Annotated in this window: 35 protein-coding genes; 23 read left to right on the top strand and 12 right to left on the bottom strand. The window is 58.4% G+C overall.

The features are described from left to right. Positions 1-273 precede the first annotated feature (273 nt). From V9K67_RS21185 to V9K67_RS21155, 7 genes are all read left to right on the top strand, one after another. A complete protein-coding gene (locus tag V9K67_RS21185) occupies positions 274-555 on the top strand; it encodes a hypothetical protein (RefSeq protein ID WP_336725972.1) in 282 nt (93 codons plus the stop codon). Between the two features lie 229 nt (positions 556-784). Continuing rightward, positions 785-1,303, top strand: a complete 519-nt coding sequence (locus tag V9K67_RS21180) for an RNA polymerase sigma-70 factor (RefSeq protein ID WP_336725970.1) — start codon at positions 785-787, stop codon at positions 1,301-1,303. 86 nt (positions 1,304-1,389) lie between these two features. Further along, positions 1,390-2,583 carry a FecR domain-containing protein gene (locus V9K67_RS21175; protein WP_336725968.1) on the top strand — a complete coding sequence of 398 codons (1,194 nt, stop codon included), beginning with the start codon at positions 1,390-1,392 and terminating at the stop codon, positions 2,581-2,583. A gap of 143 nt (positions 2,584-2,726) precedes the next feature. Continuing rightward, positions 2,727-6,050, top strand: coding sequence for a SusC/RagA family TonB-linked outer membrane protein (locus V9K67_RS21170; protein ID WP_336725967.1), 3,324 nt, complete (start codon positions 2,727-2,729; stop codon positions 6,048-6,050). Between the two features lie 12 nt (positions 6,051-6,062). Continuing rightward, the gene (locus tag V9K67_RS21165; protein ID WP_336725965.1) at positions 6,063-7,745 is read left to right on the top strand and encodes a RagB/SusD family nutrient uptake outer membrane protein; all 1,683 of its coding nucleotides are present in this window, start codon (positions 6,063-6,065) and stop codon (positions 7,743-7,745) included. 252 nt (positions 7,746-7,997) lie between these two features. Next, the gene (locus V9K67_RS21160; protein WP_336725963.1) at positions 7,998-10,985 is read left to right on the top strand and encodes a glycosyl hydrolase 115 family protein; all 2,988 of its coding nucleotides are present in this window, start codon (positions 7,998-8,000) and stop codon (positions 10,983-10,985) included. A 21-nt stretch (positions 10,986-11,006) separates the two neighbouring features. After that, a complete protein-coding gene (locus V9K67_RS21155) occupies positions 11,007-12,032 on the top strand; it encodes a LacI family DNA-binding transcriptional regulator (RefSeq protein WP_336725962.1) in 1,026 nt (341 codons plus the stop codon). Positions 12,033-12,101: 69 nt separating this feature from the next. On the opposite strand, the gene V9K67_RS21150 is transcribed toward V9K67_RS21155, so the two are convergent. From V9K67_RS21150 to V9K67_RS21140, 3 genes are all read right to left on the bottom strand, one after another. Next, positions 12,102-12,725, bottom strand: coding sequence for an RNA polymerase sigma factor (locus V9K67_RS21150; RefSeq protein WP_336725960.1), 624 nt, complete (start codon positions 12,723-12,725; stop codon positions 12,102-12,104). Positions 12,726-13,238: 513 nt separating this feature from the next. Beyond that, positions 13,239-14,378 (bottom strand): hypothetical protein, encoded by a 1,140-nt coding sequence (locus V9K67_RS21145; protein ID WP_336725959.1) that lies wholly within the window; start codon positions 14,376-14,378, stop codon positions 13,239-13,241. A gap of 234 nt (positions 14,379-14,612) precedes the next feature. Then, positions 14,613-17,762 carry a CHAT domain-containing protein gene (locus V9K67_RS21140; RefSeq protein WP_336725957.1) on the bottom strand — a complete coding sequence of 1,050 codons (3,150 nt, stop codon included), beginning with the start codon at positions 17,760-17,762 and terminating at the stop codon, positions 14,613-14,615. A 223-nt stretch (positions 17,763-17,985) separates the two neighbouring features. Here V9K67_RS21140 and V9K67_RS21135 point away from each other — a divergent pair, with 223 nt between their 5' ends. The 3 genes from V9K67_RS21135 to katG are packed head-to-tail and all read left to right on the top strand — an operon-like array spanning position 17,986 to position 20,920. Further along, positions 17,986-18,312: a hypothetical protein gene (locus tag V9K67_RS21135; RefSeq protein ID WP_336725956.1), complete on the top strand. Its 327-nt coding sequence runs from the start codon at positions 17,986-17,988 to the stop codon at positions 18,310-18,312. Between the two features lie 57 nt (positions 18,313-18,369). Further along, entirely contained in the window at positions 18,370-18,594 is a 225-nt protein-coding gene (locus V9K67_RS21130) for a hypothetical protein (protein WP_336725954.1), read from the top strand. 46 nt (positions 18,595-18,640) lie between these two features. Beyond that, a complete protein-coding gene (gene katG / locus V9K67_RS21125) occupies positions 18,641-20,920 on the top strand; it encodes a catalase/peroxidase HPI (protein WP_336725952.1) in 2,280 nt (759 codons plus the stop codon). 52 nt (positions 20,921-20,972) lie between these two features. Here the strand turns inward: katG and V9K67_RS21120 are convergent, their stop codons facing one another. From V9K67_RS21120 to V9K67_RS21095, 6 genes are all read right to left on the bottom strand, one after another. Next, on the bottom strand, positions 20,973-22,025 hold the full coding sequence (locus V9K67_RS21120) for a YncE family protein (RefSeq protein ID WP_336725950.1): 1,053 nt from the start codon (positions 22,023-22,025) through the stop codon (positions 20,973-20,975). An 80-nt stretch (positions 22,026-22,105) separates the two neighbouring features. Next, positions 22,106-22,978 (bottom strand): DUF7281 domain-containing protein, encoded by an 873-nt coding sequence (locus tag V9K67_RS21115; protein WP_336725947.1) that lies wholly within the window; start codon positions 22,976-22,978, stop codon positions 22,106-22,108. Positions 22,979-23,028: 50 nt separating this feature from the next. Then, entirely contained in the window at positions 23,029-26,724 is a 3,696-nt protein-coding gene (locus V9K67_RS21110; RefSeq protein WP_336725946.1) for an ATP-binding protein, read from the bottom strand. Further along, positions 26,693-27,271 (bottom strand): condensin complex protein MksE, encoded by a 579-nt coding sequence (locus tag V9K67_RS21105; RefSeq protein WP_336725943.1) that lies wholly within the window; start codon positions 27,269-27,271, stop codon positions 26,693-26,695. The genes V9K67_RS21110 and V9K67_RS21105 overlap by 32 nt, the downstream gene beginning before the upstream one ends. Then, a complete protein-coding gene (locus V9K67_RS21100; protein ID WP_336725941.1) occupies positions 27,258-28,481 on the bottom strand; it encodes a hypothetical protein in 1,224 nt (407 codons plus the stop codon). The genes V9K67_RS21105 and V9K67_RS21100 overlap by 14 nt, the downstream gene beginning before the upstream one ends. A gap of 171 nt (positions 28,482-28,652) precedes the next feature. Beyond that, positions 28,653-29,213, bottom strand: a complete 561-nt coding sequence (locus V9K67_RS21095; protein WP_336725938.1) for an outer membrane beta-barrel protein — start codon at positions 29,211-29,213, stop codon at positions 28,653-28,655. 210 nt (positions 29,214-29,423) lie between these two features. Here V9K67_RS21095 and mmsA point away from each other — a divergent pair, with 210 nt between their 5' ends. The 8 genes from mmsA (at position 29,424) to V9K67_RS21055 (ending at position 42,172) form a co-directional block, all read left to right on the top strand. After that, positions 29,424-30,881 carry a CoA-acylating methylmalonate-semialdehyde dehydrogenase gene (mmsA, locus tag V9K67_RS21090; protein ID WP_336725936.1) on the top strand — a complete coding sequence of 486 codons (1,458 nt, stop codon included), beginning with the start codon at positions 29,424-29,426 and terminating at the stop codon, positions 30,879-30,881. A 190-nt stretch (positions 30,882-31,071) separates the two neighbouring features. Continuing rightward, the gene (locus V9K67_RS21085; protein ID WP_336725934.1) at positions 31,072-32,421 is read left to right on the top strand and encodes an aminotransferase class III-fold pyridoxal phosphate-dependent enzyme; all 1,350 of its coding nucleotides are present in this window, start codon (positions 31,072-31,074) and stop codon (positions 32,419-32,421) included. Between the two features lie 74 nt (positions 32,422-32,495). Next, positions 32,496-34,001, top strand: coding sequence for an NCS1 family nucleobase:cation symporter-1 (locus tag V9K67_RS21080; RefSeq protein WP_336725933.1), 1,506 nt, complete (start codon positions 32,496-32,498; stop codon positions 33,999-34,001). Continuing rightward, entirely contained in the window at positions 33,985-35,367 is a 1,383-nt protein-coding gene (hydA, locus tag V9K67_RS21075) for a dihydropyrimidinase (RefSeq protein WP_336725932.1), read from the top strand. Before V9K67_RS21080 ends, hydA begins: the two co-directional genes overlap by 17 nt. 57 nt (positions 35,368-35,424) lie before the next feature. Further along, on the top strand, positions 35,425-36,291 hold the full coding sequence (locus tag V9K67_RS21070; RefSeq protein WP_336725930.1) for a nitrilase-related carbon-nitrogen hydrolase: 867 nt from the start codon (positions 35,425-35,427) through the stop codon (positions 36,289-36,291). Between the two features lie 113 nt (positions 36,292-36,404). Then, positions 36,405-37,745, top strand: coding sequence for an NAD(P)-dependent oxidoreductase (locus V9K67_RS21065; RefSeq protein ID WP_336725927.1), 1,341 nt, complete (start codon positions 36,405-36,407; stop codon positions 37,743-37,745). Positions 37,746-37,865: 120 nt separating this feature from the next. Continuing rightward, a complete protein-coding gene (gene preA / locus V9K67_RS21060) occupies positions 37,866-39,134 on the top strand; it encodes an NAD-dependent dihydropyrimidine dehydrogenase subunit PreA (RefSeq protein WP_336725925.1) in 1,269 nt (422 codons plus the stop codon). A gap of 1,370 nt (positions 39,135-40,504) precedes the next feature. After that, positions 40,505-42,172: a T9SS type A sorting domain-containing protein gene (locus V9K67_RS21055; RefSeq protein WP_336725924.1), complete on the top strand. Its 1,668-nt coding sequence runs from the start codon at positions 40,505-40,507 to the stop codon at positions 42,170-42,172. 65 nt (positions 42,173-42,237) lie between these two features. Here V9K67_RS21055 and V9K67_RS21050 read toward each other — a convergent pair whose 3' ends face one another. Next, positions 42,238-42,510 (bottom strand): hypothetical protein, encoded by a 273-nt coding sequence (locus V9K67_RS21050; RefSeq protein WP_336725922.1) that lies wholly within the window; start codon positions 42,508-42,510, stop codon positions 42,238-42,240. Between the two features lie 158 nt (positions 42,511-42,668). Next, a complete protein-coding gene (locus V9K67_RS21045; RefSeq protein ID WP_336725921.1) occupies positions 42,669-45,269 on the bottom strand; it encodes a BamA/TamA family outer membrane protein in 2,601 nt (866 codons plus the stop codon). A 239-nt stretch (positions 45,270-45,508) separates the two neighbouring features. Between V9K67_RS21045 and V9K67_RS21040 the strand changes: the two genes are divergently transcribed. Beyond that, on the top strand, positions 45,509-46,120 hold the full coding sequence (locus V9K67_RS21040; RefSeq protein ID WP_336725919.1) for a DJ-1/PfpI family protein: 612 nt from the start codon (positions 45,509-45,511) through the stop codon (positions 46,118-46,120). 143 nt (positions 46,121-46,263) lie between these two features. Here V9K67_RS21040 and V9K67_RS21035 read toward each other — a convergent pair whose 3' ends face one another. After that, the gene (locus tag V9K67_RS21035; protein ID WP_336725918.1) at positions 46,264-47,163 is read right to left on the bottom strand and encodes a BON domain-containing protein; all 900 of its coding nucleotides are present in this window, start codon (positions 47,161-47,163) and stop codon (positions 46,264-46,266) included. Between the two features lie 118 nt (positions 47,164-47,281). Here V9K67_RS21035 and V9K67_RS21030 point away from each other — a divergent pair, with 118 nt between their 5' ends. From V9K67_RS21030 to V9K67_RS21015, 4 genes are all read left to right on the top strand, one after another. Continuing rightward, on the top strand, positions 47,282-47,527 hold the full coding sequence (locus tag V9K67_RS21030) for a hypothetical protein (protein WP_336725916.1): 246 nt from the start codon (positions 47,282-47,284) through the stop codon (positions 47,525-47,527). Positions 47,528-47,707: 180 nt separating this feature from the next. Continuing rightward, positions 47,708-49,156: an exodeoxyribonuclease VII large subunit gene (gene xseA / locus V9K67_RS21025; protein ID WP_336725914.1), complete on the top strand. Its 1,449-nt coding sequence runs from the start codon at positions 47,708-47,710 to the stop codon at positions 49,154-49,156. Beyond that, positions 49,134-49,346: an exodeoxyribonuclease VII small subunit gene (gene xseB, locus V9K67_RS21020; protein WP_336725913.1), complete on the top strand. Its 213-nt coding sequence runs from the start codon at positions 49,134-49,136 to the stop codon at positions 49,344-49,346. The genes xseA and xseB overlap by 23 nt, the downstream gene beginning before the upstream one ends. Before the next feature lie 148 nt (positions 49,347-49,494). After that, positions 49,495-57,408, top strand: a complete 7,914-nt coding sequence (locus V9K67_RS21015) for a PKD domain-containing protein (RefSeq protein WP_336725912.1) — start codon at positions 49,495-49,497, stop codon at positions 57,406-57,408. Positions 57,409-57,671 lie beyond the last annotated feature (263 nt).

Below are 57,671 nucleotides of genomic sequence, written 5' to 3'. Positions count from 1 at the left end.
ATAGGGATAACGTTGATCGTGCAGTTGATGGGACCGGGGATAGACCACAGGAACGGGAGAGCGGATGCTGCAAATATAGTCCACTTCGCTGCATCCGGGCCGTTTCAGGCCGCCGCAGGCCACATTTTTCTGCCCCGGAGAAGTATTTGCAAAAAATCCGTTTTTCTTTTCACCCCTTTCTCTGGTTGGCGTGTTTTTATTTCAGTAACGCTTATTATGCAACTAAACGACCGGGCCGTAACAGCAGTGGAAACAGGAAGAGAAACAAGAGGAATGAAACGTTTTTTCATAACCGTCAACTATAAGTTCCGCACCTACGAGTATAAGGTGGAGCAGCGGCCGGATTATGGAGAAGGGGAGATCATCAGCATCATCACACCCAAGAAAACCGTGGTGCTGACCGCCCGCTGTCCAGGGCCGCAGAAGGGACGCGGCAGCCGCAAAAAGGTGTACAGTTATGATGAGGATGCCGTCAGCAATAAGGTGCTGATGGCCCGGGTGATCCGTGCCCTGGAGCAATATGGTACAGAAGAAGGCTGTCGGGCCGAGGCCTGATCCCGCCGGGCCGCATCAGTAAGGTATTAAAGAAGCAATATACAAGCAAGCAAGCAAGGCCCGCTGTTTCTACAGGGGCATTTTTTCTGCCCCGGAAACAGGCGGTGTGAAGCCCCGGGAAAGGCGTATGTTTGAAGGCGCTCATACGTGTTTTTTTTACCTTTACCATATGAATCAGTCTTCACCCATGGCATCAGGGGCATATCCGGGAACAGGCGTTTTCCAGGACATGAAACAGCTTTTTCAGTTGTATTATTCCCGTTTGTGCTATTTCGCGTTCAAGATGATCGAAGACCGGGAAGCGGCCCAGGACCTGGTTCAGGATGCCTTTGTGGGCTTCTGGCACCGCCGTGACGACTTCGACAGCGAGCCGGCGGTGAAAACCTTTTTGTACGTAACCGTACGCAATGCCTGCCTGAACCGTATCCGCCACGAAAAGGTGAAGAAGAAATTCATCGACGCCAACAAAACTTCCGAAGCCGAGGAAGAAAAGGGCCTGAACAACCTGGTGCAGGCCGAAGTGGTGGGCGAGATCCACAGGGCCATCGAGGAGCTGCCCCAGGGGTGCCGCCAGGTGCTGAAGCTGGCCTACTTCGAGGGATTGAAAAACGACGAGATCGCCGGTGAGCTGGGCGTGTCGGTCAATACGGTCAAGACCCAGAAGGCGAGGGCCCTGCAGCTGCTGCGCCTGAAGCTGGATGCCGACGCCTTCCTGGCACTGCTGCTGGTGCTGCTGGCCCGTTGGTAAGGCGGCTGCACATGTAAAAAGATTTTTTTCCTTCACCCCTTTTGGGCATGAAGGTGTTCTTTAAATAGGATCAACCTGTATTTTAAATGATGAACACACACGAACAGGCTTTTCAACGAGCCCAAATCATCCTTAAGTACTTAAGGAATGAAGCCAGCGCCGCCGAGCGGGCGGAGCTGGAAGCCTGGCTGGCGGCGGACAGCGCCAACCGCCGGTTGTTCGACGAGCTGGCCGACGAGCAAAAGCTGCAGGAAGAACTGCGGTTTTTTGAAACCATATCCGTTCCGGACGCCTGGGAAAAGGTGGCCGCACGCACCGAGAGCGAGCCGAAGGTGGTGCCCCTGCGCCCCCAGCGGCGGCGCTGGTGGATGGCGGCAGCGGCCGCCGTCCTGGTACTGGGCGGGTCCGCCCTGCTGTACCGCCTGTCCGACAAGACCGTGGCCCCGCCCCCGGTGGCCGAAGCGCCGGCGCAGAAGCCGGCTCTTGCCCCGGGCGGCAATAAGGCGGTGCTGACCCTGGCCGACGGCGCACAGGTGGTGCTCTCCGGCAGGGAAGACGGCGAGGTAGCCCGCCAGGGTGCCGCCCGCGTTGTGAAGTCGGGCAGTCGCCTGGCCTACCGCACCGCCGGCCTCCCCAAAGCGGAAGCCACGCTGTACAATACCCTGACCACCCCCCGCGGCGGCGAATACCAGGTGGAACTGCCCGACGGCAGCCGGGTATGGCTCAATGCCGCCTCTTCGGTTCGGTATCCCACCGCCTTCACCGGAAAGCAAAGGATGGTTGAGATTACCGGGGAAGCGTACTTTGAAGTGGCGAAGAATGCGGCCCTGCCCTTCGTGGTGCGGGTAGCCGGTTCGGAAATAAAGGTATTGGGCACGCATTTCAACGTGATGGCGTATGCCGACGAGAAAGCCCTGGAGACCACCCTGCTGGAAGGTTCCGTTCAGTTCGCCGGCGGCGGCAAGGCCCGCCTGCTGCGGCCGGGACAACAGGCCCAGCTGGCAAACGGCCAGCTGAAGGTGGCCGAAGTGGACGCGGAAGAAGTGGTGTCCTGGAAAAACGGCATGTTCCATTTCGAAAATGCCGACCTCGAATCCGTCATGAAGCAGCTGGCGCGCTGGTACGACGTGGAAGTGGTATACCAGGGAAGTAACCTCCACGACCCCATTGTCGGTGACATCCCCCGCACTTCGCCGCTGCCCGAAGCGCTGAAGATCCTGGAGCTGACCAGTTCGGCCCACTTCACCATCGACGGCAGAAAGATCATTGTCAAGCCGTAGGAAGTCAATAGGCAATTGCCAATTGTCGCCCCGGACCTGGCAGGTTGTCAAAACCTGTCAGGTCTCTTTGTTTTCTATTAACCGGAAAATCAAGGGAATTCGCGACTTTCGCGTCTTTCGTTTTATTCGCCTAATCCGATTTTATGCAATTGCCTGCTTGTCATATGTCCCGGGAGCAAAGGGGAGGGGGAGGGTCGTGGTCCTGCGGCCGGCTGCCCGTTCTTTTGCTGTTGCTGCTCTGCCTCCACCTGCCGGGGCTGGCCCAGAAGGTCAGCCTGGACGAAAAGGGGGCAAAGCTGGAAAAGGTCTTTCGCCAGATCAAACGGCAAACCGGCTACACCTTCGTGTCCACCAAGTCGCTGCTGCAAAAAGCCCGGCCGGTGACCATTTCGCTGCAAAACGTTCCCGTCAAACAAGCGCTGGACAGCTGTTTCCGGGGCCAGCCCCTGACCTATACCATCGTCAGCACCACCGTGGTGGTGCTGGACAAACCCGCGGCGGCGCCTTCCAAAACCAAGCCGGTCGCGACCGGGCCGCCCAAAGGCGCCATGAAAGGCCGCATCCTCGACCTGAAAGAACAACCCCTGGCGGGCGCCTACATCACCGAAAAAGGAAAGGAAAACTGGACCACCTCCAAAGAGGACGGCACCTTTGTGCTGCCCACCGACGGTAAACGGGTGTCCATGGTCATTTCCTTCGTGGGCTATGCAACCCGCGAAGTGCGGCTCAGCCGGGTGGAAAAGCAGTACGACATCCACCTGACCCAGGCCGCCCAGGACATGAATACCGTGGTGGTGGTGGGCTACGGCATGCAAAAGAAAGGCGACCTGACCGGCGCCGTGGCCAGCGCCGACCTCGATGCCTTCCGCGATGCGCCCAATATCAATATCGCCCAGTCGCTGCAGGGAACCATGCCCGGCCTGGACGTAGGTCCCGTGCTGAGCGCCGGCGACGACCCGGTGTTGCAGGTGCGGGGCCGCACCACCATCTCGGGCAATACCCTGCCGCTGGTGGTCGTGGACGGCGTACCCTTCACCGGCTCGCTGTCCGACCTCAACCCCGAGGACGTGGCCTCGGTGGAGCTGCTGAAAGATGCCAGCGCGGCGGCGGTCTACGGCGCCCAGGCGGCCAACGGGGTCATCCTCATTTCCAGCCGCAAGGGCCGCAACAACCAGAAGCCCCGGGTATCGTTTTCCAGCTCCATGGGCATCCAGGCCCCCACGGTACAGCTGCGGCCCCTGAACCGCGCCGAGTTTTTGGAAAAGATCCGCGACCTGTACTACGACTCAGCCTTCCTGGCGCCGGACTATACCACCCCCAATCCTGCCTTCGACCTGGCGGGCAAGGTCGACTTCACCATGAAGGACTCTTCGGGCAAGCTGCTGCCGAACGACTTCAACTGGTGGGAAGCGGCTACCCACCCGGGCTTCCTGCAGGACCATCAACTCAGCTTCACCGGGGGCAGTACCCACATCGCCTACCTCATCTCGGGAGGCCTGACCCGGCAGAAGGGATTTTTTATCCAGGAGCGGTTCAGCCGAAAATCCCTCCGCCTCAACCTCGAGGCGCAGGTGGCCAAAGGATGGAAAGTGGGCATCCAATCCTTCGGCTCGTTCAACGATTTCAGCGGCGCCGAGCCCGGGATGGCGGACATTGCCCGGCACTCGCCCCTGCTCACGCCCTACGATGCGGAGGGCAACCTGATTCCATCGCCCGACCAGCTGCAGCTCGAAAACCCCTTTATCGCCAACGAGGTGGAGGACGAAAACCGCCGGAACAGCTTTTTTGCCAACCTGTTTTCAGAAATCTCGCTGCGGCGGATCAAAGGGCTGAGCTACCGCATCAACTACGGCAACAACTACCGGGTGGAAAAAAGCTACGGCGCCAACAAATACGGGGCCGGCCGTACCGGCGTGGCCACCAAGGACGACCGGGACTATTACGACTATACCCTCGACAATATCCTGACCTACAACCGCGACTTCGGCAAGCACGGCTGGACGGGTACCCTGCTGTACGGCGCCATCGAGCGCCGGTACAACCAGACCCAGGTGCGGGCGGCCGGCTTTTCGCGCCTTACCCTGGGCTTCAACAGCCTGGAGCAGGCGGCCCTCTTCACGGTCAACTCCAACGCCTGGCGCGAAGCCCTCAACTACCAGATGGGGCGGGTCAATTACCGCTACGACGACCGCTACCTGGCCACCGCCACCCTCCGCCGCGACGGGTTTTCGGGCTTTGCCGCCAACGAAAAGTTCGGCATCTTCCCCTCCCTGGCCCTGGCCTGGAACGTCCACAACGAAGACTTTTTCAGCCTGCCGCAGGTAAACCTGCTGAAGCTGCGGGTCAGCTATGGCGCCAACGGCAACCTCACCAGCCGCTACAGCTCCCAGGCCATCGTCATCTCCGGCCCGGTCTATGTCTTTGGCGACAACGGTACGCCTGCCTTCGGCCAGCAGATCCGGACGCTGGCCAATCCCAACCTGCGGTGGGAGAAAACCCGAGGCCTTAATGCCGGCCTGGATTTTTCGCTGCTGCAGAACCGCCTGTCGGGCAACCTCGACTATTACAACAATACCACCAACGACCTGCTGTACGATGTGTCCATTCCCACCGCCACCGGCTTTACGTACCTGCGTTCCAACGTGGGCAATGTGCGCAACCGGGGCATCGAGCTGGGCCTCACCTCCACCAACCTCCATTCCCGGCTGTTCGACTGGAACACGACTTTTTCGATTTCGCGCAATACCAACAAGATTACCCGCCTGGTAGGGCTGGATGCCAACGGCGATGGCCGCGAGGAAGACCTGGTGGCCGACATCCTGTTTATCGGGCATTCGCTGGGCACCATTTACAACTACCGCACCGACGGCCTCTACCAGATCGGCGACGCCATCCCGGCCAATTTCTACCCCGGCACCTTCCGGATCGTGGACGTGGTGAAGGACAACGAGATCACGCCTGCCGACCGGGTGATCCTGGGAAGGGAAGAACCTTCTTTCCGCTTCAGCCTGCTCAACAGCGTGAAGGTGGGGGCGTTCCATTTCCGCCTGTTCCTGAACTCGATCCAGGGAGGGCGCTACGGCTACCTCGGCTACAACTTCAACGGCCTGGGCGGCAAGCGCGACGACAACGGCCTGCGCCTGAACTACTGGAGCGCCATCGACTACTGGTCGCCCCGCAACCCCGGGGCCGAGTATCCCCGCTCCATCCAGGCGCCGGCCATCACCCCCTCCGTTTACAAGAGCCGGAGCTTTGTGCGGCTGCAGGACGTGTCGCTGACCTACAACCTGCCGCAGCGCCTGTTGAAAAAGCACGGTGCCCAGACCCTCAGCCTGTATGCCAGCGGCAAGAACCTCGTGACCTGGACCCGCTGGAAAGGCTGGGACCCCGAAAGCGGCCTGGGACTGACCGATAGCGGGCGGCCGTTGATGAAGACGTATTCCATGGGCTTTAACCTAACTTTTTAATCGCTCCTTTGTATGAAAACGCGCTACTGCCTGGCCCTGCTGCTGTTTCTGGGGGCGTTCTGTTCCTGCAAAAAAAGCTTCCTCGACGAGGAGCCGCTGGACTTTTTCAGTACCTCCAACGCCTTTGTCACCTACAACGACTTCAATGCCTCGGTCAATAACCTGTACAACCTGGTGCGGCGGGAGTTTTACAACCGCGACGAGAACTACCCCTTCGATTACCTCTACGGCACCGACCTTGTATTCGACGGCCAGCCCAACGTGCGCCGCCATACCAATATGCTCATCGCCTACGGCCCTACGGGCGGCGCCGATATTCCCCAGGTACACTGGCGCGACCTGTTCAAGATCGTGGCCGAGGCCAATACGGTGCTGAGCCGCATCGACGGCTCGAAAATGACGCCGGCCGAGAAAAAGCTGACCGAGGCCCGTGCGAAATTCTTCCGGGCCCTGGGCTACCGCACCCTGGCCTACCTGTACGGAGGCGTGCCCCTGGTGCTGGAGGAGGTGATTGCCCCTCAGGTAAACTTTACCCGGGCTACAAAGGCGGCGATCCTGACCCAGGCCATCCAGGACCTCCAGTTTGCCGCCGCCAACCTGCCCGCCCTCTCCGCCGTAAAGGATGGAGAGATAAGCAACCTGGCGGCCTGGCACCTGCTTTCCGAGGTGTACCTGGCCGCCGGCCGGTACGACCCGGCCGTCTCGGCCGCTTCGGTGGTTATCGGCAACCCCAGCCTGGCCCTGATGACCGCCCGGTTCGGCAGCCGCAAGACCGAAACCCCCGGCGACGTGTACTGGGACCTCTTCCGCCGCAACAACCAGAACCGCACTTCGGGCAATACGGAAGGCATCTGGGTGATCCAGTTCGAGACCGACGTGCTGGGAGGCGGCGCCACCTCCACGGCCCAGGCCGGGTCGTACCTGCTTGAACGCCACCATGCCCCCAACCTGCGTGATGTGAAGGTGGGCACCACATATCCCTTCCGCTGGCCCGTGGGCGACTATACCGGCGGCCGCGGCATCGGCTGGGCCGTTTCCACCAAGTACTTCAGCGACAGCATCTGGCAAAGCGATTTTACAACGGACATCCGCAATGCCAACCACAACTTCGTGCGGCGGTTCGTGTACACCAACCCGGTTTCCCCGCTTTTCGGGCAAACCCTCCATACCCAGGCGCCCCCGCCGGGGGTGACCGTGCCCTCCCGGGAAATGTATGCCTACCAGTCGAAGGTCACCACCCCCTTCGATCATCCGGACAACCTGTACGCCACCGCCCGGGACGCCGTGCCGTGGGAGCTGAACCTCAATGCCGGCGGCACCTATACCGACCAGTACCTGTTTCGCCTGGCCGAAACTTATTTGCTGCGGGCCGAGGCCTACTGGCGCCTGGGGCGGGCCGACCTGGCGGCGGCCGACATCAACGTGGTGCGGGCCCGGGCCCGGGCATCGCTGATCACCCCTTCAGATGTTACCCTCGACTACATCCTCGACGAGCGGATGCGGGAGCTGGGCGTGGAGGAAAAACGGCGGCTGACCCTGATGCGCCTGGGCCTGCTGTACGCCCGGGTGAAGCGCTGCAACCCTTATGCAGGCTACAGCGATATTCAGCCCTACCACAACCTCTGGCCTATACCCGCCGCCGAGATCGAACGCAACCGGGAAGGCAAAATGGAGCAGAACCCGGGATATAATTGAATTTCGGATGTCGGATTTCGGATTCCGGATCCCCTTGATAGATGTAGGAGTCTGTCTCCTTTGAAGGGTTCCGAAATCCGACATCCGAAATTTCATCAAGTATAATTCACCTAAAAAACGGCCGCTGCCTCCCCCCATTTTTCCGGCGGCGCTGTATTAAAGCAGGGGCGGGCAGGATGCGCTTTTGGGCGCGAAGCCCTAATTTGAGCCCCGGACCGGATTTTTTCCGTTGCATTTTTTAACCCACAGATCATGATTGTTCGCCGTTGTCCTTTTTTGCCCCAGGGCATTGCCCTGCTTTTTGCCGCTGCCGTCGCCCTGACCGCAGGGGCCCAGCAGCCGTCCGAAACTTCCCTGTCCGTAACTTCCAAAAGACAACCCGGGGCCTTCCCGCTGGTGGCCGCCCAAAAAGCCGTTCCCCTCTACGTGGATGCCGCCGATGCCGCGGTGGCGAAGATCGCCGCCCGGGCTTTCCGGGAGGATGTGGCCCTGGTGACGGGCATTCGCCCCGCTTTGGACAGTACGGCCGTAGTTCCGGTTACAGGCGTGATCGTGGGCACGATCGGTCAAAGCCGGCTCGTTGACCAGTTGGTAAATAATAAAAAGCTGGAAGCTTCCGGCCTGAAAGGGGCTTGGGAGCGCTTCGGCATTTCGGTGGTAGAAAATCCTTTTGGCAGGGGCGGCCAGGCCCTGGTGGTGGCCGGCAGCGACCCCCGCGGTACGGCCTTCGGCCTGTTCGAGCTGTCGAAACGCATGGGCGTGTCGCCCTTTTACTGGTGGGCCGACGCGGCGCCGCAGCACCGGGAGGAAGTGTACGTGGCCGGAAAATTCATGGCGCCTGCGCCTTCGGTAAAGTTCCGGGGCATCTTCATCAACGACGAAGACTGGGGCCTGCAGCCCTGGGCGGAAAAAACCTTTGAGCCCGAAACCGGCGATATCGGCCCCAAAACCTATGCAAAAGTGTTTGAGCTGCTGCTGCGCCTGAAGGCCAACTTGATCTGGCCGGCCATGCACCCCAGCACCAAGGCCTTTTTTCATTATCCCGGCAATGCGCAGGTGGCTGCGGATTACGCCATCGTGGTGGGCTCCTCGCATGCCGAGCCCATGCTGCGCAACAACGTAGGGGAGTGGAAGGAAAAGACCATGGGTGCTTTCAACTACCTGACCAACAAGGAAACCGTTTATAAATACTGGGAAGACCGGGTAAAGGAAAGCAGCGGCGTGAATGCCCTGTATACCATCGGCATGCGGGGCGTGCACGACGGCGCCATGGAAGGCGTCAAAGGACCGAAGGAGGCCATCCCCCTGCTGGAGCGCATTATCGCAGACCAAAGGGGACTGCTGGCGCAATACATGCACCAGGATGCCACCGCGGTGCCGCAGGTGTTTACCGCCTACAAAGAAGTGCTGGACATTTATGACAATGGATTAAAGGTTCCCGAAGACGTAACCCTGGTATGGCCCGACGACAACTACGGCTATATCCACCGGCTGAACAACAATGAGGAAGCGGCGCGGCCGGGCGGCTCGGGCGTGTACTACCATGCCTCGTACTGGGGCCGTCCCCACGACTACCTCTGGCTCGGCTCCACCCATCCCGGCCTGGTGCGGGAGGAGATGATGAAGGCCTATGAAAACGGCTCGAACCGGGTGTGGGTGCTTAATGTGGGCGATATCAAACCCCTGGAATACAATATAGAGCAGTTTATGGACATGGCCTACAACGCGGCCCCGTTCCAGGATCCCGCCTACACCCGGCAGCACCTGGCCCGCTGGGCCGCCTTTCTTTTCGGGTCCCAGAGGGCCGCGCAGATCGGCCATATTTTATGGGAGTACTACCAACTGGCCTTCGAGCGCCGGCCCGAGTTCATGGGCTGGAGCCAGACCGAGCCCACCACCAAAACGGCTTATTCGGAATTCAATCATTTCTTTTACGGCGACGAAGCCCAGCGCCGCATTGACCGCTACGCCGACCTGGAACGGCAGGTCCGAGCGCTGCGTCCCCAGGTAGCGCCAAAGGACCAGGATGCCTTTTACCAACTGGTATATTACCCGGTGGTGGGGGCTTCGCTGATGAATAAAAAGTTCCTATACCGCGATAAAAGCCATTTCTACGCCCTGCAGCAACGGTCCAGCGCCGCCGGTTATGCCCAAAAGGCGCAGGCGGCCTTCGACAGCATCGTGAAGGAAACGGATTATTTCAACAACCAGCTGGCCGGGGGCAAGTGGAAACACATGATGTCGTGGAAGCCCCGCGAGCTGCCGGTGTACCAGGCGCCCGTGCTGCCGCAGGAGGCGCCCGCCGGCCTGCCGGGCTGGGGCGTGGCCCCCGAGGGCTTTGTACGGCCCGATTCCTCGCTGGTGGGCGCTGCCGGCACCCTGGAGCTGCCCGCCTTCGACCCGCTGAACCGCCAGCAGTTTTTTGTCGATATCTTTTTGCACGACCGCCGGCCGGTGGCCTGGACCGCTTCGGTCTCCGATCCCCGCATCCGCCTGTCGCAGACGGCCGGCCGCCTCGATGGCGCGGGGCAACAGCAGGTGCGGCTATGGGTGACCGTTGACTGGAGTAAGGCGCCCGGCAAAACGCCCCTCGACGGCAAAATCACCTTCAAAGGCGGCGGCAAACAGGTGCCCGTTCGCGTCACCGGCAGGCCGCTTTCCCTGGCACCAGGCTACAAAGGCTTTATCGAGAACAACGGCTATGTGGCCCTGCATGCCGCCCATTACAGCCGGCAGTCGAACCGGGCTTCGGGCCCCTGGAAGCTGCTGGCCGGCCAGGGATACACCGGCGAGGCCCTCGAAGCAGGCGCCGTGGCGCTGAAAGATACCCTGCAGCTGGGCGATACCGCCTGGATAAAGCAGCACGCCTCGTTCGTCGAATACGATTTTTATACCTTTTCGCCGGCGAATGCGGTGGCTACTGTCTTTACCCTGCCCACCCACCCGCTGCACAAAGCCTACAGCATGCGCTATGCCGTGTCGGTAGACGGCGGCCCGCTGCAGGTGGCGGACTTCCGCACCGTCGGCCGCAGCGAAGAGTGGAAGCAGAACGTGCTGAAAAACCGGGCGACGAAACAGCTGCCGCTGTCCGCCCTGGGCAAGGGTGCCCATTCCCTCCGTGTCTACAGCGTGGACCCCGGCGTGGTGCTCCAGGAGATCCGGGTGGACCTGGGCGGCCTGAAAAAAGCCTACAGCACGCTCCCCGAAACCAAACCCTTTTCCCAAAAAACCTCCCGGTAAGCGAGGTAGTAATTTCTAAAAATGGAAAATAAAAAAGAACTAACGATATATGACCTGGCGGAGCAGCTGAACGTGTCAGTGGCTACCGTCAGCCGGGCGCTGAGTGACCACCCGGCGGTCAGCCGCAAGACCAAGCGCAAGGTGAGCGAGCTGGCGGAGAAGGTGGGGTACCGCAAGAACAACTTTGCCAGCAACCTGCGCAGCCAGAAAACCTATACCATCGCGGTGATCGTACACGAGCTGAACAGCCATTTCATCACCTCCGTCCTCAGCGGCATCGAAAAGAAAGCCGCCGAGGCCCAGTACGATATCATCATCGTGCACTCCAGTGAGTCGGCGGACCACGAGAAGGCCAACACGAAAAACCTTTTTCACAAACGGGTGGACGGCCTGATCGTGTCGCTGGCCTACGACACCACCGACCTCTCGCATTATGAGCCCTTCCTGGAGCGGGGTATCCCTATCGTTTATTTCGACCGGGTGAAAGCCGAAGCTACGGGCATCAAGGTAGTGATCGACAACTTCAAGGCCGGCTATGAAGCGGGCGTGCACCTGATCGGGCAGGGCTGCAAAAAGATCATGCAGGTGACCGGCAACCTGGCGCAGAACGTGTATATCGACCGCTTGAACGGCTTTAAGAAAGCCCTGGCGGAATACGACCTGCCCTTTACGCCCGAACAGCTGCTGATCACCGACCTGAGCGAAAGCGCCGGCATCGAAGCGGCCCGGCAGGTGCTGGAAATGGAGGAGCGCCCCGACGGCCTGTTCGTGGTGAACGACCTCTGCGCCGCCGTCTGCATGCAATCCCTCAAAGATGCCGGTCTGCGGGTGCCGGGCGACATCGCCCTGGTGGGGTTCAACAACGACGTCGTCAGCCGGGTGGTGGAGCCGAAGCTGACCACCATCAACTATGCGGGGCGGGAGATGGGCGAGCTGGCGGCCAACTGCCTGATCGATCAGCTCGAAGGCACCTCCTCCCTGAAGCCGAATTATACCATCGTACTGCCTTCCGAGCTGATGGTACGGGCTTCCTCCCTAAGAACATAAAACAGGACAGCTCCGGGGCTGTCCTTATTCGTTTCTTTACCGTATGGACCCGCGAGGCTGGTCCTACGGCTATCCCTTTAGCGAATCAAAGCCGGCGGCCCCTTTCACCAGGGAGGCCAGTTTGGCCATGTACTCGCATTTTTTCTTACGGACATAGCCGTACGACACGCCGAGGATGCGGGCCACTTCTTCCAGGGGCTTCCCGCTCCAGCTGAGCAGCAGCAGGCGTTTGGCCTTGTCGCCCAGCAGGGCAAACTTTTCGCGTACCAGGTCGCCGCGTGCCTGCAGGGCCAGGCAGTCTTCCGATACCTTCTGGCTGTCATCGCCGATCTGGTCGTACTTTTCCGTATCGGTGAAGAGGATCCGGTGGTTCTTTCTCTTCTGGAGCTCGCTGATCCATTTGTTGCGGCAGATGACATAGAGGAAGGCATCCAGCGGGCAGGTCAGTTGAAAGCTTTTCGCTTGTGCCTTGTAGTAAATGGCCAGCAGGGCCTCCTGGAAAATGTCGGCCGCGTCGTTTTCGGTGCCGTTGTTTTGCACCACCATCCGCCGGATCTTTGCCGAGTACCGCTGGTAAAGCTCCTTCAGCAGGATCGTGTCATTGTTCAGCAGTGCCTGGATGTACTTCTGATCGGGATGAACATTTTCCTGGGCAGGCCTTGCCGGGGACAAGGGGTAAATTTCATCGGCCATAATCAAAAAATTTTTTCGATAAGTAATCCTGAATAAGCGTTATTCAAGGGTAGAACCTGCATTTTCAAAGGAGAGAGCGGGAGCATTATTTATTTTCCATCAACCACCGGGTGGTTGCGTGCCGGAACGAAAGCGCAGTGGTTGTTCAAAGAATTCGGGCAATCAGGTGTGTAGCAGGATAGAGCCGGAACCCATAAGGCTGGGGGACCTACAAATTTAAACTTCCTCTCCAATATTCGGATGTTAAAAAAGGATAATTTATAAAATCAGGCGGTATTTTTTCCCGGCTCAGCAGGGCTGGTCCCGCCAGAAGTACTAAAGAAAGGTAAAGGCGTAAGGGCCTTCGCCAAAATTTATGCGCCTGACGGTTACCGTTATAGTAGAATACCCTTATTTGAAAAGGCTGCCTCCCGTGTTGGTGAACAGGAGACAGCCTCTATTTTTAGTTCCTGGTGGCAGCAGTGGGTCGTTTTGGTGATGTGGAGGGACTACTCTGTTTCGGACGTTGCCCGGTTAGTGGAGTTCGCGGAGGAGCTTTTGGGCTTCCTGTTGGAAGGCCTCCTCTTCGGGCCTGCCGGCAAGTTGTTGCAACAAGGTTTTCGCTTCCTGCAGGCGGTTGGTTTTGAGGAAGGCCAGCGCCAGGTACCATTTAGCTTTGTATTGCAGTACTTCCTCCCCTATGGTTAAGGCCGTTTCCAGTTCCGGTATGGCCTTTTCCGGCTGGCCCAGAGCCAGGTAGCATTGTGCTTTGTAGTAGGGGCCATAAAACACCGTCACCATTTTTTTTGATTCGTTCATTTCCGCTTCATCGCCTCCCCTCAAGTTGTCTTGCCGGCCGTTCGGGGAATGGTGGAATTTGGAAACATCGATCTTCGCAAGGGCGTCCTCGTAATGATTGCTTTTTAAATACTCCTGCACCTTGTTCCAGTTGGAATCATTCTCCGTCGTGATCACTCCTGCGAACAGGGTGTCGACCTGGAAGTTGCTGGCAAACATCTTGTCCGTTTGCGGTTGGGAGGGCCCCCTTTTCTTACGGGGGATCTTTTTGACGGGTTGTTCGCGGGGCGGTGCGGCTTGTGTCCGGGCTTCCGCGCTGGGAGCTGCTGTAAGCGGGGCAGGGGCGCCCGCCAGGGGCGTCTTTACGGGCGCAGGGCTATTCGGCGGCGGGGTCGCTACTGTTTCCCGGACAGCGACGGCGCCATCCGGTACGGGCTTTCCCGGCCGGGAGGCCCACCAGAGCAGGCCCAGCGACAGGCACAGCAGCAGGGAGGCTGCCACGGCCATCAGGCGGCGGACCCCCAGGTTTCTTACCCGGCCGGTGGGCCCCCGGCTCGGAAAGTACTGGGCATTCAGTTGCTGCAGGGAATGCTGCAGCGCAACTGCTCCTTCCGGGGCGGCTTTTTGGGATGCCCGCATTTCGGTTTCAATGGCCTGGTACAGCTCAAACAGGGAGGCGAGTTCCCGGTTTTCGGCAAGTTCCGCTTCAAAGAGCCGCCGTTCCGCGGCGCTCATTTCGCCGCTGAGGTAGGCATCGATAAACAGGGTGGCCGTTTCTTCCCGGGCGGCCTGTTCTTGCTGAAACCGCAAACGCTCTTCCAAGCTCATTTCCCGGTTGCTATATTGATCGATTTTGTCGGATAGATAATCATTCATAGATTATTTATTTGGAGATGTTAGCTCTTCGGTAATTTCGGTTATCCTTTCTCTAGGTCCGGTTCCTGGCACCCTCAGGCAGGGCCCCGGCTTTTATTGCCGGGCTTGTTTCCTGGTCCCGGGGATCATTCGTACCATTATATCCGGCCGGGCCGGTGCTTGTTACCCCTCCGGGACCATTTTTTACCTTATTTATTTAAACAGGGGTGCGGTGTCGCAGCGGGCGCAGGGCGGTCATTCCACCAGCACAAAAGCGGCCCAGTAAAAGAAGGTGTATTTTTCCTTCAGCTTTAGCTGGGCGCTGCGCAGGGCCGCCCGGGGTGGCTGTCCGCCGATCCAATTGCGGTAAAACAGGGTCATCAGCTCGGAGGTTTGATGGTCGGGAACCCGCCACATGCTCATCAGCAATTGCCTTGTTCCCGCCAGCTTAAAGGCCCGCTGCAGCCCGATCACGCCTTCGTAGCCCTGGACCTCCCCCAGGGCGGTTTCACAGGCGCTCAGGACGACCAGGCCAGTATGGCTGAGATCCATTTGGGTAATGTCGTATGCCGTCAGGATCCCGTCTTCCTGGTCTGCTACAGCCGGCCCCCTCTTCCAGGTGAGGTTGCCGCCGGCCAGCACCAGCCCGCTGCGCAGCATGGGATCTGCCGGCGATGTATAGCTATTTTTTCCTTCGGGCGCCGCCAGGCTGTCTTTGGGTGGGTGGGCCGGCAGGAAGAACCCGTGGGTGGCAATGTGCACCACCTTCGGGCTGTTGCCCGACAACCCCTTGAAGGCAGTTTCGGTAGCCAGGGCGCCGCTGTCCACCTCCACAGGGATACCCGCCTGCCGGAACAGGTTTTCCAGGCTGTCGATTTCCCTTTTGGTCCCGGGCAGAGTATCCCAGGCCCCTTCTTCCCCTTCCCGGTCACCGGCGGGGTGAGCAGGGGCGGCGGGCGGGTCGGCATCGGCTGCCGACCGGGTACCGGGGAAGCTTTGGCGGGCAAGGGGGGGCGTGTAGCCGGCGGTTTTATAATCAATATTGCCCCAGAGGGCCACGGAGGTTGGTTTTTGGAGCGGGGCGGCGGGCAGGCCGGCCGTACGGGTGCTCAGTACCTGTTTGAGCTGCAGCCGGTCGATGAGGGCGTGGGAGGCGTCGGGGGGCAGGGCGCCGAAGGCGATGCGGTGCAGCAGGCCGGCGGGGGCGTAATAAACTGTATGGGCGCCGGCCAGGTATTTTTCCAGGGGTTTCCAGATGAGTGAATACAGCGAGGGGCGGGTGGCATTGCCGGGCGCACTGTATAGCCGGGCCAGGGCTTCGTACTGGGTGAAATAGTTTTTGGCCGTCATCAGGGGTTTCAGCAGGCGCTGCAGTTGTTGTTCCTCGAACAGCGGCACAAAGCAGGCGGCAGTATCGCCAGGCCGCAGTACGAGGGCCGCATACACGACGCTGTCCGTCCATTGGTGGCGGTAGAGGGAGAAGCGGAGGAATTCCACGGCGGCCTCCCCGGGTTTGAGGTTCCGGGAGATATCCGCCGGGGTAACGGAGCGGCTTTGCTGCAGGCTGCGGAAGGCGGCAGCGCGACGCGACAACTGCTGCTCCAGCAGGTTCGTGGCTTCCTGAAGGCTGTCCAGCGAAGGCTGCCGCCTGTCCGTGGGCCACAGGAGTTGCAGGCCGATGGCCGCTTTGTTGAGGCGCCAGTGTTCATACAGCTTCACGGCCGAGTCGTCCCCGCTATTACGGATCAGTTGAAAGACCTGGCGCTGATCCTCCAGCACCATGCCTTTGAGCGCCAGCTCATTTTCATAAACCTGCTGCACGGCCGGAGAACGGCTGATGTGGTGGGCATACAGCATGGAGGGGAGGCCGCTGAACAGCCGGGATTCCCGCTTCAGGAAGGCCATTTTCTCCTGTTCCGAAAAGGTAGTGTAGGATTGCTGTAAATGCTTCAGCATGGTATGGGAGGCTTGGGTGAGCAGGAGGGCGGCCTCGGCATCCCTTTCAAAGGTGGCGTACATCAGGCCCAGGTCGTTCAGGCCGATGGCGTAATCGCGGTGGTCCGCACCCAGGGCTTTTTGGCGGATGGCCACGGCCTGTTGGTAGAGCGGCAACGCTTTTTGGTACTGCCGGGTAGCGCGGTACAGGTCGCCCAGGTTATTCAGCGTGGAGGCATAATCGCGGTGGCTTTCCCCGCTCTCGGCTTTATAAATGTCCAGGGCCTTCAGGTACAGGGGCAGCGCTTTGTCATACTGCTCTAGTCCGGCGTAGGCGAAAGCCAGGTTGTTGAGGGTGGTGGCATAATCCCAGTTATCTTCGGTCAGGGCTTTTTTCCGCAGGGCGATCGCCTGCCGGTACAGGTCCAGGGCCTCCGGGAACCGCCGGTCATTTTTATACAGGTTGCCCAGGTTGTTGAGGGTGGTGGCAAAATCCGGGTGGCCCGGGGCCAGGTTGTTTTTCCTGATTTTCAGGACTTTCAGGTACAGGGTCCTTGCCCGCTCGAACTGTCCCGTGCTTTTGTACAGGTTAGCCAGGTTGTGGAGTACGATGGCGTAATCGGTATGTTCCTCGCCCACTTCTTTCTTCCGGATGGCCAGGGCCTGCTGGTACAGCGGCAGGGCTTTTTCGTACTGGCCCGTGCTTTTGTATAAATTGGCCATGTTATAGAACACGGCGGCACTGTCGGCATTGCGGCTCCCCGGTAAGTTCCTGTAAATAGTCAATGCCTGTTCATATAATTCCAGGGCCTTCCGGAACTGGCCCTGGGTGTGATAGAGACTGCCCAGGAAGTTGATGGTTTTGGCGTAATCCGGGTGGGCCATTCCCAAGTACTTTTTGCGGGTTTCCACGGTCAGCAGGCAAGCAGAAAGCGCTTTTTCCAGCTTTCCGGTGGTCTTGTACAGCTGGGCTATGTAATACAGGCAGGCCGCATATTCCGGCAAACTGTCTCCACGGGATTTATAAAGGGCCAATGCCCGTTCATATGCCGGAAGGGCTTCCTTGTACTGGGTCCAAATCATGTAGTGGTTGGCAAGGTAAATAAAGCCGGCAGCCAGGTCGGGATGCCGGTTTTCGGAAGGCAGTTGTTGTAAGGCCTGCACCAGGGTGCTGGCGTAGGCATGAACTTTTTGCCGGTTCAGCTTTATGCCCTGTTGTACCAACAGGTCGTCGGCCGCCAGCAGCTTTCGGGACAGTGCGCTATCCAACGGGCCGGACCGGAACCCTGCGCCGGCCTCCCGGGCCGCCTCTTTTACCTTTTCGGTAGGGGCATGTTCCTGGAAGTAGCGCAGCAATTGCTGCAGGCTGTCCTGCAGGGCGGGCTGGGCATAAAGAGGGGAGCGGCAGCCCAACAGGACCCCTATGAAAACGGCCGCCAGCCTCAAAAACCTCTTCAGACACTGTTGCATAAACAAGTAATAAAGAGTTAGGGTCGGGGAACTTGCATAGGGAAAGAAAAGCCACTCCTGTTAAAGGTACAAAGAAGCCTGCATTGTGTTTTTAGGAGCTTTTTTGGTGCAACGGAAATTTTACCGGTAACAGTTGGCCGGTTTACCGGATTTATTGAGGTAAGTGCACCACACAACGGCCGGCGGATAACCTTTTTCCCGAATCTGCTTAAATCTTCATCATATGCAAACGAATGCTCTTCACCAGGAAATCCTTTTGGTAACGACCAGCTCTCTTTCCCGCAGACAGTTGACGCATAAAGACGCGGCTGCCGGCCGCAAGCCCGCCACGCCCTCCGAGCAGCTGGAAGAAGCCTGCTGGAACGGTTTGCTGGAGGAGCTGCTGCCGGAGGTGATGGTGAAGCCGGCATTGGGGAAGAGGCTGTACGTGTGGCACATCCGGCAGGGCCGGGGCTTGCTCCGGATCGCCCTGGGCGAATACCCCCTGGCAGTGGATAAATACACCTCCATCAACCCCGACTTCTTCCTGTCCGAAATGTTCCCGAACTGAGGCGAAACCATAAGGGGGCTGCTGTTGGGACAGGGACATATACTTCAACAGCTGTGCATGCTGTTGCTGCCCCGAAAGTTTACATGGAACCGTCGCAACCAAAACTACCTGCAATTGCCACAGGCCGGACAAGCGGCCTGTGTTTTTTTGTCCGGATCCACGCATCCTGCTTTCGGCGGCGCCGGCGTTATAGAGAAAAACTATGGAGCCATAAAATTAACTGATCCTGACTATCTGGCTGTTGTTAGTAATTTGCAATATCGCTATATTTCAATCCGATAATTGCGTAGCGATCTCCCTCCAAATTTTAACACAGAAAAATAAGATCATGGACAAAAATTCGCAAGACATCAGCAAATGCCCTTTCCACAATGGCACCATGAAGCAGGCCGTTGCCGGAGAGGGTACCCGGAACCGCGACTGGTGGCCCAATAAGCTGAATGTGGGCATCCTGCGCCAGCATTCCTCCTTATCGAACCCCATGGACCCGGATTTTGATTATGCTGAAGCCTTTCAACGTCTCGATTACGAAGCCCTGAAGGCCGACCTGCACGCCCTCATGACCGACTCGCAGGAATGGTGGCCGGCCGACTTTGGCCATTACGGGCCCCTGTTCATCCGTATGGCCTGGCACAGCGCCGGCACCTACCGGGTATTTGACGGCCGCGGTGGCGGCGGCATGGGCCTGCAGCGTTTTGCGCCCCTCAACAGCTGGCCCGACAATGTGAGCCTCGATAAAGCGCGCCGGCTGTTGTGGCCCGTCAAACAGAAGTATGGCAAAAATATTTCGTGGGCCGACCTGCTGCTCCTGGCCGGCAACGTGGCCCTGGAAAGCATGGGCTTTAAAACCTTTGGTTTTGGCGGCGGCCGGGCCGATGTGTGGGAACCTGCCGAAGACGTGTACTGGGGTTCGGAAAGCACCTGGCTGGGCAATGAAGACCGCTATCCCAAAGGCGTGGAAGGTGTGGCGGCCCACGGTGTGGTACAGTCGGATGAACCCGCCGATGGCCAGATGCACGCCGGCAAACTGGAAGCGCCGCTGGCTGCAGCCCACATGGGCCTGATCTATGTGAACCCCGAAGGACCGGACGGCAACCCCGACCCCCTGGCGGCCGCCCATGATATCCGCGTCACCTTTGGCCGCATGGCCATGGATGATGAAGAAACCGTGGCCCTCATCGCCGGCGGGCACACCTTTGGCAAAACGCATGGAGCGGCCTCTTCCGACCATGTGGGAAAAGAACCCGAGGCAGCCGGCCTGGAATTGCAGGGCTTAGGCTGGGCCAACAGCTTTGGCGCCGGTAAAGGCCGCGATACCATCACCAGCGGTTTGGAAGTCACCTGGACCACGACGCCTACCCAGTGGGGGCACAGCTTTTTTGAACATTTGTTCGGCTTTGAATGGGAGCTGACCAAGAGCCCCGGCGGCGCCCACCAGTGGGTGGCCAAGGATGCCGGCGACATTATTCCCGATGCGCACGATCCTTCCAAAAAGCACCGTCCTACGATGTTGACGACCGACCTGTCGTTACGGCTGGACCCGGTGTATGAAAAGATCTCCCGGAAGTTTTTGGCAGACCCCGAAGCCTTTGCCGATGCGTTTGCCCGCGCCTGGTTTAAGCTCACCCACCGCGATATGGGCCCCAAAGCCCGTTACCTGGGACCGGAAGTGCCCCAGGAAGAACTGATCTGGCAGGATCCTGTTCCCGAGGTGGATCACCCGTTGATTGATGAACAGGATATCGCCATCCTGAAAGGGAAAATTTTGGGTGCCGGGTTAAGTGTATCCGAATGGGTTGCCACTGCCTGGGCTTCCGCTTCTACGTTCCGGGGTTCCGACAAGCGGGGCGGCGCCAATGGGGCCCGTATCCGCCTGGCCCCGCAAAAGGACTGGCAGGTCAACAACCCGATCCAGTTGGCGAAGGCGTTATCGGTGCTGGAAGGCATTCAGAAGGAATTTAACGAGGCAGCCGAAGGGGGCAAAAAAGTATCCCTGGCCGACCTGATCGTGTTGGCCGGGTGTGCCGCTGTGGAAAAGGCGGCGAAAGAGGCCGGCGTTACCATTGCCGTGCCGTTCACCCCGGGCCGCATGGACGCTTCGCAGGAGCAGACCGACGTGGATTCCTTTAAATACCTGGAGCCGGCGGCGGATGGTTTCCGCAACTACCGTAAGTTCCACGCCGCCGCTTCCACCGAAGCCCTGTTGATCGACAAGGCGCAGCTGTTGACGCTTTCGGTGCCCGAGCTGACGGTGCTGGTAGCCGGCATGCGGGCCCTCAATACCAATTTTGACGGCTCGAAGCACGGTATCTTTACCGACCGGCCGGGTGTGCTGACCAATGACTTTCTGGTGAACCTGCTGGATATGGGCACTGCCTGGAAAGCCATGGGAGAAGACCGGGAACTGTACCTGGGTACCGACCGGAAAACCGGCCAGCCGAAGTGGACCGCTACCCGGGCCGACCTGGTGTTTGGCTCCAATTCCGAACTCAGGGCCGTTGCCGAAGTATATGCCAGTGCCGATGCACAGGAAAAGTTTATAAACGACTTTGTAGCTGCCTGGGATAAGGTAATGAACCTGGACCGGTTTGAGATTAAAAAGAAGTAAGCCGGGAAATAGATATGCGGAAAGGGCGGTGCCATGCACCGCCCTTCTGTTTTTATTCAGGTCTTACCGCCCAGGCCAGGCCGTCGGGGCGGCCGCCGATCTCCAGGCGGCCGGAAACTTCCAGCTTTTCCAAATCAATCACGGCGATGTAATGGTCGGGGGTGCAGGAAACAAAGGCCCGGTTGCCCACGGGGTCCATCAGCATGGCCGCGCCCCGGCCGATCTGCAGGCGCTTGATTTCCTTGCGGGTGCGGGCATCAAAGACGGCCAGTTCGCCGGTGCGGACGCTGACGACCAGCACCCGGCCTCCATCGGGGCTGAATTGCAGGCGGTGGGCGCCGGGAAGGTTCGCTTCCAGGGTAGTGGCCAGCTTGCGCCCATCCATATCGACGATATATAATTTGCCATCGGGAGTTGCGGTCCACAACTCCTTGCCATCGGGGGCCACATCAAAACCTTCGGCCCCTTTGCCTACCGGCACCAGGGTCTGCACCCAGTCGAGGCGGGGTTGGGCGCCCGGGGGCAGCACGCCGGTCGGCGGCACGGTGGGCGGCAACAGCTTGTTTTCAAAAATACTGACCGTGCCGGACTCCACATTTGTTGTATATACCTGCTTTGCATCATCGGTCACGTGGAGCATGTGGGTGGTGTTCTGCCCAGTGCCCATGGCCCAGTCCATTTTGCCTGACTGGGGATCGTAGCGGCCGACGGCCTTCGAGCCCTGGGCCGTGAACCACAGTTTGCCGCCGGCAAAAGCCAGCCCGTGGGGACCGAACAGGGGTGCGGTGTCGAAAGAGGGAAGGGCCTTCTGCGCTTCGAGGTCGATGATGTTCAGTTCGTGGAAGCTGCCGTAGCCCGTATTGGAAACGTAGGCCGTTTTGCCGTCGGGTGCCGCCAGCACCTCGTGCGGGTCGGCGCCCACCGGCACGCGGGCCAGCACCTTCAGGCTTTCGGGGTCCACGATCGCCAGCGTGTGGTCGACCTTCGACACCGCCAGCAGGGTACGCTTGGGCAGGGCCTGCGCCTTACCGTCAGGGGCAACCGAAAATAACAGGCCCGTTACCAGGGCACTCATCCATACCTTCCGCCAACGATTCTTTTTCATGCTGCTAAAGTAGGGGATGCCGTGGTTCTACACCTCAACCGTGTTTGTTAAAACCAATAGAGACTGGAAAGAAACTATATTTACTGAAGATCAATGAAAAACTCCTGTTCCAATCCCCTTTGACAGGTTTTAATTTGATGGACAAGGTCGCTAACTTCTGGATATTTTTCGAAGTCAACGTTTTTTAGGCTTTTTTCCTGCTGTAAAAAAAGCTGTCGGTTCCCCCGATGGGCCAGCCAATAGCCAATGCCTTCCGGCACCAGAAAGGCGCATCGTTCCGCACCGATTTTTGTCCGAAATTCGGTCAAGTAAATGTGTATTCCTTTTAGGTCGAAGTCGCCATAATGAAGATAAGGGTTCGGTAGCCCCTTCAGCCAGTCTGCAATGTCGTTGCTGTTCTGGTAACGCCAGACAAAGAGGCAGCGCCTGTTCCGGAACAGCTGTTTTTGGCGGCTTATATATTTAAAGCAGTCAAGGCTTTCCACCCCAACGATTGTGGTGCCTTCTGGAGGGGTGCACTTTTTATAGTCGCTGATAAAGGTAAAGTATGTTTCTGAAGGGGACACCATTAGCTTCTCGCCGTTCATCTGTAGTTCAATCGGCTCGATAGCGTTCACCAGGAAGCCGGTTAATATCTTTCCGCTTTTGTGTTTTGAATTTCCGGCAGCGGCAACAGCCTGAGCCCGTGTAGCTTCGTCGTTTTCCATAAGGTCGATATAACGTTCCAGGGAAGGAATGCTGAAGCGATTCCTTAGAAAATCTGATAACCGGCTGGGATAAGAACATTTTACCTTGAACATGCTGCTCCCGATGCGTTTTTCTGTCAGGATGCCTTCCTGAACCAGTTCGTCTGCCAGCCTCTTTCCGCTGCCGGCAAACTCGCTTTTATTCAGTTCCTCCTTATCCTGCAACAGGCGCAGTAATGTTTTGGCGGTTTCTCTGGAAATAATCATTTGGGTTTTCTTTATTATCTAAAATGAATGTGGAAGGTTGGATGAGTCCGCTACACTTCGATCGTATTCGTCAAAATCTTTTGCAGCAGCATGGTGTCTCGGGCACCGTTACGCAACTTGTAGGTGGCGTTGTAGTGCATTTCCAGCTTGCTTTCGTTGGGCAGGCCGTTTACCAGCAAGATATTGCGGCCGCCGGTAAACTGCAACAGTTCCTTCATGTAGCTGGTGGCGATTTTGCCTACTTCATCGATGATGCAGTGCACCCTGAAGTGTCCGGCCGTCTTGTGCGTCGACTCCTTTATAAACAGGTTCAGGAGGGTGATGTAGATAATGGACTTTACCATGATATCCGTACCGTCCGACCCCACCTTCGGCAGGCGTTCCACCCAGCCGGTTTCGTTCTTCTTCTCGCGGATGTTGAACTGCAGCTCAAATGTGTCCTGTAGCTGGATGCGGTCTTTTCCTTCCTCTTCCAAAATTTTAAACAGCTTCGACAGTGCGTCCACCGACTTTTTGTGCAGCTCGTTGTTCTGGCGGGCTGTGGGTTGGAACAGGTTCAGGGTACCGATGCCGAACTCGTTTTCGTTTTTAAGGTCGGCGATGGTCTGCAATTGCCGCAGAGCAGGGCTTTTGCCTTCGCGGAAGCGGATCTTGATATACTGGATCAGACGGCCTTCGGAAAAGTTGCTCTTTTCCAATTCCGTGTCGATGTTAACAATGGTCCGTTTCACCCGGTCCACCTGGCGCATCAGGTCCGCCACCTTGGTACCAATGGCATCGAGGATTTGCCAGTGCTCCTGGCCCAACTCGCTGATAGAGGTCTTCAGCCTGTCCTCAGCCACGAACGAGCGTAGGTGAGCGGCGAAGGAGCGGTAGTCAAACTCATTGGTATTGTGCACTTTGAAGCTGAAGTGATTCTCGGCCCTGAGAGTGCCGGCCAGCTTGTTGATGCTTTCGCGCAGCAGTTGCCATTTGGCCATATATTCCTGTTGCAGGCCTTCTAGGCGGAAGCAAAGGTCCATGATGGAGCTTTCTACAAAGGCCTCGGGAGCAGCGTCGATCTTTTCGCGGAAAACTCCGGACAGGTGGCTTTTTACCGAGAACTGTTGCTCGAAATATTTCAAGCCCTCAACGTAGTTCTTTTGTTCAGTGGTTAGTGCGGCCTTGCGTTGTTCCGCTTCCCGGCGGCGGGCTCCCAGACCCTTTCGGGCCGTTTCGTAGCCTACCTTCAACGCTTCCTGCTGGCCGGTGTTCTGACGCTGTTCTTCGCGGAACTCCTCCAGCCGGCCGATATACTCTTCCCGGTCTTTTTTGTACCGGATCACCAGTTCCTCGTTGTCCTCGATTCGTTGCAGCATGTTGCCGAGGGCCTCCAGTTCACTCTTTACCTTGTTGATCCGGCTGCTGTCCACCCCCTTGTTTTCCAAGGCCTGCTTTTTTTGATAATCCAGTTCCCCCTTCCGTTCCTGCAGGGCGGCCACTTTTTCTTCTTTTTCTTCGGCCAGCTTCGCGGAAGTGGCCTCGAAGGAAACCCGGAGGGTTTTTTCCTTTTCGGTACGGATTGCCTGCAGGGCCTGCTCCTGTTTTTTCAGTTCTTCTTTTCGTGCCTGTACCCGGTTTGTCAGCGCGGCTACCTCCTGTTGCACGGCCTGTTGCTTTTCGAGGGTTTGGCCAATCTGCCGGTCCCGTTCCCGTTCCGACCGGGAGGTCCAGTCTGAAATGGAAAGAGCCTTTTCTTCCAACTCCCGCTCCCCCTTTTGTACTGCATATTCCAGCGCAGCTTGCTGTTGGTTCAGTTCGGAAATGCGTTTGCGGAGCGCCGAAAGTTCCGTTTCCAGGTCCGATTCGGCCTGCGCACGGTGGTCTAGGATGGCCGTTTCCAATTCCCGGATGCCGGCCTCCAGTGTTGTTTGCAGGAGCTCATATTCTTCTAGCGAGCGGGCCTTACTTTCTACACCTCCCAGGTTCAGTTCGATCCCGTACAGGGTTTGCGAAAATGCGTGCAGCGCGGGTTGGAGGTCTTCGCGGAACAGCAGGTCTTCGGAACATACCTTGCCAATGGTTTCCCGCCAGCCGGGATAAGAAGTTTCCAGGAATCCATAAAACGCACCGCCATGTACGGACAGCTTTTCCCGTACCGCTGCCAGGCGGCGTTTTACCTCATCGATCTCCTTACTTTTTTGCAACTGGAAGTTTGCTTGCAGGTTTCGGTACTTCTCTTCAATAAACGCCACCTTTTCCAGGGCAGACGTCCCTTCCTTTTGGTTTAGGGCCATTGTGTTCCGGGCTGTACCGACCTCTTGCTTCCCGATTTGCCACTGTTCTTTCAGTGTTTTCAATTCGGTTTCAAAAGGTACCGTCCTGCGAACCAGCAGCAGTTCGCCTTCCAGCCGGATGCGGGATTCTTTCAGTGTGTCCAATTGCTCATTCAATATTGAAAGCTGTTCGTCCGCGCCTGCCCTGACCCGTTTTAGCTCTTCTTCAAATTGTCCCCTGATCTCTTCCATTTGTTGCCGGCGCTGCTGGTCTATCTCGATGCCCTTTCCCCGGAGCTCGTTGTCCAGGGCGGTGCGCTCATTCTGTAGGTTGTTATACAGAACGGAAAACTGCAACTCAATGTCCTGGAAGGACGCCGTCAGGGTTTTGTATTCTTCCTGTCTTGCTGTTAGGTCGGCTCTCAGGCCAGCTTTGCCTTCATGAAGTTGCAGTAGTTCAGCCGCATTTTTCTGCCGGTATTCTCGGTCTAGTCGTTCGGCTTTCGTAATTTTTTCCTTGATTACTCCCAATAGCTCGGACAGCTCCCGCTGCCGCTCACTGTAGTTGGCGGCATTTTCTGTAGCTTCCTTTTCCAGTTCGACTAGGAGTTTGTCGGCTTTTTCCACTTCGGTCTGCAGGGCTGCTACTTTGCTGCGGGCATGTTTGAGTGTGCTGCCTAGTTGCACGGCGGTTTCGCCCTGGGCAACCTTATAGTTTTCCTGTTGGTCGTGGGCTTCGGCAATCACCCGTACCAGGTGTTGGTTGCCCGGTTGGCGAAAGGTGTCTACATCTTCCAACTTTTCGCGGAACTGGCGCACTTGGCGTTTGATGGGCTCTAGGTTAATATCGGTGCCTGCATCGCTGACGGCATTTGCGATAAAATTTTTGATGAAATCGGCCTCAATGGGCGAGGAGGAACTCAGAAAGATATCGGTAATGGCGCGAGGTACATTTTCGTACTTGCTGTTGCCCGCAATCAGGTAAAACGGCTTTAGTTCCGCTTTTCGGGTAGCTCCATACAAAATCTCCCGGTACTCCTGGAACGTTTCAATGCGGCGGCTGACGTAGACCGGAGGGTCCTGCGCGCGGAGGGAGGCCAGCACATCGGTAAGGCCCAAGGCAATGCTTTCCCGAATGAAATGCTCTTTACGGTAAGGTCCCTCCACGAAATAATACACCAAACGATTGAGGCGGTGGGTAATGATGTGGAAAGCACCCCCATTTTCGGTTTGTACTTCATATATAATGTAGGAGTTGGGGGAAGGGAAATAGTATTCCTCAAAGGGCTTGAAGGGGTGATTACGGGGAATGCCCAACTTTTGGCCGTCGGCATTGTAAAAGAACAGAATTGCCCGCTGAGTGGTGGATTTTCCTTCTCCATTAATGCCGATAAAGCAGGTGTTGCCTGAAAGTTCAATTTCAGAATAAGGACAGTTGCCCGTGTTGATGAAGACGAGCTTATTCAGCTGCCGGAAGTTCTTGTTCGCCATAAATTTCAATCTGCTTTACGATTTGCAATAAGTAGTGGAAAGAGTCAAGGACTTTGTAGGTCTCGGTTTTTTCATCCTCGAGTTCCAGAAAGCTGTCAACTTCAAGAAAGTCGAGCACTTCCCGAAGTTTGTCGATAACATTCTGCTTGTTGCTGCCCACGCGGATGGCATCCAGCTTTTCCTGGAGGCGGGGGTTTACGAGGCATTCCTGCAGCAGGTCGCTCACGGTATAGCGGGTGCCCACCGAGGGCGGGGTTTCCAAGGATGCCAGCAGGTCGAGGATGTCAATGTAGCGCTCGAACCGCTGCAGCTTGTCTTCGCGCAGGGTTTCTTTTTCGGTCAGCGAGCTGAAGTAAAAATAGCCGTCGCCGCTTTCGAGGGAAAGGTTGATGAGTTCGAAATATTCTTTCAGCCGATCGTAATGGTCGCCCTCGCTGATGTAGCGATATAGTCGGCCAGCACCGTCCTTCGTGGCATTGGCCGACAGGAAGGTACCGCGGCTAAGCAGTTGGAAGATGGCAGTGGTGTATTCTTTATGCAGTTTCATGGATAGCTTTTTTGGCATGGACAACGGCAAAGCCAATTTTCTGTTGTTGCCCTTTTTCATTTATAAAGTGGTGGTGCCTGAAGTCGTCAGAGAACTGCAACAGGTGGTCATAGTCCATGACGATCTCGATGTAGAGCCGCAGCTTGTCCTCCAGTTGTACCGCGCCCAGGGCTTCCGGGTAGGGAAAGTGTACCAGGAAGTCGAACAGGTCGGTGCCGCTGTCGCGGAACTTGGCCACCAGGCTGTCCATGTTGATGCGGAGAACCCGTTCGGGTTCGGTGGCGCTTTCGTCGATGGGGCGTTGGCGGGGCTGAGCCTGCAGGCTTTTTTCCAGGCGCAGGCGGGCGGCTACCCTCGCCAGCAGCCGCGAGCCCTCGTCGGTGCGCAGGAAGTGCAGCGGCACGCGGGTGCGGGGGGCGGCCTTTTTTTCGAACAGCACGGGCCGCTGGGCCTCCACCACCGAGCGGAAGCTCGTCTGGTGGTGCAGCTCGCCCCGGCTCTTCAGCTCGCGCAGGTACTGGCACTTGCGATAGACCTCCTGCTGCTCCCGCACCTTGTTGATGTACTCGATGATCTGGTCCTGGATCTCGATGAGGTAATCCTTGTTGGACTTCAGGCTGAGGCGGAGCTGGTGGATGATGCCGGTCAGCTCGCCGTCCACGATGCTCACCAGCAGTCCCTTGGAGTCGTTGTAGATCTTTTCGGTCTCGCCGATCAGCCCCAAAATGTCGTTCCGCTTGTTTTTAAAGTTTTCGAGCCGCTGCATTTTGATTTTGTAGTTGGGCTCGTTGCGGTAGGTATCGTCGATGGCTTTGTGGAGCTTGATGATTTCGCGGTGGGTCACCGAAATGATCCGCTGCAGGGTGGCCTTGATCTTCCGCACGTAGCGGGGGTGGGGCTCCTGGCGGTAGTAGTCGAGGTTTTCGTTCAGGGCCTGGACGTTGTCGTCGATAAAGCCTACCGACAGCTCGCCGATCTCCAAAAAATCCTGGAAAAAGGTCAGGATCCGTTCGTCCAGCGACAGGAAGCCCGCGTTCTCCCGCACGATCCCTGCTTCCACGAGGGTTTCCATCCGTTCGGGCGCCACCTCGCCGCCGGCCAGGATTTCCGAGCGCAGCACCGACTCCTTGCGGCCGAACAGCAGGTCAATGAGCTCGCTGTTCTGGTACAGCAGCCGGATCAATTCTTTAATGGACAGCCGGACGGGCATTTTTTTGTAGCGTTTTTGGCCGGCGAAAGTAAGCGAAGTTCCTGAGTTCCTAAGTTCCTGAGTTCCTGAGTTTAAAGTTCACCTGTTGAAAAGTTTAATAGTTTGGCAGAAACAGCAAAAGTCTTCCGGGTTACGCCAACTCAGGAACTCAGAAACTTAGGAACTCAGAAACTATTTCGCTCCTCCAAACCGTTTGGTCAGTCCGAACGAGGCGCCGGAGCCGAGGTTGAAGCCGAAGCGGTGGTAGCGTTCGTCCTTGCCATCGACGCGGCTGGTCTGGTAGTTGAGGCTGCCCACGGAGAAGTTCAGGGCAAACTGGCGGGCCAGGGCTAGCTCCACTGCCGGCTGCAGGGACAGCCGCAGCTCCTGTTGTTGCGGGTTGCCGGTATTTTTCTGGGTGCAATAGTCGGCGTCCAGCTGTCCGAAAAAGGAAAGGAGGGTGGAGAGGGGATGGGTGTAGCGGACAAAGGGCCCGAGGGAAAACTGCTTTTGCAGGTTAGCGTCCTCGTAGCGGTTGTAGCCGGCATTGATGCCCAGGGTCCACCGGTCGGCAATGGCATAGCCGGTGCCCACCCGGAGGCTGACCGCGGTAGTTTTGTTGTCACCGCTTTCCGACTGGCGGCGCTCGGAAAAGGCGGAGATGGTACTGGTCAGCAGGATGCTGCCCTTCTGGGCAATAACGGAAACGGCCGGGCCGGCGGCCAGGAACAGGCAAAGGATTCCTTTTCGCATATGGTGTTTTTTAGGTTTGTATCTTTATTAAAGTTAATATAATGGGCAGAAAAATACCGGGATAGGGAAGAAGGTGGTATTTTAAGGGGGACGGGCGCCTTTACTGTTGTGCTTCAAATTGGCTGTTTTCATTTGCCTGAACTTCAAAAAGTGTTATATTTAAGAACAAACGGCGCTTGCCCTATCCGATAACGCTCAAACCGCCACCACATGAAGTACCACCCTGTCCAAAACTTCGTCAATGGGCATTTCATTGATGCCGCCGCCGCTGAAACCCTGGAGGTGATCTCCCCGCTGGACGGCATGCTGCTTTCTAAGGTGCCGCTCTCCACTGCCGCCGACCTCGATGCCGCCGTCAAGGCCGCCCAGGCTGCCTTCCCGGGCTGGAGCAAAACCCCTATCAAGGAACGGGCGCAGGTATTTTTCCGCTATAAATATTTGCTGGAACAGCACCTGCAGGAACTGGCGGCCCTGGTGAGCGAGGAAAACGGCAAGACGATGGGCGAGGCTGTGGCCGAACTGGAAAAATGCGTGGAGCTAACGGAATTCGCCTGCTCGCTGCCCCAGCTGGTGACCGGCGAGATCCTGGAAGTGAGCCGGGGGGTGGAATGCCGCACCGAGCACGTGCCGCTGGGAGTAGTGGCCTCTATTGTGCCGTTCAACTTTCCCTCCATGGTGCCCAACTGGACCATCCCCAACGCCCTGGCACTGGGCAACTGCATGGTCATCAAGCCCTCCGAAAAGGTGCCGCTGAGCGTGGGCCGCCTGGCCCTTCTGCTACAACAGGCAGGTCTGCCCGATGGTGTTTTTAACGTGGTACACGGCGACTCGTCCCTGGCGGAAGCCATCTGCGACCATCCCGGCATCGAGGCCGTCTCCTTTGTCGGCTCCACCCGGGTGGCCAAAGCAGTATACCAGCGGGCCACGCATAATTATAAACGCTGCCTGGCCCTGGGCGGCGCCAAGAACCACCTGCTGGTATTGCCGGATGCCAGGCCCGACATGACCGCACAAAATATTGCCGCCTCCATGAGCGGCTGCGCGGGCCAGCGCTGCATGGCCGCCTCGGCTATGGTGGCGGTGGGCGCTACCGACCATATCGTGGAAAAAATTTGCGACGAGGCCCGGAAGATGGTGCCGGGAAAAAACCTCGGCGCTGTCATTAACAAAGAATCGAAGGAGCGCATCGAGCGCTACATTACCGAAGCCGAACGGCAAGGGGCCAAGGTGCTGCTCGACGGCCGCCGGGCGGTGGTGGAAGGCAAGGAGGCCGGCACCTACGTAGGGCCTACCGTTATCGACCACGTACAGCCCGACATGGCCATCGCCCGCGAAGAGGTGTTCGGCCCGGTGCTGAGCATCATCCGCACCCAAACGCTGGACGAGGCGCTGGCGATCGAAAACCGCAACCCTTACGGCAATGCCGCCTCGGTCTTTACCCAGAACGGCGGCTATGCCCGCTACGTCATGGAAAAAGCCTCCGCCGGCATGGTCGGCGTCAACGTGGGCGTGCCCGTGCCCCGCGAGCCCTTTTCCTTCGGCGGCTGGAACGAAAGCAAGTTCGGCGTCGGCGATATCACCGGTAAAAGCTCCATCGAATTCTGGACCAAGCTGAAAAAGACCACCGTGAAATGGAACCCGGAAGCGGGCGTTAACTGGATGAGCTGAAATCAAGTTTACGAGTTCACGAGTTCCTTGCCGCGGCTATCGTTTTCTATGTTTTTGGGTTGACCGTTTTGCAGCGCATCGTCGACCATTTCTTACACCTTGCCAGCACCTATCTAAAACCCCAACACCTGTTTCTGCCATTAACTGTGCGCATGTGATCTTGTGCGCAGGTGAACTATAAATCGTACATATGGAGCCAACCATTTTATCGGTAACGCAGGAAATCATTGAGGAGAATTTAGACTACACCTTATTCTCCTGGAGCAGGCAGAAGGGACTGAATCCTATTGCCGTGAAGGAAGCGAAGGGGGTGTACCTGTACGACTATGACGGGAAGCGGTACCTGGACTTTTCCTCCGGCCTGATGAACGTGAACATCGGCCACGGCAACCAGCGGGTAACGGCCGCCGTAGCCGCACAGATGCAGCAGGTAAGCTACGTGACGCCCAGCTGCGTGACCCGGGCCCGCGGCGAGCTGGGAAAGATGCTGGCCGGCATTACCCCGGAGGGACTGACCAAAACCTTGTTTACGGTGGGTGGGGCCGAAGCCATCGAAAACGCCATCAAGCTTGCCCGCCTCTACACCGGCCGCCACAAGATCCTGGCCCGCTACCGGGCTTTCCACGGCGCCTCCTACGGGGCCATGACCGCCGGCGGCGACCCCCGCAAGCTGGCCAACGACGCCCAGCAGGCGCCCAACATCATTCACCTGGAAGATCCCTACTGCTACCGCTGCCCCTGGGGCAAGGAAATCACCTGGTGCCAGCGCGAATGCGTGGGCCATGTGGAACGCGTCATCGAATTTGAAGGGCCGGAAAATATTGCGGCCATCATCATGGAGGGCGAAAGCGGCTCCTCGGGCTGCATCAAGTACCCGCCCGACTACCTGCCCAGGATCCGCGCCCTCTGCGACCGCTACGGCATCCTGCTGATCGCCGACGAGGTGATGAGCGGCTTCGGCCGTACGGGCAAATGGTTCGGCGTGGACAATTACGGCGTGGTGCCCGACATGATCGCTACCGCCAAGGGCATTACGGCCGGCTACCTGCCGCTGGGCGCACTGATCGTCAGCGACGCTATCGCCCACTATTTTGATGACAAGGTGTTGTGGCTGGGACTGACCTATTCGGCCCACCCCGTCTGCTGCGCCGCAGGGGCCGAGGTGCTGAAAATTTACGAGGACGAGCAATTAATTGAGCGTGCCGCGGAAATGGGAAAATACATTGAAGAACGAATAGAAGGGCTGAAAGCCCAACACCCCTCCATCGGCGACTTTCGCAATACCGGCCTGCTGGGCTGCATCGAGCTGGTAAAGAACCGCACCACCAAAGAACCCATGGCCCCCTTCAATGCCAAACCCGACGAGATGGCGGTGATGAACAAGGTGATGGCCAGGCTCCGCGAACGCGGCCTTTACACCTTCGTGCGCTGGAACTACATTTTCATCGCCCCGCCGCTCTGCATCACCAAAGAAGAAGTGGGTGAAGGCCTGGCGATCATCAGCGAGGCGATCGGAATTGCGGATGAGGCTTGCCGTTAGACCCGCGGAAAAGCGCAACTCAGGAACTCAGGAACATAGGAACGTTTCACTCGTAAACCCGTAAACTATCCTGCATGACGAATGATCAAGTCGATATAACCTCCTCAAACTTATACAGCAAGGACCTGGCACCGATTCCGCCGGGCGGGCGGACCTGGAATACCTGGAACTATGCCGCCCTGTGGATCAGCATGAGCCTGTGTATCCCCACCTATATGCTGGCCTCCTCGCTGATCGGCGGGGGCATGAACTGGTGGCAGGCGATCCTGACCATTTTTCTGGGAAATACCGTGGTGCTGCTGCCCATGATCCTCAACGGCAGGGCAGGGGCGAAGTACGGCATTCCCTTCCCGGTCTTTGCCCGGGCCTCCTTCGGCGTCACCGGCGCCAACATCGCGGCCCTGCTGCGGGCTATCGTGGCCTGCGGCTGGTTTGGCATCCAGACCTGGATCGGCGGCTTTGCCCTTTACCAGATGGGGCGGCTGTGGATCCCCGCGCTGGAGGGGCTGCCGCAGGTGTTTCCCGCCTCCTGGGGACTGGAGACCGGCCCGGCTATTACCTTTTTTCTTTTCTGGCTGCTGAACATGTACGTGGTGTACCTGGGCGTGGAAAGCATCCGAAAGCTGCTGGTGTTCAAGGCGTTCTTTTTGCCGGTGGCCGCCCTGGCGCTGCTGTTCTGGGCCGTGTCGGCCAGCAAGGGGCTGGGACCCATCCTGGCGCAGCCGTCGAAGTTTTCTTCCTCCGCCGAATTCTTTCAATTCTTCTTTCCCGCCCTGACCGGCATGGTCGGCTTCTGGGCCACCCTGTCGCTGAACATACCCGACTTTACCCGCTATGCCCGCAGCCAGCGCGCCCAGGTGATGGGACAGACTATCGGCCTGCCGCCCTCCATGACGCTCTTTGCCTTTATCGGCGTGGCGGTGACCTCGGCCACCACCATCATCTACGGCAGCCCCATCTGGGACCCCGTGGTGCTGGCCGGCAAGTTCGACCACAAGCTGCTGGTGAGCTTTGCCATGATCGCCGTGGCTATCTCCACCCTGGCCACCAACATCGCCGCCAACATCGTCAGCCCGGCCAACGACTTCGCCCACCTGGCGCCCAAAAAGATCTCGTTCACCACCGGCGGGCTGATCACCGGCGTCATCGGCATCCTGATCTTTCCCTGGAAGCTGATCGCCGATCCCAACGGCTACATCTTTACCTGGCTGGTGGGCTATTCCAGCCTGCTTGGCCCCATCGGCGGCATCATGATCGCCGATTATTATTTCGTGCGCCGCCAGCGGCTGAACGTTTATGAATTGTACCGGCCCAATGGCCAGTACGCCTATTCGAACGGCGTCAATTACCGGGCGGTCTGGGCCCTGTTGCTGGGCATCCTGCCCAATATCCCCGGCTTCCTCACCACCATCGGGGCTATCCCGGCAGACGCCGTTCCCGCCTGGGTGTCGGGCCTGTACCACTATGCGTGGTTCGTGGGCTTTATCATCTCCGGCCTCGTGTACCTGGCGCTGATGCGCCCGTATAAAGAAAAAATTTCCAGGGAAATAAAAGAAGTCGCCTATGTCGCTGCTGATTAAAAACGGAAGGATCATTACGGTTTCGGAAGATGGGGTCGCCGATATATTCATCGAGGGCGAAACGGTCAGCGCCATCGGCCGCAACCTGCCCTTCACGGCCGACCGCGTCATCGATGCCTCGGGCCTGCTGGTATTTCCCGGCGGGGTGGACCCCCACGTGCACCTCGACATGCCTTTTATGGGTACCTTCTCCTCCGACACCCACGAGACCGGCACCCGGGCCGCCCTGTTCGGCGGCACCACCACGGTCATCGATTTCGTGCTGCAGAAGCAGGGCCACTCCCTGCACGACGCCCTGGCCGAATGGAACGGGCGGGCGCAGGGCACCGCCGTGGGCGACTACAGCTTCCACATGGCGGTGACCGACTTCAACGAGCATACCTGCAAGGAAATACAGCAACTGGTGGAAGAGGAGGGCATCACCTCCTTTAAAACCTTCATGGCCTACAAGGGCGCCCTGATGATCGACGACCGCCAGATGATCGGGCTGATGGAGGAGGTGCGGCGGCAGGGGGGGGTGGTGACCGTGCACGCCACCAACGGCGACATGATCGACTACCTTATTGCCAAGCACCGATCCGAAGGCAAGCTGTCGCCCCTGTACCACTACCTGTCGCAGCCCGAGGTCACCGAGGCCGAAGCCTCGGAGCGGTTTGCCGACCTGGCAAATTATACCGGCTGCCCGGGCTATATCGTGCACCTTACCTGCGAGGGGGCGCTGAACGCCGTGCGCAACGCCACCCGCCGCAACCAAAAGGTGTTTGTGGAAACCTGCATCCAGTACCTGCTGCTTGATGCCTCGCTTTACGAGCAGGATTTTGAGGGCGCTAAGTGGGTGATGAGCCCGCCGCTGCGCGAGAAAAAGGACCAGGAAACCCTCTGGGCCGGCATCAACCAGGGACTGGTGAACGTGGTGGCCACCGACCACTGCCCTTTTTTCTGGAAACAGAAAGAAATGGGCAAGGATGATTTTTCGAAAATCCCCAACGGCCACCCCGCCATCGAGAACCGCCTGGAGCTGCTGTTCAGCGAGGGCGTGGCCCGGGAGCGCATCACGCTGAACAAGTTCGTGGAGGTGGCCTGCACCAACCCGGCGAAGATTTTTGGCATGTTTCCCCGCAAGGGCACCATCGCCGTGGGTTCCGATGCCGATATCGTCCTGTTCGACCCGGGAGTAAAGCACACGATCTCCGCCGCCACCCACCACATGAACGTGGACTACTCCGCCTACGAGGGAAGGGAGGTAACGGGGAAAGTAAAAACGGTGGTCCTCCGGGGACAGGTGGCCATCGACAACAATGAATGCACCGTTCCGAAAGGCTACGGGCAGTTTATCAAAAGAAAAAAAGTGGAAGGCAAAATTTAATGCCCCTATCCAAACCAACTGCACCAAATCCGTTTTATCACCTAAACCCAACGCACCATGCCACGCATCATCAAATCCGGGCTGATCCAGATGAGTCTTCCGAAAACGGAAGGCGAAGGTTCTATTGAGGAGATCAAAGCCGCCATGATCCAGAAGCATATTCCCCTGATCGAAGATGCCGGCCGGCAGGGCGTGCAGATCCTTTGCCTGCAGGAGATCTTCAGCACTCCTTACTTCTGCCCCGGCCAGGACAAGGCCTGGTACGCCTCGGCCGAAACCATTCCCGGCCCCACCACCGACCTCATGGCCGAATATGCCAAAAAGTACAACATGGTGCTGATCGTGCCTATTTACGAAAAGGAGCAGGCCGGCGTGTTGTACAACACCGCCGCCGTCATCGACGCCGACGGCACCCTGCTGGGCAAGTACCGCAAGAACCATATCCCGCATACCTCGGGCTTTTGGGAAAAATTCTTTTTCAAGCCGGGCAACCTGGGCTACCCCGTCTTCCAGACCCGCTACGCCAAAATAGGGGTCTATATCTGCTACGACCGCCACTTCCCCGACGGGGCCCGCATCCTGGGGCTGAACGGCGCCGAGATCGTGTACAACCCCTCGGCCACCGTGGCGGGGCTGTCGCAATACCTCTGGAAGCTGGAGCAGCCGGCCCATGCGGCGGCCAACGGCTACTTTATGGGCTGCATCAACCGCGTGGGCGAGGAAAAACCCTGGAACCTGGGCAAGTTTTACGGCAACTCGTATTTCGTCGATCCCCGGGGCCAGATCTTCGCCCTGGCCTCCGAAGACAAGGACGAACTGCTGGTGGCGGAATTCGACCTCGACATGATCGAGGAGGTCCGCAACGTCTGGCAGTTCTTCCGCGACCGAAGGCCGGAAACGTACGGTAAACTTGTAGAACTCTAACGAGTTTACGAGTTGACAGGTTTACGAGTTTACAAGTTGGGAGGAGGAGGTTTTTCGTTGTTTGATGAACCACCAACCACCAACCACCAACCACACACTTCAAACTAATGATCATGGCACTCCAATCGAACCGGTTACCGGTGGAACAATACGAGGCGAATTTTTCCGACATCCACGAGCCCTTCGCCAACAGGGCGGAGGCACTGGTGGAGGCCAACCGCTGCCTGTTTTGTTATGATGCGCCCTGCACCAAGTCGTGCCCCACCGGCATCAACGTGCCCAAGTTCATCAAGCAGATCACGACCGACAACAACAAGGGGGCGGCGCACACCATTTTTTCCGCCAACATCTTCGGGGGCGGCTGCTCCCGCGTTTGCCCCGTGGAAAAGCTGTGCGAAGGCGCCTGCGTGTACAACCTGCTGCACGAAAAACCCATCGAGATCGCCAACCTGCAGCGCCATGCCACCCAAAAGGCCATTGAAGAAAAATGGCCCCTGTTCGACCGCGCCCCTGCCACCGGCAAAAAGGTAGCCGTGGTAGGAGCGGGGCCGGCCGGCTTGAGCTGCGCCCATGCCCTGGCAAGGGCCGGCGTGTCGGTAACGGTATTTGAAAAAGAATCGAAGGGGGGCGGCCTGATGACCTACGGTGTGGCTGCCTACAAGGTGACCCCCGAATTCTGCCAGCAGGAAGTGGACTTCATCACCTCGGTCGGCGGCATCGACATCCGCTACAACCACGAGCTGGGCAAGGACATCTACCTCGCGCAGTTGCAGCAGCAATTCGATGCCGTTTACCTGGGCATCGGCGTGGGCCTCGCCAACCGGCTGTACATACCGGGCGAAGACCTCGAGGGGGTGGCGGATGCTATCTGCTTTATTTACGACATCCGCACCCGGGGATACGCCCAGGTGCCGGTAGGCAACCGGGTGGCCGTCATCGGCATGGGCATGACCGCCATCGACGCCGCCACGCAGGCCAGGCGGCTGGGCGCCGAGGAGGTGACCATGGTCTACCGGCGCACCGTAGCCGAAAAAAGCTGTACGCAGGCAGAGCTCAATATCGCCCGCCTCGACGGCTGCAAGATGGTGTGGCTGGCGGCTCCCAAAGAGATCGTCGGCGAGAACGGCAAGGTCACCGCCCTGATCTGCGACCAGATGCAGCTGGGCGCCCCCGACTTCTCGGGCAAACCCTCGATCCAGCCCACCGGTGAAACCATAAAGCTGGAGGTGGACATGGTGATCAAGGCTACCGGCCAGAGCCCTTACGAGGAACTGGTGGCCCAGAACAACATCGACCACCGCCGGGGCAAAATGCTCATTAACGAGGACAGCTCCACCAGCGTTCCCGGCGTCTTCGCCGGCGGCGACTGCGTCAACGGCGGCAAGGAGGTCGTCGATGCGGTGCAGGCGGGCAAGGAGGGGGCTGCCGCTATTTTAAAGTACTTGTTTCCGTAGTTTACGAGTTTACGGGTTTACAGGTTTACGAGTTGCTGGCGCCCGTAATGAACTCGTAAACCCGTGAACTTGTAAACCCATAAACTCCTTCCTACGGAACCTCTCAAACTAAAGAAAGTTATGGCAGACATATCAGCAAATTTCCTGGGGATCCAGTCTCCGAATCCGTTCTGGCTGGCCAGTGCGCCGCCGACCGATAAGAAGTACAATGTGCTGCGGGCTTTTGAGGCCGGCTGGGGCGGGGTGGTATGGAAGACGCTGGGCACCCAGGTGAAAAACGTTTCTTCGCGCTATTCGGCGGTCAACTACAACGGCTCGCGGGTGATGGGGCTGAACAATATCGAGCTCATTTCGGACCGGCCGCTGGAGCTGAACCTGCGGGAGATCGAGGAGTGCGTGCGCCTGTTTCCCGACCGGGCGATGATCGTGTCGCTGATGGCGGACAATACCCGCGAAAAATGGCACGAGCTCATCCGGCAGGTGGAAGATACCGGGGCACACGGCCTGGAACTGAATTTCGGCTGCCCCCACGGCATGACCGAAAGGGGCATGGGCGCCACCGTGGGGCAGGACCCCGAGATCGCCCGCATGGTGGTGGAATGGGTAATGGAGGTGGCCCGCATCCCCGTCATTACGAAGCTCACGCCCAACGTGCATTCGGTAGTGCCCGCCGGCAGGGCCTGCGTGGAGGCGGGTACCAACGGCCTTTCCCTCATCAATACCATCCAGTCGGTCACCGGCATCGACCTCGACACCTACGTGCCCAACCCCTACGTGGCGGGCAAGTCGGTCTTTGGCGGCTATTGCGGGCCGGCGGTAAAGCCCATTGCCCTGAAGATGCTGGCCACCATCAGCCAGGACCCGGTGACGCGGCAGGTGCCCGTGTCGGGTATCGGCGGCGTCAGCACCTGGAAGGACGCGGCGGAGTTCATGCTGCTGGGCGCTACTACCGTACAGGTGTGTACGGCGGCCATGAAGCACGGCTTCCGCATCGTGGAGGACCTGTGCGACGGCCTGAACAACTGGATGGACGAAAAGGGCTTTCCAACCATCGGCGATTTTATTGGCAAATCGGTGCCCGCCCTGACCCACTGGGAAGACCTCGACATCAACTACCACCATGTAGCCAACATCAACCAGGACAAGTGCATCCATTGCGGCCTCTGCTATATCGCTTGCGAGGATGCGGCCCACCAGGCCATCAGCCTGGCCTATGGCCATCCTTATAATACCTACGCCATCAAGGAAGACGAATGCGTCGGCTGCAACCTCTGCCAGCTGATCTGCCCCTCGGAGGGCTGCATTACCATGGTGGAACGACGAGTGGGCGAAGAGTACCTGAACTGGAAGGAGTTTCAGCGCCGGGGCCTGCCCCTGAACGACCACTAAGGCGGGGATCACTTCGAAGAATACCCGGGGAAGGCCGATTTTCATTGCGGTTTTTCCCTGGGCGCTTTCGTTTTTACATGTTGATTCGTGCGCTTAAAAATATCGGGCCACGACAACGGTCCGAGCATTATTGTTGACAGGAACGTGGAGTAATCTGCCCAAAGCCGGGGGGCGCTCCTTTATTCCGGCTTTTTGCGCAGCGGCGACTGCGCGTGGCACAAGAATTTAACAAGTACAAATACGTAGGAAAAATACGATACACAAGTTGGAGCTTTTTCCTTCCACTGGTTCGCAAGCCCCCACCCTGGAAACCTGGATTCTTTCTCCGTTGGACGATTCCAGAATCTACCCCCTGAAGGCCGTGTCATTTTTGTGAAGCTTGAGTGACATGCCCCAACAAACAATCATCAAAAATCTGTCCACCTAAAAAACGTTGTTCGGTCACGTTTGTTTTTGTGGCTCTTTGCGAAATCCAGTTTGCTTTTGAAAGACTACAATGAAAAACCAATAGAGCGCAACTGCCCTGGCGCTTTAGCCAGGGCAGCATAACGCCAACCATCGTGTGAAAAATCGCCATCATACCCTAAGGAACGGGAACAGCAGTGAAGCTGTCGCCACCGAGGGTACAGTGGCGGAAACCGAAGGAAAGCGGGGTGCTGATACGAACCGCCAGGGAATGTCAGTAACGCCGCGCAGGGAACCACCCTGCACAGAGAACGAGGCACCATATTAAGATCCATAATATCCAAACCACCCGGTTCCTTCCTCTAAACAGGATTTGGGCCGGAAACCTGAAAAGGCAGCCACCCGGCTGCTCTTTTTATTTTATCCCCTCCCCAGCACCGCTGCCGCAAGGGGCGGGGGCGAAGGGGCCATGCCAGGCCCTTTCGTACCTTTTGAACCCCACAAATTGTAGAGCTTTTTGCGCGAAATGCCCCCCGGGTTCCCGAACCGGCTCCGTTTCAAATGGATGAGTTTTGGTACGTAATTTTCATTAGTAAAAATACGAGGGAATTACCGAGTCCCGGTGGTTCGCCCCCTTCGCTAACCGTCTGACCTGCACCACCGCCACCTGGTAATTTTTCTCCGTTCTCTATTTCCCGGCCGCTGTTCGGGAAGTCTGCCCTGTTCCGCCCTGTGGGAAGGTTCGCCTTCGCGTTTGAATCCATCCTTTGTATCGCACCGCCTATAGTACGCTGCAGTCTGTTCCTGTTCCGGAAAGGAACGGCCGGCTCTGTGCTGATCCATTCCCTTGATTTTCAGGGTTCCTGATGCCGCAGCCGCTGCCCGATGCTGCGGGAGGCCTCCTCCTGCCATGGACGCTCCTTCGGCGCATCGTAAACACGCTTAATCCACCAAAAATTACTGGAATGAAACAGTTATTACTCTTCCTGGGCATCCTGTGCCTGGTCCTGACCGTACGTGCCCAAGCGCCCACACCTCGTTTAAGGCTGAGCGAATTTTATATCAGCCCCAATCCCAACAAATCCACCGTCGAATTTTTCGAGCTGGGGAATTATTCCGGCGTTCCCGAATCCACCGACGACTACCTGCTGGTCACCTATTTTGAACGGGACCGGGGGGCGGTCAAAGGCTTTTACCTCATCGATCTGCCCCATCTCACCGTTGCCCCGGGGGGGGTCGTGGTGGTATCGGCGGGCAATGCCGCTGCGCTGAATTCCAGCTATAACTGGAACGATACCACGAATCCGAGGGTCGCGCATGCTTCCTTCAAAAAATTTCTCCTGAATGGCAATGGAAGCGCCGCCAGCCTGGATTCTTCGGGTATTGTGACGGCGGACCGCAATGACATTTTCGTCGTTGCCAACGACAACCTGATGATGCTGTTTAAAAAGAAAAACGGCACCTTTAAATTAATGGATGGCCTCATCGCCGGGTCCAGCAACCCGATCATTCCCAATTACGTGGTCAATATTCAGGCGGTGTTGTCCTTTTATTTTACAGGCGCTTCCGGAGTGCCGGAGCGCAGCACGCTGGATTTCGGAGAGTATCGGAACAAGACCATCGAAAACCTGGTGACCCCTGCCAGCGGATCGGACAACGGTTACACTTTTTGTTCCTCCTGGAAAAAGTCCGCTTCCCCCACCTCCTTTACCCCCGGGGCCATGAACATCTTTACCAACAACACTTCCTCCACCGGTTCTCCTGTGCTCCTGACGCCTATAGCCGACATTGCCCTGGACTCCCTTGCCTTTACCCTGTCCGGGGGCATTCCGGCCAACTACCCGGTTACGGTTTCCTTGTACAAAGACCTGGGCGCAACGGCTACCGACCCGGTTCCCGACCTGGACTTCAGCGGGACCGTTGACCAGTTGCTGGCGACAAAAACCGTTAAAACAGCTACTTCCGTTCCCATAAATATCTACCCGACGCCTCCCGTTTCCACCAAGTACTGGCTGGTGATCGTGGGCGGGGAATGCACGCGGAAACTGCCCTATTTCTTTGATGTGGCATTTGAAAACCTGGTGCTGCCGGTCACCTTTGCGCAGTTCCAGGGTGTTCGAACCGGCAACGAGGTAGCGGTAAGCTGGGAAACGGCTTCGGAAAGCAATAACAAAGGGTTCTACCTGCAACGCCAGACGGGTGGTGCCTGGAACAACCTTGCCTTTGTTGGCAGCAAGGCTCCGGGCGGATCCAGCAGCCAGGCCTTGTCCTATGCCTTTACCGACAATAACCCGGCCGAAGGCAACAGCCTGTACCGGCTGCTCCAGGAAGACCGGGACGGTAAAACCAGTTACAGTACGGTCATTTCCGTGGAAGGAACCACGCAGACCTCCGGGGTAAAGGTGCTGGCTAATCCCGGCATGGCGGGCAGGGTCCAGGTCGTTCTCGAAGGGTCGACCGTACTGAGAAATGTAGTGGTATCCGATCTGTCGGGCAGGGTGCTGAAACGTTACAGAAGTGTCAGCAGCGGCAGCCTGCAGGTGGACGGATTGCAAGCCGGAATGTACTTTGTCGTTATCCAGGACGTGCGGACCGGGAAACAGGTGACGGAAAAAGTGCTGGTGTCCCGTTAACCCCAACGGCGAGTAGTAAGCGGAGGGAGGCGAAGCAGGAAAATTCGGGACCGGGTCATGTGGCGTTACAGGGGCGAGGACAACAGGTATTCGGTAGCGGCCTCGGCCAGGAGTTGCATGCGCCGCTCCAGCTCGGCTTCGGAGGGCAGGCGCCGGAACACCACCAGCTTCACGTATGAATCCGTCCGGGGAAGCCCGAAGCTGGAAAGCACCTGTTCCTGCAGTTGATGCATTTCTTCACCGACTGCCGGGTGCAGTATTTTAACGCCTTGGGCATCCTCGTCCGTCTGGTAGAATGCCAGCTTCAGTAATACAAATTTTACCTCTTCAGTATTCATGCATTTTTATTTAGCAATAAGCCAAATTACCTATTCTTCCTCCAACAGCCAATAGCCGGGCGGAAGGCTATTCTGGAATAAGGGATTGGTAAATTAGTTCATTGGTTAATTGGGAATTTGGGGGACGACTTCAAATTCCCAATTAACCAATTCCCTTTTTAAAACCTGAAGCCGATACTCACATAAGGCAGCACGCCTTCTTTGGAAAAGCCGGCGGCAGCCTGTACCAGCACCAACCGGGCCGGGATCAGGTAGAGGCCTCCGCCATAACCGTCGTGCCAGGTGGCGGAGGATTCTCCCGGCAGCCACACCCTTCCCAGGTCGTTGAACAGGCTGATGCCGGCCGAACCGGGAAAGAGGTAGGAGGTAAAATCGAGCAGCTTCACGCGCAGTTCCAGGTTGTGGTACAGCATGGATTTACCGGCAAAGCGGTAGTTGCGGAACCCGCGGAGGTTGGCATTGCCGCCCAGGTACAGGTACTGGAAAAAGGCGGGCTGCCCCAGGGTGGTGCCGCCGCCGATACGGTTGGCCAGGATAATGCTGGTGTCCCGGGCCGGCGACAGGTAGAAGGCGAATTCCAGGCGTGCCTGCCCGTACGGGTCGCGGTGTCCGTTCAGCTGGCGCAGGCCGGTCAGCTGCAGGTTGCCCAGAACGCCCCGCGAGGGCCACCAGTTGCTGTTGCGGCTGTCCCATTCGGCCCCGGCCACAAAGCCTCCATAATATTTTTCGGAAAACACGGCTTCCTCCGGCCGCTGCTGGTGGTACACGTTGATAAAGCGGCCTTCGTTGCGCCCGGGGCGGTTGCTGTAGTACTGTCCCGCCAGGCCGGCGCTGACCTGCCCCTTCCGGCCTACCGGGCGGAGGAGTTTCATTTCGGTGGTAATAAGGTTGTAGCGGGTACGGTAGTACAGGATCGGCTGTTTGCCTTCGCGGACAAAAACGGTTTCGTTGCCCAGGCCGAAAAAGTTGCTGGTATTGTTGGGGGCGCGGGCGTCGAGGTCGATGCTGAGATCGAGCTTGCCGCCGCTGAGTTGTTTCCATAAACCCCGGTAGGCGCCGAAGAAGGCGCTGGTAGCCGCGGAATGGCCCAGCAGCAGGCGGTGCCTGGAGGCAAAGGGTTCTTTGCGGAAGCTGTGCCGCTCGGCCGCGAAGCCGGCGCCCAGCAATAGCCCGTCATCGAGGTTGTAGCCGATATAGGCGCGGGGCACCAGTTGGTGGTACCGGAATTCCTTGCGGTCGTAGGCATTCACCGCACTGTCGGCTGACAGCCGGAAGCGGGCCCGGGAGGGGTAGCTGTTGGGCTGGTCGCTGCGGTCGTAGAGATACAATCGTTTGGGGTGGCGGAAGCCCGGTTCCGTCCGAAAGCTGTCGGGACCGTCGCCCCCGATCAGCCGCACCGTTATGGGGGAGCGGCCGCCACCGGCTACGGAAAACAGGTCGGCCCCGCCGCGGCCGTACAGCCGCACCTCGTGGGTGAGGTGGGGATAAAATACCCGGCGGTACAGGGGTGTGCCGGTCTGCCCCGGGCCGGTATAGGCGGCAACGGTGAGCGCGCCGCTGGCTTCGGGAACGACCTGGAAAAATTCTTTTTCATCGGAGCCGGCGATATCCACCGTCCGCGACAGGAAGCGGAAGTAGCGCAGGCCTTCCGTGGCCAGGTGGTCGCGGCGGGCTTTGAGCTTTTCCAGGATCGCGGGCCCCGACAGTGCCCGGATGGGCGGCGGCAGGCGCCCCACCGCCCGATCCAGCACCTCGTCGGTGAGGCGGGATTGCACCAGGGCGATCTCCTGTTCCCAGTCGGACTGGCCCAGGCTGTTGAGGAAGCTGCGGTCAAAATAGCGGGCATTGAAGTTAAAGCCGTTGATGTCGCGCACCTTTTTGCGGAATCCCTGGAACTTGGGCAGCAGCCATTTGCGGGAAACGATGAAGGGAAACAGGCCGTCGGCATTGTAGAAAACCTGGTCACGGTCGCGGGGGAAGGGCTGGTAGGTTTTCCCGGTCGCCGACGAGTCTTCGATCCAGCGCCACTGGTCGTCGTGGCGGTCCCAGTCGCCGATAACCATGTCCAGCAGGCGGGCCCGCAGCACCAGCCGCTGGTCGATGCGGGTGCCGGGGTTTTCCTTCAGCCGGTTCAGCACTTTTTCGGTATTGTCGGTATCGGCGCCGTCGAGGGGCTCGCGTTCCTCCAGCAGCAGGGCCGTGCCGGCGAAATCCTTGCGGTATTCGCCCAGGGCGGGGTCGTCGGGCAGGTAAATGATCTCGGGATGGGGATGGCGCAGCCCCAGCGCTTCGGCCAGGGGTGAAACGGCGAGGGCGCCGTAGGGGTGCGAGGTAGAGATGAGGTCCTGCAAAATATCTTTGGCCACCGTGGGGCGGAGGTTGGGCGGCAGGGCCTTTTCGGGGTTCTTCTGTACTGAGCGCAGCACCCATTCGCGGCCGGCCGAATCGCGGAGCTGCAACGATTTGGTTTGCTGGCCGCCGCCTCTTTCGGTGATGGTGAGGCCGCCTTTTTCCTGGGCCAGGCGCAGCACCCGTAGGCGCACGGGGGTGGCCCACAGGCGGCGGTAGTTGTCGCCGAAGAAAATACGGTGGGTACCGCCGGCGCGGTTGTATTCCGGGGCAATGGCCACCGTGATGCTGTCGGCCGTAGCCGGGGCCGCAGCCGGGGCCTGGGCCTGGCTGGCGGAAGAAGAAAAGAGCAGGGGAAAGAGAACGCCGGTTCCAATAAAACGCCTTGCGGACAGGTTCGGGAATATCATCGTTAGCGTAGTGGAAAAAATTATACCATCTGGATGCAGGGGGAATTGGTTAATGGGTGAATGGGGGTATTAGAGCAGTAGGAGGCTCCACTCCTTCCTCATTACTCATCATTCATCCTTCCTGGCTGGTTCCACTTAACCGCTAATGATCATCCCATGAACGCGTAAACACGTGCACCCGTAAACTCGTGAACTTTTCAGAAGTTACCGTATTTTAGAAGCACCTAAAACAACTTATCATGGCAAAAAAGATCCTTATGCTCGCTGGCGATTTCGTGGAGGATTATGAAATAATGGTTCCCTTCCAGGCCCTTCAGATCGTGGGCTGCCAGGTGGACGTGGTTTGCCCCGGCAAGAAAGCCGGTGAAAAGGTGCGCACGGCCATTCATGACTTTGAAGGCGACCAGACCTACACCGAAAAGCGCGGGCACGACTTTGGGCTGAATGCCACTTTTGAACAGGTTAACCCGGCTGACTACGATGCGCTGGTGGTGCCGGGCGGCCGGGCGCCGGAATACCTGCGCCTGAACGAACAGCTGCTGGGAATCGTCCGGCATTTCGCCGGCGAGCACAAACCCATTGCCGCCATTTGCCACGGCATCCAGATCCTGACGGCCGCCGGTGCTGCCAAGGGCAGGAGGCTGTCGGCTTACCCGGCGGTGGCTCCCGAGATCACCCTGGCCGGCGGAACTTATGTAAGTGTGGGCTTCGAGGAAGCGGTGACCGACGGCAACATCGTGACCGGCCCGGCCTGGACGGCACATGTGGAATGGTTGCGGCAATTTATTGAAGTGCTGGGCCTGAAGGTGGTGCAGCAGGGTGAGCCGGAGCATTTGCTGGCAGCGCATTAAGGTTGGTGGTTTACGGCCCTTTTGCTTTACAAAAACAGCCGGCAATTTCCTTTTGTAAGGAAATTGCCGGCTGTTTCTACATGATCGGGTTGTTTCTATTTAAAACGACCCAACTACAAACCACTAGCTACAAACTACAAACCTTACGGGTTCCGTTCTTTTGTTTTGTCCGTCGCGGTCTTGTCCGGTGAGGTATCTCGTTCCCGGTTGCGGTCCGCATCCGTGTCGCGCGCCACCCTGATGAGGTTTTGCACGTTGCGTACGCCTGATATTCGTTCGGCCACGTCTTCCGCCCGGCGCTTTTCTTCGCGGCTGTGTACGGTGCCGCTCAGCACCACCTCGTTCTGTTCCACTTTAACGATCACGTCGGTGGCGTCGATGTCCGAGTCGTCGGTGAGGCGGTCGCAAATGTCCTCCAGGATCCGCACGTCGGAACGGCTGTAGCCCAGGGGGCCTTTGCCTTTAAAATTAGCCGAGGTATGGCGCCGGTCGCCCCATTCGCGGTTGCGGGATTCATCGCGGTTGTGTTGGTCGTCCCATTCGCGCCGGCGTTCGGCGTCCTCGTTGCCGAACCAGGAGGCCACTTCGTCCTTTGCCCGGTCCGTCCAGTCGCGGTCGCGGCCGTAATGGGTGCGGTCATAGTCGCGGTCCTCGTTGCGGTAGTAGTTCCCGCTGGTGCCGTAGGCTGTACCGAAACGGCGGTCGCCGTACTCCTGGTCACGGTTATAGCCGCCCTGGCCGGAGGCATAGCGGCCGCCGCTGGCCCGGTTGGTTTCTTGTTCCCTTCTTTCCACATTTCCGTGGTACACGCTTCCATAGCTGACGTTGCGCAGGTCCCTGTTGCCTCCGCGGTTTTCGTAGCCACGGTCATAGTCCCGGGCATCGCCATAGCCGCTGTTGCCCGTGTAGCCGCTGCGGTATTCCTCCCTGTTGGAGTTGACGTTGCCATAACCGGCATTGCGGTCGTACTGGTTTTCGCGGTCCCGGTACTGATCCTGGTTGTAGCCGGAAGAATAGTCGCGGTTGCGGTTGTAATCTGCCATAGCTGTACTTTTTAGATGAAAAATAATAAGTTGGAAAAGGATAACAGTAAAAACTGTGCCCATTGCTCCTTTCCGCTTCTGGCATTTTTTTTCGGGTTCTTTTCCAAAACCTTACATTATGGGTGCAGAAAATAAAGACAGAAAAGAAAGAAGCGGCACGCTGACCAACGAGGAAGTGGAGCAGGACCTGAAGGCCAGGGGCCTGGGGGGCGACGATGCCCATACCTACCGGGGCAGCCAGGATACCGGCGAGCAGACGGTGCGCAGTTATGGCACTTCCGTTCAGAAGGGAGACGGCTTCCCGCCGGACGAAGGCCCCGAAAAGATCGAGGGCGATGCCGGCCCGGGCCCGGCACACCGGTAAAATGTAAAATGCAAAATGTAAAATATAAAATGTAAAATAAGGAAGAAGGCCTGCGGGCAGGCGGTTGTAGCGGCGGAGCTTCAAGGTTCATCGCCCCGAACGTTGCTGCCGGCTTTCTTCCTTTTGTTACATTTTATATTTTGCATTTTGCATTTTATATTTTCTCTTTAATATTGGCCTTTGGAAACCAGTCCTCATATAAAGATCTACCGCCTTTCGGAGCTTACCGGGGGCATTGCGCGCATCCTGGCCGAAGCCTTTGAGGAGCGCCTCTTCTGGGTGGTGGCCGATATTACCGACCACAGTTTTTACGCTTCCAAGCAGCACCATTATTTTACCCTGGTGGAAAAGGACGCCAACAGCAATGCCGTGCTGGCCCGCCTGGGTGCCGTGGCCTGGAAACCCGGGGCCGCCCGCATCCGGGAATTCGAGGCCGAAACGGGCCAGCAGTTCCGCAACGGCCTCCAGGTGCTGCTGCGCGTGTCGCTGGACTTCCACCCGGTTTACGGCCTGAAGCTGGTGACGCACGGCATCGACGCCGGCTTTACCCTGGGCAAGCTGGAGCAGCAGCGCCGGGAAACCCTGCAGCGCCTGTTGGCGGAGTGCCCGGACTTTATTGTCAAAGAGGGCGAGCGCTACCGCACCCGGAACAACAGCCTGCCGCACCGCCCGGTGATCCAGCGCCTGGCCGTACTCACCTCTGCCGCCTCGGCCGGCTACGAAGACTTCCACCATACCCTGGCAACCAACACTTTGGGCTACCGCTTTGTGATCGACGAATACTTCGTCCCCGTACAGGGCGAGGCTTATGCCGAGGTGCTGTGCCGGAAGCTCGAAGAGATCTGCGCCTCCGGCATCGACTACGACGCCGTGGTGATCATGCGGGGTGGGGGTGCCCAGACCGATTTTTTGATCTTTGACCAGTACGTTCTTTGCCGGCAGATCGCCTGCATGCCCATTCCCGTGATTACGGGCCTGGGGCACCACAAGAATGAAAGCATTGCCGACCTGATGGCGCATACCGCCACCAAGACCCCCACGATGGCGGCCGAATTCATCCTGGCCCACAACCGGGAGTTCGAGGAGGGGCTGCTGGACCTGCGCAGCCGGATCGTCATCCGGGTGCAGGCCGGCCTGGCGCAGCGGAAGCGCTCGCTGGCGGCTTTTTCCCATACCATTGCCCAGGAGGCCCGCGAAGTGCTGAACGGGCATAGAGCCGGCCTGGTCCGCATGAGTGGGGCGGTTTCGGGCGCCGCCCGGGCCACCCTGTACCGGCGGAACCGGGAGTTGCTCCATCTTTCCGCCCCGCTGGCCGCTGCTCCCAGGCTGCAGCTGGCCCGCCGGCAGTCCGAGCTGGCGCAGCTGTCCGGGCGGGTGGCTTCGTTTTCACGCCTGTACCTGTCGCGGCAGCAGGAATCCCTGGGCCATTTCGAGGCGCTCTGCCGCCTGATGGATCCCGACCGCCTCCTGGATAAAGGCTTTGCCCTGGTGTACCACGAGGGCCGGATGGTCAACAATGCCGCTGCCCTGCCCGAGGGTGCGGCCATCACCGTGCGCCTGGGCGGCACCGATATTCACGCTACCATTACCCACAAAACCCCCAAAGATGGACAAGACACTGACGTATGAAGCGGCGTATAAAGAGTTGAAGCAGATCGCCCTGGAAATTGAGACCGAAAGCGTGCCGGTGGATGTGCTGGCCGAAAAGGTCAAGCGGGCTTCCTTCCTGATCGGCTATTGCCAGGACAAGCTGCGCTCCACCGAAAGAGAGGTAGACAACATTATCAGCCAGATGGAGGAAGAGGAAGAAGAGGAGTAAGCCTGCCGGGGGCCTTAGGAAAAGAAACAAGCGCCCGGTTTCGGATAATTTGGTTTCTTTGCAGCGCCAAAACTGACTCAGGATAGGAGGGCAGGTACACTGCCTTTTTTATTTGGGGGAGGGGAGGACTACCAAATTATCGAAGCTTATGAAGAAATTTCTGGCAATGCTGCTGGCCTGTTTCAGCAGTGTTCTGATCTTTGCCCAACCCTCCGGAACCGGAAGCCTGACGTTCCTGTCTACAGCTCTCAAAAACCAAGCTTCGGCCGCTTTTTTTGCGGATATAAATAATGCAGGAAGCGACCTGCTGCATCACTTCCCGAACAGAGCAGGCGGTTCCTTTTTCGCTGATGATTCCATCCTGGTTTCTGGCTCTCCTACTATCTGCCAGGGGGAGGAAGTAGAAATTACTGCCCAAAAAATACCTGACGGCGCTTCCTTGCAATGGAAAAAAGATGATGAGGCTATTCAGGGAGCAACCGCCGATAAGTATACAGCCAGGAGTTCGGGAACCTATACGCTTGTGGTGACTGCAGGGGGAAAGGAAACGATTTATCCTAAGACCGTTGTAAAGGTGAATTCCGTGCCGGAAGCCGGATTTACCTTTTCGCCCAATGCGCGATGCTCCAACGTGCCGGTGCAGTTTACCAGCACGTCCTCCGGTACGGGCCTGACGTACGCCTGGAACTTTGGGGATACGAAATCTGGGGGGAATAATTCCTCTATCCAAAGAAACCCTGCGCATACTTTTATTGGTACAACGGGAACAGACAACCAGAATTTTACGGTTTCCCTTACCGTAACGAATAATTTGGGATGTTCCGACCGGGCATCGGCTCCGGTGACTACGAAGCGTGTAAGTAGTACAAGCCTGGGAGGAGACGGGGAAACAACTTATGAAGGAAAACCCTTTTTTAAGCAATGCGGTTCGGTTCCTTTTGAGTTTACCTTCTTTAATAAATCTACCACTGTCCCAGATAATAAGTCGTACCGGATCATCTGGGGTGATGATTCACCTGATTTTATTTCGCCTGTATTTTCCAGCGATTTGCTCCATACATATCCTGTAGGTACGCATAATCTGCAATTTATAGTTGAAAATACTAATGGCTGTCTGGATACCGCTGCGTACTCCGTTTTTGTGGGAAGCAATCCTGCTGTAGGATTGGGTAACCCGGGAAACACCTCCATTTGTACCGGGTCATCCCTGACCTTTCCTGTTACCGGTACGGCCAATAATCCGCCAGGAACTACCTATAAAATCAGCTTCAATGATGGAACTCTGGATTCCATCTTCCAGCACCCTGTTCCCCATCCGCAGAGTCTTAGCGTCCGCCATACTTTTGATAGAACCAGCTGCAACATCAGCAGTTCCGATGGCTCCAACACGTTCCTGAGTTCCTTTGCCGCCGGGATCGTGGCATCTAACCCCTGCGGTACTTCTGCGGGCAGGGTTGTCCCTATTTATGTTTCCCAGAAGCCCGAGCCCGCTATTACTCTTTCTCATGATGTTGTTTGCGTCAATTCTCTGGTAACAATGAGCAACTCCGGGCAATCCGGCAATACCGTGGACTTCGGAGGATGTACCAGCGGGGTTTCCGTGTGGTCCGTTTCGCCGGCTTCGGGCTGGAGTGTTATTAGCGGAAATACGGGGAATGATCATGGCCGCCCCTCACCATCGAGCTGGACGCCCGGGACCGGCTCCGTTCAACTCCGTTTTAGTACGCCGGGGGTGTATTCCATTACGTTAAAGGCGGGAGGGAATGCCCTTTGTGGAATTGGTACAGTAATAAAAACTATATGCGTCAATCCGGAGCCCACCGCCAGTTTTACCGTGGATAAAAGTGACGGTTGTGCACCCCTGCATGTGCAGGCGACCAGCAGTTCCAATACTCCTAGTTGTGGAACCAATACTTATGAGTGGTCGGTCACTTATTCCAACGCTTCGGGTTGCACGCCAGGCACGTCCAGCTTTTCTTATGCAAGCGGCAGCAGCACTTCAGCCAACCCCGGGTTTCAGTTCATCAATCCCGGTGAATATACGATCAGCCTGGTCACCAAAAACTCCTCCGGGGCCTGCATTTCTACCGCCTTCTCAAGGAAAATTACAGTCAAGGCTAAACCTGCCGTATCATTTTCTTCGCCAGGGACCATCTGCCAGAACGCTTCCATCCGTCCGCAGGCATCCGTGAGTAACTGCTATTCCACTACTGCCGCTACCTATACCTGGTCGTTTCCCGGCGGTTCGCCCGCTTCGGCAACCACCGCAGATCCGGGCAACATCACTTATGCAACGGCAGGAACCCATGACATCACGCTGGCCGTTACCAATGAATGCGGTACGACCACCATCACCCGGCAAATAAGGGTTCAACAGGCTCCCGCTGTCACCGTACCTTCCAACCAGGCATTCTGCCACGGAACTTCCATGGGAGGGTTTTCTTTTTCCGGTTCGATGCCCGGCACCTCCTTTAACTGGACGAACAGCCACCCCTCCATCGGCTTGGGTGCCGGCGGCTCGGGTAGCATTCCCGGTTTTGTTGCTACCAATAACGGCTCCGTCCCGGTGGTGGCCACGATAACGATCACCCCAACGCTAAACGGCTGCAGCGGCCCTTCCGCCAGCTTTACCATCACCGTCCATCCCAAACCGGCCATGCCGGTGGCGGGCAGCAACAGCCCCCTCTGCAGTGGGAATACCCTGAACCTGACGGCCACATCGGCCACGCCCGGCGCCAGCTATTCGTGGACCGGGCCGGGTAACTTTACCAGCACCGAACAAAACCCCACTATAAATAATGCGACTACAGCCGCTTCAGGCATGTACAGCGTGACAGCCACCCTGGGAAGTTGTACGTCGGTGGCCGGCACCACGCAGGTGACCGTAACCTCCAAACCGGTCATCAGCGGTGCCTCCTCCCAGGCGCCCTCCGCCTGTAACACGGCCACCGGCTCCATTACCCTGAACGGCCTGACCGCCGGCAAGGTTTATACGGTAAATTATAAACGGAACGGATCGGCCGAATCGGCCTTGATCACCGCGGACGGCAGCGGCAACCTGAGGCTGCCTAACCTGCGCGCCGGAAGCTATACGGATATCAGCGTAACCCTGAACGGCTGTAGCTCCAATGAACTGACCGGCTACACCTTGTCTGATCCGAACCCGCCCGCCACCCCTGTGGTTACCGCCAATAGCCCGTTATGCGCCGGGGCCACCCTGAACTTTACGGCGGCTTCCACTACTCCCGGCGCCACCTATGCCTGGGCCGGGCCGGACAACTTTTTGCGCAGCGAGCAAAACCCTTCCCTGGTCAATGCTACCGTGGCGGTCTCGGGTACCTATACCGTCACGGCCAGCGTGAATGGCTGTACGTCCACCGCCAGCATACCGGTAACGGTGAAGCCGGCTACCCCGCCCGCACAGGCCGGTGCGGACAGGAGCCTGTGCGCCGTTTCGGAATACACCCTGGAAGGACAACTTCCTGCCGGCACCACCGGATCCTGGAGCCAGGTGGGACCGGCCACCGGCAACCTGGTCGACGCCACCTCGCCGATCTCTAAAATCACCGGCCTGCAGCCCGGCACTGATTACCGCCTGCAATGGACCCTTACCGGCTCTGCCGGCTGTCCATCCACTACCGCCACCGTGGTGCTGCGCAACCGCCTGCCCCTGACCGCTGCGCAAGCCGGTCCCGACCAGGTGGCCTGTGATTTTCAATCGACCCGTACCCTGACCCTTACCGGCAACGCCGCTACGGGGCGTCCGTATGAGAAAGGGGAGTGGCGCATCGAGAAACAGCCTGCCGGCAGCAGCGCCACTTTTAGCGACAAGGCGAACCCTGCTTCCAGCTTTACGTTTGACAAGGCGGGAATTTATGAGCTGGTATGGACCATCACTAACGATGCGGGGGATTGCGCGGCCAGTTCGGATAAAATGATCCTCCGGGCTTATGACAAACCCGTAAGCGGCACACTTTCGGGCGCTACCGACGTATGCCAGGGCAACAATGTGACCCTGACGCTGTCCGGGGCCATGGGCGATATATATAAATGGGAGTTTAACCCGGCGCCCCTGGCAGGCGGCGCCTGGACGGGAACCTCCTACGCCGGCCCTTCGGCTACCTTTACGAATGTGCAGGAAACCTTTTCCGCAAGAGCCATCGTCCGCTCCCAGGGACAGGCCGATGGCTGCCCGGCCGAGGTAGTCAGCAATGTGCTGCTGGTGAACGTGGCACCTCCCTCGGATCCCGGCACCACTTCCGGTGCCACCACCGTTTGTAAAACCGCCAACAGCGGCACGGTCACTCTCAGCGGTTATACCGGCAGCATCCTGCGCTGGGAATCGTCGGAAAACGGGGGCGCCTCCTGGACCCCGGTGGCACACACCGCCGCAACCCTTCCGTATGCCGGCCTGCTGCAGACTACCTGGTTCCGCGCCATCGTTCGCAGCGGTACCTGTGGCGAAGCGGCTTCCAGCCCGACCGTCATCACCGTGGAGCCGCCCGTGACCAACAACACCCTCACCTCCGTCCCTGCCGTTTGCGTCAATACCGCCCCGGCTGTTATCTCGGGCAGTTCCCCGCAGGGGGCCGACGGCAACTATGCCTACCAGTGGCAAAGCAGTACCGACGGCCGCACCTGGAACAATATTCCCGGAGCGGCGGGTAAGGACTATGCGCCCCCGGTGCTCACCGCCACCACCTGGTACCGCCGGGCGGTACAAACATCGCTGTGTACCGGCCCGCAGAGCAATGTCAGCAATGCGGTGGAAATTACCGTTCATCCCGATGCGTGGGCCGGCTTCTCCTTTGCCCCGGAAACCGGGTGCGCTCCCTTTGTGCTGGACGGTTCCGTCATCCGCCTGCAGCCCTCCGCCGACCCGAATACCCGGTACGAGTGGTTTGCCGACGGCAATCCCATAGGTTCCGGCACTGCCTTCCCGGGCCACACCCTTATCGCCCCCGGCGCTTCGGTGCTGATCGGGCTAAAGGCCACCAGCGCCTTTGGCTGTAAGGATGACCAGTTCGAGCACCGCTTTTTTACCTATGCCCAACAGCAACCGGCCTTTACCCTTGACCAGGACGCCGGCTGCGGACCGCTGACCGTGGTGCTTTCCAACACCACGCCCCAGAGGGACCAGTTTACGTACCGCTGGGATTTTGGCAACGGGCAAACCTCCACGGAGGCCCGGCCGGGCAGCCAGGTGTTCCTGCCCAATCCCACTTATGGCGATACCACCTACACCATCCGCCTGACCGCTATCTCGCCCTGCGAAGAGGTGTCGGTGACCAAAACGGTGCTGGTGAAATCAAAGCCCCGGGCGCTGTTCGCGCCCAGCAAAACGGTGGGCTGCTCGCCCATGGAGGTTTCGTTCAACAACGCCTCCCTGGGCGTGGGCGTGCGCTACGAATGGTCCTTCGAAGAGGGCGCTACCCTGGCCACCGACCGGGATACCCTCGTCCGCCATACCTATACCACCGGTGTGCCGGCCACCTACCAGGCCCGGCTGACCGCTATCAACGCCTGCGGCAACAACAGCCTGACCTATAACATCGTGGTGGCGCCCAATAGCATCAAGCTGGACTTTGCGGTGAACGGCGACGAAAAGAACGGCTGCGCCCCGCATACCGCCCGCTTCATCAACAACAGCAAAGGCGCCAGCGGCTTCCGCTGGGATTTTAAGGACGGCAACTTCCAAAGCACCACCCAGAATATAGAAACGGTGCCCCATATCTTCGAAAAGGAGGGTGTGTACGACGTAGTGCTGCATGCCTCCAATGGCTGTACCGATACCTCCGCCGTGGAAACGATCCGGGTATTTCCCAAACCTAAGGCGGCCTTCAGCCTCAGCGACAACACGCTTTGCCTGGGTGAACCCCTGCGGCTGACCAACAGTTCTGATGCCGCCACTTCCTACCTGTGGCAGTTCAGCGACGGCAGCACCTCCACCCTGGTGGAGCCGGAGCATCGCTTCAGCCAGGCCGGTCCCCAGAGCGTCAAACTGGTGACCACCCGCATCAACCCTCCGGGAAATGTATGCCGCGATGAGGTGACCCAACCGGTGCTGGTGGTGGCCAACAAGACGGGCTCCTTCGATGCCAGCGACCTGCTCGGCAGCTGCCCGCCCTTTGCCGTCACCTTTACGAACCGCAATACGCCGGCGGTGACGGCCACCTGGGATTTTGGCGACGGCGCCACCCAGACGGGCGACCAGGCTGCGCATACCTTCGTGCGGGCCGGCACCTTCAACGTGAAGCTTACCGCCCGGGCGCCGGGCGGCTGTACCTATACCACCGAACGCACCGTGCAGGTGCTCGGGCCCGCCGGCACCCTGCGCTATACCGGCGGCGTGGTCTGCAACGACGCGGCCACACGCTTCGAGGTGACGGCCACCCATACCGACAGCCTGCGCTGGGACTTTGGTGACGGCATCAGCCTGGTTACTAAAGACCGCGTGGTGCACCATTCCTACGCCCATGCCGGCAGCTACCTGCCCTCGGTGACCCTGCTGAGCCGGTCGGGCTGCTCCTTCCCCATCAACGGGACGGAAGCGCTGCGGGTGGACCAGCTGAAAGCCGGCTTTACCCTCACCACCGAAAAGGTCTGCGGGAAGACCAGCCTGCAGCTGACCGATACCGCCAAGGTGTATTCCGGCACCGCCTCCATCGCCTGGGCGCTGGGCGACGGCACCACCGCCACCGGCGCCACTGTTCGCCGCGACTATACCGTCGGGGGTAATTATACCCTGCGGCAGACCGTTACGGGCAACAGCGGCTGCGCCGCCACCCTGGAGCTGCCGGTAGCCGTAGCGGTGAACGCTATCCCGAAAGTAACCGTAAACGCCCCCGCCACGGGCTGCTCCGACCGGGCGATTTCCTTTAAGGCCACCGTCCAGTCGGCCGATGCCCTGAACCCCCTGCAGTGGACCGTTTCCAACGGCACCAGCGGCCGGGGCGAGGTGTTCCCCGCCTCCTTTGCCCAAACCGGCACCTACGACCTGACGGTGGTGGCGGGAACGGTGAACGGCTGCTTCGACCAGGCCACCCACCGCATCCGCATCGATCCCTCGCCAGTGATCAGCGCCAGCGAGGACCTGACACTCTGCAAAGGGGCCAGCGCCCCGCTTGCGGTCAGCGGCACCCAGAGCTATAGCTGGACCCCCGTGGAGGGATTGAGCTGTACCACCTGCGCCAACCCCGTTGCCCAACCGGCCACCACCACGCCCTACGTGGTGCGGGGCACCAATTCGTTTGGCTGTACGGCCTTCGATACGGTGGTGGTGCGGGTGATGACGCCGCTGAAGCTGGCGGTTTCCAAAACCGACAGCATCTGTATCGGCCAGTCGAGCCGGCTGCTGGCCAGCGGCGCCTCCACCTACGTGTGGACGCCGGCTGCCGGCCTGAGCGCGGCGGATGCGCCCAACCCCATAGCCAGGCCGGCCCTGACCACCCGCTACCGCGTGGTGGGTTATGATGGCTACAACTGCTTTACCGATACGGCTTTCGTGCTGGTGGCCGTGGGCGAGTACCCTACGGTAAGCCTCGGTCCCGACCTGACCCTGGCTACCGGCACCCAGTACAGCCTGAAGTCCACGGTGCAGAACGGGCCCATCAAAAAGTGGGAGTGGAGCCCCGCCACGGACCTGAGCTGCAGCAATTGCGCCCTGCCGGTAGCCCGGGTGAAGAAGAGCACGGACTACACGGTAACGGTGACCAACAACTACAATTGCAGCGCCTCGGATACCATCAGCATCAAGGCCTTCTGCGAGAGCGCGCAGGTGTTTATTCCCAATGCCTTTACGCCCGACGGCGACGGTATCAACGACCTGCTGATGGTGCGGGCCGGCGGCATCGCCCAGGTAAAGACCTTCCGGATCTTCAACCGCTGGGGCGAGCTGGTATTCGAGCGCAGCGGCTTCGTGCCCAACGACAAGCGCTTCGGCTGGGACGGCCGCATCCACGGTAAGACCGCCACCGCCGACGTGTACGTGTACACCTGCGAAGTGGTGTGCGAGAACGGCGTGCCGTATACGTATAAAGGAAACGTGTCTTTAATCAAATAAGGATATTGGTTCATTGGTTAATTGGGATATTAGGAACGGGAAGAACTCTTCGAATATCAAGGCCCAATTAACCAATGAACCAATTAACCAATATTCCAATAAATACCCAATAGCTTCTGCATGAAAAAAATCATATTTACCCTGCTGCTTTCCTCCCTGGCCGCCCTGCTGCATGCCCAGGACGTTAACTTTTCGCAGTTCTATGAGCTGCCGCTGCTGCGCAACCCCGCCCTGGCCGGCATCTACAACGGCGATGTGCGCCT

It is taken from the genome of Huijunlia imazamoxiresistens (assembly GCF_037132455.1).
Taxonomy (GTDB): domain Bacteria; phylum Bacteroidota; class Bacteroidia; order Chitinophagales; family Chitinophagaceae; genus Flavisolibacter; species Flavisolibacter imazamoxiresistens.
This window is presented reverse-complemented; position numbering and strand designations above follow the sequence as displayed.

Excerpts from the sequence above, each read along its gene's own strand:
- V9K67_RS21160 (WP_336725963.1), top strand. The coding sequence starts at position 7,998 with ATGATTGTTCGCCGTTGTCCTTTTTTGCCCCAGGGCATTGCCCTGCTT.
- V9K67_RS21105 (WP_336725943.1), bottom strand. The coding sequence starts at position 27,271 with ATGAAACTGCATAAAGAATACACCACTGCCATCTTCCAACTGCTTAGC.
- V9K67_RS21130 (WP_336725954.1), top strand. The coding sequence starts at position 18,370 with ATGCTGTTGCTGCCCCGAAAGTTTACATGGAACCGTCGCAACCAAAAC.
- V9K67_RS21070 (WP_336725930.1), top strand. The coding sequence starts at position 35,425 with ATGCCACGCATCATCAAATCCGGGCTGATCCAGATGAGTCTTCCGAAA.
- V9K67_RS21080 (WP_336725933.1), top strand. The coding sequence starts at position 32,496 with ATGACGAATGATCAAGTCGATATAACCTCCTCAAACTTATACAGCAAG.
- hydA (WP_336725932.1), top strand. The coding sequence starts at position 33,985 with ATGTCGCTGCTGATTAAAAACGGAAGGATCATTACGGTTTCGGAAGAT.
- V9K67_RS21045 (WP_336725921.1), bottom strand. The coding sequence starts at position 45,269 with ATGATATTCCCGAACCTGTCCGCAAGGCGTTTTATTGGAACCGGCGTT.
- V9K67_RS21035 (WP_336725918.1), bottom strand. The coding sequence starts at position 47,163 with ATGGCAGATTACAACCGCAACCGCGACTATTCTTCCGGCTACAACCAG.
- V9K67_RS21055 (WP_336725924.1), top strand. The coding sequence starts at position 40,505 with ATGAAACAGTTATTACTCTTCCTGGGCATCCTGTGCCTGGTCCTGACC.
- V9K67_RS21050 (WP_336725922.1), bottom strand. The coding sequence starts at position 42,510 with ATGAATACTGAAGAGGTAAAATTTGTATTACTGAAGCTGGCATTCTAC.
- V9K67_RS21155 (WP_336725962.1), top strand. The coding sequence starts at position 11,007 with ATGGAAAATAAAAAAGAACTAACGATATATGACCTGGCGGAGCAGCTG.
- V9K67_RS21085 (WP_336725934.1), top strand. The coding sequence starts at position 31,072 with ATGGAGCCAACCATTTTATCGGTAACGCAGGAAATCATTGAGGAGAAT.
- katG (WP_336725952.1), top strand. The coding sequence starts at position 18,641 with ATGGACAAAAATTCGCAAGACATCAGCAAATGCCCTTTCCACAATGGC.
- V9K67_RS21165 (WP_336725965.1), top strand. The coding sequence starts at position 6,063 with ATGAAAACGCGCTACTGCCTGGCCCTGCTGCTGTTTCTGGGGGCGTTC.
- V9K67_RS21100 (WP_336725941.1), bottom strand. The coding sequence starts at position 28,481 with ATGCCCGTCCGGCTGTCCATTAAAGAATTGATCCGGCTGCTGTACCAG.
- V9K67_RS21170 (WP_336725967.1), top strand. The coding sequence starts at position 2,727 with ATGCAATTGCCTGCTTGTCATATGTCCCGGGAGCAAAGGGGAGGGGGA.
- V9K67_RS21030 (WP_336725916.1), top strand. The coding sequence starts at position 47,282 with ATGGGTGCAGAAAATAAAGACAGAAAAGAAAGAAGCGGCACGCTGACC.
- xseB (WP_336725913.1), top strand. The coding sequence starts at position 49,134 with ATGGACAAGACACTGACGTATGAAGCGGCGTATAAAGAGTTGAAGCAG.
- V9K67_RS21180 (WP_336725970.1), top strand. The coding sequence starts at position 785 with ATGAAACAGCTTTTTCAGTTGTATTATTCCCGTTTGTGCTATTTCGCG.
- V9K67_RS21150 (WP_336725960.1), bottom strand. The coding sequence starts at position 12,725 with ATGGCCGATGAAATTTACCCCTTGTCCCCGGCAAGGCCTGCCCAGGAA.
- V9K67_RS21065 (WP_336725927.1), top strand. The coding sequence starts at position 36,405 with ATGGCACTCCAATCGAACCGGTTACCGGTGGAACAATACGAGGCGAAT.
- V9K67_RS21110 (WP_336725946.1), bottom strand. The coding sequence starts at position 26,724 with ATGGCGAACAAGAACTTCCGGCAGCTGAATAAGCTCGTCTTCATCAAC.
- V9K67_RS21175 (WP_336725968.1), top strand. The coding sequence starts at position 1,390 with ATGATGAACACACACGAACAGGCTTTTCAACGAGCCCAAATCATCCTT.
- V9K67_RS21120 (WP_336725950.1), bottom strand. The coding sequence starts at position 22,025 with ATGAAAAAGAATCGTTGGCGGAAGGTATGGATGAGTGCCCTGGTAACG.
- V9K67_RS21145 (WP_336725959.1), bottom strand. The coding sequence starts at position 14,378 with ATGAATGATTATCTATCCGACAAAATCGATCAATATAGCAACCGGGAA.
- V9K67_RS21115 (WP_336725947.1), bottom strand. The coding sequence starts at position 22,978 with ATGATTATTTCCAGAGAAACCGCCAAAACATTACTGCGCCTGTTGCAG.
- V9K67_RS21095 (WP_336725938.1), bottom strand. The coding sequence starts at position 29,213 with ATGCGAAAAGGAATCCTTTGCCTGTTCCTGGCCGCCGGCCCGGCCGTT.
- mmsA (WP_336725936.1), top strand. The coding sequence starts at position 29,424 with ATGAAGTACCACCCTGTCCAAAACTTCGTCAATGGGCATTTCATTGAT.
- V9K67_RS21015 (WP_336725912.1), top strand. The coding sequence starts at position 49,495 with ATGAAGAAATTTCTGGCAATGCTGCTGGCCTGTTTCAGCAGTGTTCTG.
- V9K67_RS21040 (WP_336725919.1), top strand. The coding sequence starts at position 45,509 with ATGGCAAAAAAGATCCTTATGCTCGCTGGCGATTTCGTGGAGGATTAT.
- V9K67_RS21185 (WP_336725972.1), top strand. The coding sequence starts at position 274 with ATGAAACGTTTTTTCATAACCGTCAACTATAAGTTCCGCACCTACGAG.
- preA (WP_336725925.1), top strand. The coding sequence starts at position 37,866 with ATGGCAGACATATCAGCAAATTTCCTGGGGATCCAGTCTCCGAATCCG.
- V9K67_RS21135 (WP_336725956.1), top strand. The coding sequence starts at position 17,986 with ATGCAAACGAATGCTCTTCACCAGGAAATCCTTTTGGTAACGACCAGC.
- V9K67_RS21140 (WP_336725957.1), bottom strand. The coding sequence starts at position 17,762 with ATGCAACAGTGTCTGAAGAGGTTTTTGAGGCTGGCGGCCGTTTTCATA.